Source organism: Leclercia sp. UBA5076 (assembly GCF_002416465.1).
Taxonomy (GTDB): domain Bacteria; phylum Pseudomonadota; class Gammaproteobacteria; order Enterobacterales; family Enterobacteriaceae; genus Enterobacter.
In genome coordinates this window covers 1-55,578 of record NZ_DIAO01000015.1, presented here as the reverse complement: position 1 = coordinate 55,578, position 55,578 = coordinate 1, and the positions used below count along the sequence as shown (strand labels likewise).

Below are 55,578 nucleotides of genomic sequence, written 5' to 3'. Positions count from 1 at the left end.
AAGAAAACTTTCGGTAAGCGCCTGACGCCGTACCAGTGCGAGATGCTGGGCCGTGTTGACGGTAAGCAGAACGCCCACCAGCCGCAGATCGCAAACCTAGTATACGGTGGCCGCATGGGCAACATTGCCGAGGGCGACGGCTGGAAATATCGTGGTCGTGGTCTGTTGCAGATCACCGGGCGTGAGAACTACACCAAATGTGGAGTTGCCCTGAGGCTGGATCTGGTAAGCACGCCGGAGCTGTTGGTACAGGAGCGGCACGCGGCCCGTTCGGCGGCCTGGTTCTTTGCGTTACGCGGTTGCCTGCTTTACTCCGGCGATATTGTGCGGGTCACACAGATCATCAACGGCGGACAGAATGGGCTGGCTGACCGGAAGGTGCGTTACAGTCGGGCGCTGGCGGCGCTGTCATGAAGCTGCGTTACGTTCTGCTGGCGCTGGTGGTCACTGTCTCGGTTACCGGGACGATCGCCTGGCGTTCTGGCTGGAGTGCGCACGCTGACCATATCAATGCGCTGGCGGCGAAGAAGAAGGATAAAGCCGAGAAGATTATTCAGCCTGTTGAAGCGAAAGCCGCTGCGGCCACCGCCGAAAGCAAAGTGATTTACCGGACCATTACACGCGACGTGGTGAAATATGTTCAGTCTCCGGATCGTACTGTGTGCCAGTTTGACGATGATGCTGTGCAGCTGCGCCAGCGTGCAATCGACGCTGCCAACTCCATCAGCGGATTTGATGCAGGAGCCGTGCCGGGCAAGTGATGCTGGCACCAATAGCGACGAAGACCTGCAGGCGGATATAGAAACTGCCGAATGTCTGCGCCAGCTCCGGCTCGACAAGTATCGCTGGCAATCTTGGTACAATGCAGTGAAATGACTACAGAGCTTGTGGTAACGTCGGATTTTAAACCATGGAAATCCGCAATGAGTGCTCTATCGATTTTGACCGCAGTTAGTAGATTCATTAATCAGTTTCAGGCTCGAAAAAGCGACCAAACAAGCGAAGCAATAAGGGCTGTTCTAAAAGCGCTACATGAATCTGAGAAATATTTTATTTGTCTCGAAAAAGGGGCCTCTCGAGACACTGGGAAAGAGCATGATATATCTAATTTATGGATAGAGGCCGCAGAACCGGTAAGGCGAGTGGACCGTGAGTTCTCTGACTGGTGCAGATTTAAGGCGAAGTATTGGCTGACTAGGGATAGTTATACAGCCGATGATATCAAGCAGCTGAATATCGGTCTGGATACAATGAATAGAAGATTGCATAAGCTGATGGATGAAGAAAGTTGACTCTTAATCTCTGCTTTTATAAAGAAGCCCTGCATTTGCGGGGCTTTTTACTAACTGAGGAAACCTGATGAACGAAGCAAAACCGCAGGATGGCAGTACCGTTAAAGGCTACCGAGAACTGTCATTTGGTGAAATTGGCAAGATGAACCAGTTTAAGGATCTCAGCCGCCAGTTTATTAAGTTGCTGCGTGAGCATGTAGGTGATGTACAACGCACTCCTCACGACTGGGAAGCTGTTGAGTGGATACGCCAGGCAGAGCTCGATATGAAGCGAGCCTGTATGGCCGCCTGCCGCTCAGTGGCGAGACCTGACGACGATTGCTAAGGCATTACAGCAGGCATTCACTGAGTGCCTGAGATAATGCTTTTGGTTACAATAGCTTCACTAAATATGGTGAGGTGAAAATGGATACAGATTTAATTGCCTTCGAAACCCTAATAGCGGCTCAAGAGACAGCAAAATGGACCTATTGGATGATGTTTGCCACATGGTTTGCTGGTGCTGCGACGTTTTCTGCTGTTGTGTTAACGCTTTATATTGCCAATCGGAAACCCGTTCCATCACTTAAAATCACTGCCTCCAACGTAATAATTTCACCGTTGCCAGGTATTACCCAGCAAGGATACGGCATAACAGTGGCAAATATAGGAAGCTCAACTGCAGTTATAAGCTCAATTCACTGGGAATTCGGCGGTAAACAGAAGGTTGTACAATTTTTTGAACCTGGTGTATCAAGCCCGATGCCGAAAAAACTTGAGCATGGTGAGTCGGCATTCTTCTTTATTGAGCTTGATGATTTTTCAAGTTGGGTTAAATCAATGAAAACAAATATTCAAAATGCAGAAGGGTCGGTTAGTAAACTGAAAATCGTTGCTAACCTTTCTACTGGGCGCTCAGTGAAATGCAAGGCTGAGATGTCGTTAAGGAAGGCTTTAAACGAAATCACTTGAAAGCGATCTAGCAATTTTGATTTTAATGATTAGCTACTAGCTTTTGCTGGTGGCTTTTTTATTGCCATTACAATGGGCAGACCCATCGTAATGGCTGTAGCGGATAAATATCAAATATCCCCTACAGGGGATAAATGCGAATAGCCGCAGGCATTCACACAGTGCCAGTGATAATGCAATTCAGGGGTCAATTTATGCAAAAAATAAAAGTTACTATTGCTCGTCTCGAGGGGCACTGTGATGGCATCGTTCTCGGCACTCATGTCACTTTTCAGATTATCCAGAATGGATGCGTGCTTGCGCAGGACTCGTTATCTGGTAAAGCTACCCACCCCTTTTCTAAAACGTATGATGTTAATGCCAGTGAAGAAGACATTTATGTAGTGCATGACCGCCATGATTTGAACTGGTTAACGATTACGGTAGAGCTTATTGAATAATATTTATTTTGCATTCTCAATTGCATAGCATGTCTCTGGGTACCCAAAGGAGATAACTATGTTTGTTGCAGAAGGCTTAAAGCCTGACCTCGATAATAAAGGATGGGTTAAAGGCTGGGGAGTTGTTCGGAAATCCCCATGGCATTTAGTCGGTGTTTACGCCACCAAAGACGTTGCTGAAACAAAAGCAGCTTCCTCAGGGGAGGGCTATGAAGCGCACTATGGCTCACACCGATTAGGGAGTGATGACTTCATTCACGGCATGTGAGTGAAACACGCTAATGGTCTGGCCTCGCATTCGCGGGGCTTTTTTTATGCGCATTAATAGGTGCTTAATATGGCAAAGAACTACTACCAGGACGGCAATACCATGGACTGGCATAACGGGACAGCAAAAGCTGTGGTGTCTGGCCAGCCGGTGGTTGTTGGTGCGATAACCGGTATTGCTCAGCATGATATTGCTGTAGACAGCGATGGTGTGCTGATGATGACCGGGGTGTTTGTCTTGCCGAAGGTGGCAACGGAGACCTGGCAGCGTGGCGCACGCCTCTGGCTGACGAAAGATGGCAAACTGACCAGCAGCGCGAAGGATGGTTCGGATGATAACGCCGTGGCAGGCACTGCATGGATCACCACGAATGCCAACGAAGCAGAGGGGCGTGTGCGTCTCGGCTTCTGACCAGCGCCACCGGCCTCTGGCAGGCCTCAAGGCGGCCCAGCCCTCCCGGATTTCATGCAAATGACAATCATTATCATATCGATGGGTCCTCCCGGAGGGGGAGCCTGCCACGAGGCGGCGGGCACGCGGAAAACGGCTAGTTTTCGTGATCCAGGGTCATCATCATCATGTGCATAACTGTATGATTTTTATCAGTGACGTTTTGCAATGATGTCGAATCGTTCAAAAAGTGTTCACCATCATGGACCAGGAACTCTCCACCCTGAAGCTGAACATCAATCAGCTGGCAGGGATCACCGGCGTTCATCGCCAGACTGTTGCCGCCAGGCTTAAGCAAGTCGAGCCTGCACTGGGCAGCAACAACAAACTCAAACTCTATCTCATCACCGATGTGCTGACCGAGCTGATGGCACCCGTCGTCGCGTCCAGCGCCGAAGATATGACGCCCTCGGACAGGCTCGCCCACTGGAAAGCGGAAAACGAGCGGCTCAAATTCGAGCAGGATACCGGCCAGTTAATCCCGGCTGATGAGGTGGCCCGTGAATTTTCTGTCATGGCAAAAGCTGTGGTGCAGGTGCTGGAAACGCTGCCGGATATTCTGGAGCGTGACTGCGCGCTTAACCCCGCAGCTGTCAGCCGAGTGCAGAGTGTGATTGACGATCTTCGCGACCAGATTGCGCAGCGCGTGCTGGACGCAGAACCGGAGGAGGATGAGCCAGAGGAGGACTGATGGCGAAGCGGGCATCTGCCCGGGGGATCCGAAAGGATGTCCCTGGAATACTTCGTGCCCCACGCCGCATGCTGGTGGCCGATGCAGTCAGTAAATTTATGCGCGTGCCAATGGGTGCCGGTAACTCCGTTCCCTGGGATCCGAACCTGGCTCCGTATGTACTCGAGCCAATGAACTGCCTGGCGTCGCGCGAGTATGACGCAGTGGTGTTTGTCGGCCCGGCGCGAACCGGGAAGACGATTGGCCTGATTGATGGGTGGGTAGTTTATAACGTGGTCTGCGACCCGTCTGACATGCTGATTATTCAGATGACAGAGGAAAAGGCCCGCGAGCACTCGAAGAAACGACTGGATCGCACGTTCCGTTGCAGTCCGGAAGTGGCAACCCGCCTGAGTCCCCGCAGGAACGATAATAACGTTTACGACAGGACATTCAGGGCGGGTAACTATCTCAAGATAGGCTGGCCATCGGTCAATATCATGTCCTCGTCGGATTACAAGTGCGTCGCCCTGACCGATTATGACCGCTTCCCGGAGGATATCGACGGGGAAGGTGATGCATTTTCCCTGGCCTCCAAGCGTACCACCACGTTTATGTCGTCCGGCATGACGCTGGTGGAGAGTTCACCAGGCCGGGACATCCGCGATACGAAGTGGCGCCGGAGCTCGGCGCATGAAGCTCCGCCAACAACCGGCATTCTGTCACTGTACAACCGCGGCGACCGCCGGCGCTGGTACTGGCCATGTCCACATTGTGGTGAGTTTTTCCAGCCAGAGATGACGGCGATGACCGGTTACCGGGAAATCAGCGATCCGGTAAAGGCCAGCGAAGCGGCCTGTATCCATTGCCCTTCCTGCTCCGGGGTGATCACCGCCGACCAGAAACGTTCCCTGAATATGAAAGGTGTCTGGCTGCGTGAGGATCAGCAGATCGACAGCAGCGGAACAATAACGGGTGCCGGACGGCGGTCGCGTATCGCATCGTTCTGGATGGAAGGCCCGGCAGCTGCATATCAGACCTGGGCCCAACTGGTTTACAAACTGCTGACCGCTGAACAGGAGTACGAAGCGACCGGCAGCGAAGAAACGCTGAAGACGGTCATTAACACCGACTGGGGACTCCCGTATCTCCCGCGCTCAAGTATTGAGCAACGCAAAGGTGACGAACTGCTGCAGCGCGCCGAACCGGTTGAACGGCGGCGCGTGCCTGCTGGCGTCAACTTCCTGGTGGCGACCGTCGATGTTCAGGGCGGTAAAAACCGGCGATTTGTGGTGCAGGTTGTTGGCTACGGCGCCCACGGCGAGCGGTGGGTGGTTGACCGGTACAACATCATGCAGTCGATGCGCACCACGCCCGATGGTGAAAGCTACCACATAGATCCTGCCAGCTACCCGGAGGACTGGGATCTGCTGCGCACCGATGTGCTGGAGAAAACCTGGGCGCTTGATGGCGAACCGGGCAAGCGAATGAGCCTCCTGGCCATGGCCGTCGACTCCGGTGGTGAAGATGGCGTTACCGACAATGCCTATGAGTTCTGGCGGCGCTGTCGCCGTGACGGTCTGCAGCGCAAAGTCTGGCTTTTCAAGGGTGACAGCCAGACCCGGGCGAAGCTGATTACCAAAACCTACCCGGATAACACCGGGCGTTCTGCCCGGCGCGCGAAGGCGGCCGGTGATGTCCCTCTCTACCTTCTCCAGACAAACGCACTGAAAGACCGGATCAACAACGCGCTGTGGCGCGATGTGCCGGGGCCGAACTACGTGCATTTCCCTGACTGGCTGGGAGGGTGGTTTTACGACGAACTGACCTATGAGGAGCGATCAGCTGATGGGAAATGGACGAAGCCTGGTAAGGGGGCTAACGAAGCGTTTGACCTTATGGTTTACGCGCATGCCCTGGTCATTCTTCATGGTTACGAAAAAATTAAGTGGCCTGATGCGCCTGAGTGGGCGCGCCGGGAGAGTTATCTGGTGGTTGAGCCATCGCCAGACGCGCCTCCAGTGGCACCGCCGCCGGTTGCAAAACCGCCAGTATCAGAGCCAAAGGCTACGAAGCCAGCCCGTGAATCGGCATGGTCATCATCATCAGGAGGCTGGGTGTGAATCTCAATGATATTCAGGACATGGTCCGCCGTTATACCGAAGCGGAAATGGCGGTCCTGCAGGGCAAGTCCATCACGTTTAATGGTCAGCAGATGACCATGGAGAACCTGAGCGAGATACGAAAAGGCCGTCAGGAGTGGGAGCGAAAAGAGGCTGCTGCCGTGGCTGCCGCAACGGGCAGGGGTGGCTCCTTTAAACTGGCGAGGTTCCCGCGATGAGCGCCCTGGATAATCTGATAGGTGTATTTTCCCCGGGCTGGAAAGCGGAGCGCCTTAAGTCGCGCATGATGATCCAGGCGTATGAGGCTGTCATTCCTACCCGGACGCACCGGGCAAAACGCGAAAACCGCTCCGCGAATCAGCTGACGCAATTCGGCGGGCGATCGCTGCGCGAACAAGCCCGGTGGCTGGACTGTAACCACGATCTGGTGATCGGCATCCTTGATAAACTCGAAGAGCGCATTGTGGGGGCAAAAGGCATCATCGTGGAGCCGCAGCCCCTGATGAGTAACGGCGGCATCGCTACAGACCTTGCTACACAGATCCGCGCCAAATGGGCGGAGTGGTCCGTTTCTCCGGATGTTACCGGGCAGTTTACCCGACCAGTGCTTGAGCGCCTGATGTGCCGGACCTGGTTACGTGACGGCGAGGTGTTCGCGCAACTGGTCAGTGGCACCGGGAACGGTCTGTCGCCTGTGGCAGACATTCCTTTCTGGATTGAGGCGCTGGAACCGGATTTTGTGCCGATGGAGCGGACAGAGCCGGGTCAGAAGTTGTGCCAGGGCATTTACCTGAATGACTGGGGCCGCCCGACCCGATATATGGTCTACAAAAACCTGCCGGCGGAAGGCATGCGCCAGGGAGATACCAAGGATATTCAGGCGGAGAACATGCTTCACCTGAAGTTTATGCGCCGCCTGCATCAAATTAGAGGTAACTCGCTGCTTGCCGGGGTGCTGATGCGTCTTTCGGCGCTGAAGGAGTACGAGGACGCTGAACTGACCGCTGCCCGCATTGCTGCGGCACTGGGCATGTTCATCAAGAAAGGTGATGGTCAGTCGTATCCGGAAGACAGCGCGCAGGGCTCCCGGGAACTGAACATTGAACCCGGCATGCTGTTTGACGATCTCCGCCCGGGTGAAGATATCGGGATGATCAAGTCAGACCGACCAAATCCCAACCTCGAAACTTTCCGTAATGGCCAGCTACGAGCTGTAGCCGCCGGTTCGCGCGGTAGCTTTTCAAGTATCGCCCGTAACTACGACGGAACATACAGCGCGCAGCGCCAGGAGCTGGTGGAGTCAACCGAAGGCTATTTCATTCTTCAGGACGCATTCATCGCTGCGATCACACGACCTATGTACCGGGCCTGGCTCAGGATGGCGATTGCTTCAGGCGAGATCACGGTCCCGAAAAATGTCGATAAAGCCACGCTCTTTAGCGCCGTGTTCTCCGGGCCCGTTATGCCCTGGATTGACCCGGTCAAAGAGGCGAACGCCTGGAAAATTCTGCTGCGTGGCGGTGCTGCGACAGAGAGTGAATGGGTGCGCGCCCGCGGCGCAAATCCTGATGATGTTAAGCGCCGCCGTAAGGCGGAGGTTGACGAGAACCGTAAACAGGGGCTGGTGTTTGATACCGACCCGGCAAATGACAAAGGAGACACTCGTGTCCAGGAAGCAAAACCGGGTAAAGAACCGCCCGAAAGCCCAGGCAAAAAATAGCTGGTTCCGTATGCAGGCCAGTTCGGAAAACGAAGCTGAGATCTATATCTACGACGAGATCGGCTACTGGGGGGTAACGGCGAAGCAGTTCGTCGCAAACCTTAAGGCGCTGGGCAACGTCAACCACATCAAATTACACATCAACTCCCCTGGTGGCGATGTCTTTGACGGTATCGCCATTTTTAATGCCCTGAAATTCCACGGCGCGGCGATCACCGTTTATATCGACGGTCTGGCTGCCTCAATGGCATCAGTTATCGCCATGGTAGGAAACCCGGTCATCATGCCGGAAAACACCATGATGATGATCCACAAGCCGTGGGGTTTTGCTGGTGGTGATGCTGATGACATGCGCGACTATGCCGACCTGCTCGACAAAGTGGAGTCGGTGTTGATCCCGGCATACGCGCAGAAGACGGGCAAAAGCACCGAAGAAATTGCGGCAATGCTGGAGGATGAGACCTGGCTCTCCGGCACTGAATGTCTGGAGCTGGGCTTCGCTGACCAGGTCACACCATCCTTGCAGGCAATGGCCTGCATCCATTCGAAACGTATTGAGGAATTTGAAAAGATGCCAAACAGCATTCGCAACATGGTCACCCCGCCGCGCAATACCGCTACGCGCGAAACACAGCAGCCAACTGCCACCCAGCCGGCTCCGGCGGCAGGTGCCAGCGAAACAGATATCCGTGCGCAGGTTATTGCGGAGCAAAAGGCACGCGTGAACGGTATTCAGGACCTCTTCGCCATGTTCGGCGGAAAGCATCAGGAGCTGCAGGCTAAATGTATTGCCGATCCAGAGTGCTCGGTCAGCCAGGCGAAAGATGTTCTTCTGGCAGAGCTCGGTAAAAATGCCACGCCGTCCAACACCACTACGCAGGGTCAGGCCCATGTGTATGCCGGGAACGGTAACTTTGTTGGCGACGGGATCCGCCAGGCGCTGATGGCGCGTGCCGGTTATGAAAATGTTGAGCGTGACAACGTCTATAACGGTATGACGCTGCGCGAATACGCCCGCATGTCCCTGACCGAGCGCGGCATCGGGGTCTCCAGTTACAACCCGATGCAGATGGTTGGTTTTGCGCTGACGCACAGCACCTCCGATTATGGCAATATCCTGCTCGATGTCGCCAACAAAGCGCTGTTGCAGGGCTGGGATGAAGCGGCTGAGACCTTTGAACTCTGGACCAAAAAAGGCCAGCTGTCTGACTTCAAAACGGCGCATCGCGTCGGCATGGGCGGCTTCCCGTCCCTGCGTCAGGTGCGAGAGGGCGCGGAGTATAAGTACATCACCACTCAGGATAAGGGTGAAACCATCGCGCTGGCCACTTACGGTGAGATCTTCTCCATCACCCGCCAGGCCATTATCAACGATGACCTGAACCAGCTGACTGACGTTCCGATGAAGATGGGCCGCGCTGCAAAAGCCACTATCGGTGACCTGGTCTACGCCGTGCTGACCGGTAACGGAAAACTTTCAGATGGCAAGGCGCTCTTCCATGCTGACCATGCCAACCTTTCAGCTGGCGCCATCAGCGTTGACAGCCTGGATAAGGCCCGCCAGAACATGCGCAAGCAGAAAGAGGGCGAGCGCGCCCTGAACATTCGTCCGGCCTACATGCTGGTTCCGGTGGGTCTGGAAACATTAGCCAGCCAGACCATTAAGTCAGCAAGCGTGAAAGGGGCTGATATCAATGCCGGCGTGGTGAACCCGCTGCAGAACTTTGCCGAAGTGATCGCAGAAGCGCGTCTGGATGACGCCGACCCGGCGGCCTGGTATCTGGCTGCCGCACAGGGCACCGATACCATCGAAGTGGCGTACCTCAATGGCATTGATGCCCCGTACATTGACCAGCAGGAAGGTTTCACCACTGATGGGGTTGCGACGAAAGTCCGCATCGATGCTGGTGTGGCGCCGCTGGATTATCGCGGTCTGGCGAAATCATCCGGTAAGTAATCCCCAAAAAATGAACCGGCCCGTAAGGGCTTTTTTTATATCTGCAACATGGCCCCGGCAGGGGCCATACGGAGAGCTCATGAAGAATTTCGTACAGGATGGTCACACTATTGATTTGACCAACTCGGGTTCGGCGGTGATCACCAGTGGCACGCCGGTTGCCGTGGGTGATGTTCTGGCGATCGCTATCGCTGATATTGCCGTCGGCGAAACTGGTACGTGCCTCACCAGTGGCGTCGTTCAGTTGCCGAAGCTGGCGGCGGATGATATCGCCCAGGGCAAGACCGTGTACTTCAAAAGCGGGAAAGTGCAACTGGAGGCCACCGGCGCGACACCGGCCGGGAAAGCCTGGCAGGCTGCCGGTGCGAACGTCGCCGCCGTACTGGTTAAGCTCAATGGCTAACCCCTTCGACGCGATGGTGGCCCGTATGGACGCGGCCACCGTCAATCTGATGGCTGATAAGGTCACGATCAACGGGGTCATTTTTGATGCTGTAGAAAGCCAGTTTGTCGCAGAAATGGGGCCGCTGGTGGGGGATGGCCTGTCACTGGTGGTGTTCTCCCCGGCAGTGTCGCCACGCAAAGGCGATGTCATTCACTGGAAGGGCCAGGACTACACCGTTACCCGCAAACAGTTGTTCAACGGTAAGCCACAGATCTGGATTGAGTAATGGAGGCTCTATGTCCATTAAAGGGCTCGAACAGGCGATCGCTAACCTGGAAAGCATCAGCAAAACCGCTGTGCCACGTGCATCCTCTCAGGCGGTGAACCGTGTGGCTACCCGGGCGATATCCCGCAGCACCCGTCAGGTTGCGAAGGAAACCCGGGTGCAGCGAAAACTCGTCAATCAGCGTGCACGCCTGAAGAAAGCCACGGTACGTAAACCGCAGGCCACTATTCGGGTCAATCGGGGCAACCTCCCGGCGATCAAGCTGGGTGTAGCCAGCGTCCGACTCTCCAGGCGAAAACGTGACAAAGCCGGTGTCCGAAGTGTTCTGGTCATCGGGCGGTTTCGCTTCCCGGGCGGATTCATTCAGCAGCTTAAAAACGGGCGCTGGCATGTCCTGCGGCGAACGACGAAAAGCCGCTATCCGCTCGAGGTGGTGAGCATTCCTCTGGCAGCGCCACTGACTGAGGCCTTTAAGCAGGAAAGCACCCGCCTGACTGCTACCGATCTTCCAAAAGAACTCTCTGCGGCTTTACGCAATCAACTGAGGATAATTCTGACCAAATGAAACATCCCCTGATCCGCCAGGCGGTGCTGGATGCCCTGAAAGCGGGCGTGACTGACCCTGTCACGTGGTCTGACGGCCGTCCCGCTGTACTTGAGTCCGAAGATCTCCCGGCTGTCGCCGTCTATATCACTGACGCCCAGTCTACGGAGGAATCCATCGACGAAGATATCTGGCGCGCCACGCTTCATATCGAGGTGTTCCTGAAAGCGAGCGAAACGGATACCGCGCTCGATACCTGGATGGAAAGCAAAATCTATCCCCAGCTCAGCGAACTCCCCGGCCTCATTCCCTTAATCGAAACCATGTCTGCTCAGGGCTATGACTATCAGCGAGATGATGAAATGGCGACGTGGGGATCGGCCGATCTCAGATACTCAATTTCATACGTAATGTGAGGTAATCATGCCAACACCAAGCCCGCTTGAACCCGTGAAAGGGGCAGGCACAACGTTCTGGCTCTACACAGGTACAGGCGATCCCTATGCCAACCCGGCCAGCGATACTGACTGGACCCGCACGGCCAAAATCAAAGACCTGACACCAGGTGAACTGACCGCAGAGTCCTATGACGACACCTACCTTGACGATCCGAACGCAGACTGGGCCAACACAGCGCAGGGCGAGAAGTCAGCCGGTGAGGCCAGTTTCACTCTGGCGTGGAAACCTGGTGAATCCGGGCAGCAATCGCTGGTGGACTGGTTCTACAGCGGCGATGTGCGCGCCTACAAAATTAAATACCCGAACGGGACGATCGACGTCTTTAAGGGCTGGGTCAGCAGTCTCGGAAAAACTATCCCGGCGAAGGAGGTCATCACCCGCAGCGTGAAGATCAGTAACAACGGCAAGCCATCGCTGGCAGAAGAAAGCCGTACCCCGGCCGTGGCCGTCACCGGCGTAACGCTCGACAAGTCTACCCTTGCGGTTGCTGTCGGCGCCAAAAACACAATCAATGTTACGGTCGCGCCTTCCGGTGCTACTGATAAAACCTTCCGTGTAGCCTCGTCTGATCCGGCAAAAGCGACTGTAACCGCCAGCGGTAACGTACTGACTGTGACGGGTGTTGCTGCAGGTACTGCTGAAATTATCGTGATGATGAACGATGGTCTGAAAGTCGCGATCTGCCCTGTCACCGTTTCCTGACCGGCGGGGCGCTTGCCCCGTCATTTTTACTGGAGCATCCCATGAGTTTTCTGAAATCAGAGCCATTTACTTTTAACGGCAACACCATTGAGTTGTTTGAGCTGTCCGCGCTCCAACGTATCGAGCATTTGCAGTACCTGGCGCTGGATGAGAAATCCCTGCCAAAAGACGAAGGGGAAGAGGGTTATCTACCGTTACGGGTTGCCAGCAATATCAGGCGTGGTGCCCGGCTGATCGCGATGTCACTGTGGCAGGGAGACACCTCAAAGAATGTTGATTCTCTGCACCATGAAGTTCTGTCCGGGTGGTCGCCAGCAATGATTGGTGCCGGAGAACACTTCGTTAAAAACCTCTCTGACATGCTGCCTGTACAGGAGCCAGAGCTGACCAGCGGTGAGGAAAACGCAGACCACGCTGCTGTGGATGAGGAAGTGAGCGCGGAAAAGCGTTAGCCGGTGAGCTGAGTTTTGTGATGAAACTGGCGCGGGAGTTCCGGCGCCCGGACTGGCGCGCAATGCTTGCCGGCATGTCTTCGACTGAGCTGGCTGAGTGGGGGCGTTTTTATCAGAAGCAGTATTTTGAAAACGATTTGCTGGATGCGCATATCTCCCGGCTCAGTCATCTGGTTGTGTCTCTGATGTGCCCGGATACTGAACTAACCCCGCTTAATTTCAGCCTCCTAAACCCGCCTGAGCCGGAAACCTTACCGATGGATGATGATGTAATGATGTCTGTGGCGGAAAGCCTGGGAGGAGTGCGCTATGGCACAGTCAGTGGGTGATCTGGTCGTTAACCTTGACGTTGATTCGGCTAAATTTACCGAACAGGTGAATTACGTAAATAAGCAGCTGAAGGGGACGGGTAAAGCGGCCAACGATGCCGCCCTGCAGGTTCAGCAGGCATTTTCGAAGCAGGAACTGGCCGCAAAACGAGCCGGGATTTCTGTAGGCCAGTACAGTGCCGCGATGCGAACCCTACCGGCGCAGTTTACTGACATCGCGACGCAGCTGGCTGGTGGGCAAAGCCCCTGGCTCATCATGCTTCAGCAGGGCGGGCAAATTAAAGACCAGTTTGGTGGTCTCCGGCCTATGTTCAGTGCTTTGCTGGGAACGATCTCACCTACGATGATCGGAGTCGGGGCACTCGCCGCTGGCACCGCAGCGCTGATGTATTCGTATTATCAGGGATCGAGCACGCTCTCTGAATTTAATAAAACGCTGACATTGACCGGTAATACTGCTGGTCTCACAGCTGTTCGCATGCAGACCATTGCAGCGGCCGGAGAAAAAGCGGGGCTTACATTTAACCAGACCAGTCAGGCGCTGACCGCGCTTGTTACTGCAGGCGTTCGCGCGGGTGCAAACTTCGAAGAGCTTGCAATCTCGGTTGCGAAATTCACGGATGCATCCGGTCTGCCGGTCGATAAGGTGGCTGAAGCATTTGGGCGCATGGCCAATGATCCGGCGTCAGGGCTGCTGGCGATGGCGCAGCAGTTTCACAACGTCACGGCTGAGCAGGTTGCATATGTTGCCGCTCTGCAGCGCGCAGGGAATGAAGCAGGAGCACTGCAGGCGGCAAACGAAGCAGCAACGACCGGGTTCAACAAGCAGACTGCCAGCATCCGCGACAACATGGGCACGATTGAATCCGCCGCAGATTCCCTTAAAAAAGCATTCAAATCCATGTGGGATGCGGCACTGGATATCGGCAGGCCGGATACCTCTCAGGAAATGCTGAGTAAGGCAGAGGCGGCCTTTAAGCGGGCGGATGAAATCTGGAATTTGCGTAAGGGTGATCGTTATGTCAACGATGACGCGCGCGCCCGCTTCTGGAATGACCGTGAGACTGCCCGCCAGGCGCTGGACATGGCTCAGCAACAGGCCCGCAATTCTCAACTCGCCCAGGAAAATGCCAGTCGTGAGGCAGGACTGGAAGCCGATCGCCTCAAGTACGCACGACAGGCCCAGGCGAATTACAGCAAAACGCAGACGGCACTGGAGAAGTACACCGATCGCCAGAACGAACTGAATAAAGCGTTAAAAGAGGGGCGGATTCTCCAGGCTGATTACAACATCAATCTGGCCGCGGCGAAAAAAGAATATGAGGACTCGCTTAAGAAGCCGACGAAAACGAGGACGCCGGGCGGGACGAAACTTACCGACAATACCAGCGCTCAGACCCTCGAGTTGCAAACCCAGCTGGAGGTATTACGCCAGCACTCTGTAATCAACGACAAAATCAGCCAGCAGCGCCAGCAACTATGGAAAGAGCAGGCCAGATTTACGGTTCTTGAGCAGGCCGCCAAAACCCGCAACTTAACAGATGATGAAAAATCCCTTCTCGCCAGCAAGGACAAGGTGCTCGCCCAGGCGGAAATCAATGCAAGGCTCGGGGATCAGATTGTTACCCAGGAGCGCCTCAATCGACTGCAGGATACCTCGCAGAAGTACGTAACTCAGATGAGCGAGAAAACACGGGCGCTGGCAGAAAGTGCGGGTATGAGCAGCCGCCAGACCCAGCGTCGCCTTGAGGAAGCGCAGCTGCTGCAGGGCTGGAAAAATGCAGGGGGTAATGAAGGGGATCAGCAGTACCAGAACGAACTGAATGCGCTCAGGAATTACTATGGTGAACAGGACGCCCTCCGCCAGAACTGGCAGGCTGGCGCCAAAACGGCCTGGGCTGACTATGTTGATTCTGCTGACGATGCCTACGGGCAGGTGAAATCGCTGGCCGCCGCCACGTTTGACGGAATCGGACAGAGCATGGCCGACATGCTTACGACCGGTAAAGGAAAATGGTCAGATTTCACAAAATCCATTCTGTCGATGATGGCGCAGATCCTCGTGAAGCAAGCCATGGTCGGGGTGGTTGACTCCGCCTCTACAGCTCTTGGTTTTGCCACTGGCGGATTTACGGGTTACGGCGGCAAAAACGACCCGGCCGGTATTGTCCATCGGGGGGAATTTGTCTTCACCAAAGAGGCGACCAGCCGGATCGGCGTCGGAAACCTGTATAGCCTGATGCGAGGATATGCCAGCGGTGGCCTTGTGGGAGGTGGTAAGGGCATCGCCACGCCTCTGGGGGTGAGTGTTTATGCTCCAGTCACGGTTACCCCTTCCCAACAGAGTTCGTCGTCAAGTCAGGCGAGTAGTGACGCAGCCGGCAGGGCCTATCAGCAGGTGGTTGACCGATCTATCCGGGAGGGGATCGCCCGGGAAAGCGAACCTGGCGGAATCATCTGGAATCTGAACAACGGGAGGCGCTAATGGCTATCGAGAAATTCTCCTGGCCCATTCAGTCGGCCAGTCAGCCAACCACGAAAAGCAAAGACACCATCCGGAAAGCCCAGTTTGGTGACGGGTACACGCAGGTCAGCGGATCGGGAATCAATGACGAGACGTTAACCTATGAGTATTCCTTTACCGGAAGACCGGATAAAGGGCTGCAGATTTACGCTTTTCTCAGGCGGCACAAGACGAAGTCATTTTCTTTTCAGCCTCCGTTCGGAGAGCTGGCGCTGTGGCGTGTTGAAGCTGACAGCCTGCAGAAAGTGGTGAAGGGAAAAACCGTAATGTACATTTCAGCCACATTTGAACAGGCCTTTGCTCCATGAGTCTTAATCGTGATTATCAGAAACTGGAGCCGGGTAGTGAGGTCCGTCTCTTTGAAGTTGACGGTACCGGCTTTGGGGTATCAGACGTTATGCGTTTCCACTCCCACAATATTGCGCATACGCCAGCGGAAATTGAGGCAGCGGGCGGGGATGAGACCAGGCTACCCGCCAAATCCATCTGGTGGCAGGGACAGGAATATAAAGCCTGGCCCTGCCAGATTTCCGGCATAGAAGCGTCCACCAGTAGTGGCAACGCCAAGCCTAAGCTGTCGGTCGCTAACCTGGACAGTTCTATCACAGCCCTGTGCCTGGCTTACGACGATATGCTGCAGGCGAAAGTGACGATCCATGACACGCTGGCGCATTATCTGGATGCCAGAAACTATTCAGAAGGCAACCCAACAGCCGACCCAACCCAGGAAAAGCTGAAGATATTTTATATCGATGCGAAGAGCAGTGAGACCAACGAGGTGGTTGAGTTCATTCTGACAAGCCCAATGGACCTGCAGGGGCTGATGATCCCCACCCGGCAGCTACATTCTCTTTGTTCGTGGTGCATCCGTAATAAATATCGCTCAGGGGATGGATGTGATTATGCCGGTACCCTGTACTTCGATAAAAATAACAATCCGGTAAGCGATCCTTCACGCGATGAATGCAATGGGACGCTGACTGCCTGCCAGTTACGGCATGGTGCCGATAACGAGCTGCCTTTTGGCGGTTTCCCGGGAACCTCTCTTATCAGGAGCTGACATGCGACAAAAGACGCTTGATGCCATCCTGGCTCATGCAGCTGCGGAATATCCTCGCGAATGTTGCGGGGTGATTGCACAGAAAAGCCGGGTGGAGCGCTATTATCCCTGCCGTAATCTGGCCGTAAATCCTGAGGAGCATTTTCACCTGTCACCAGAGGACTATGCCGCCGCCGAAGACTGGGGGACTGTAATAGCGGTTGTTCACAGCCATCCTGACGCCACCACCCAGCCAAGCGAACTGGATAAAGCCCAGTGCGATGCAACCCTTTTACCCTGGCATATTGTAAGCTGGCCGGAAGCAGACCTTCGTACCATCCAGCCCCGCGGTGAGCTGCCCCTGCTGGAGCGTCCGTTCGTGCTGGGGCATTTCGATTGCTGGGGGCTGGTAATGAGCTATTTCCGGCAAACCCACGGAATTGAACTGATGGATTATCGGGTGGACTATCCGTGGTGGGAGGATCAGTACCCTGAAAATTTTTATCAGGATTGCTGGTATGAATGCGGCTTCCGGGAGTTCAGCGGTGCTCCGCGCGCGGGAGACATGGTGATCATGCAGGTGCAGGCGAATAAGTGGAACCATGCGGGGATTCTGCTCGAAGGAAACATTCTACTTCATCACCTGTACGGCCATCTTAGCCAGCGTGTTCCTTATGGCGGCTACTGGCAGGAGAGAACGATGAAGGTATTACGTTATAAATCTCTGTGATAATATTTCTCCAAATCAAAAGGAGAATTGACATGAAACTGACGATTTTATTTCTGGTTGCATTTGGTTTAGTGGGGTGTAGTGCGAACTCCTTACAAAAAGGTGAGCCTGTTTATATGGCGCACTCTTCAAAAAATGCAGGCCAAATTAACAAGTGTTTGGCTCCGAAGTGGCAAAACCTTCATCCTCAAGCAAATAGTATTGAAACAGAAACCGGATATAAAATATCGGCGGCTGATGATTTGTTTGGTGTGCTATCTATGGCTCTAATAGATAACGATGACCGTGGCGGGTCCAGCGTTAAAGTATATGCAGCCAGTAAAGGAATTGGAAACCCTTGGGGTAACGCTGCTAAATCGTGTATTTGATTATTCTCACTAATTAAGTATTCGAAGCTGGATTAAATTTTAAAGGTTGTCTACTGTCTGGTAATAAATGACACCATTAATATGGCCCGAAAGGGCCTTTTTTATTGAGAGGTGATATGACAGATGTTTATTCTGAAAGAATGATTAGTATTGAGCTTTACGGGCCATTGGCGAAAATATTTGGTAAATCGCATAAGCGATTAGTTAAGTCTAAATCAGAAGCGATTCATTCAATTTGTAAGACCGTTGATGGTTTCGAGAAATATCTTAATACTAGCAAGTCTCGAGGTTTGACTTACGCCATATATGAAGGCAAAAAAAACATTGGTGTAAATGATCTCGACTTTCCAATAACTGAGGATGTAATACGCATTGTTCCAGTAGTTATTGGAAGTAAAAAAGCAGGCCTACTGCAAACTGTATTGGGCGCTGTATTGGTAGCCGTTGGGGCATTAGGTGCAACATTCGGTCAAGCATGGGGCGGAGCTGCCTGGGGGCCTGCTGCTATGAAAATTGGCGCGGCCATGATGCTTGGTGGGGTAGTGCAAATGCTTTCGCCGCAGCCTGCAGGTTTAGCCAGTAAACAAAGTGCAGATAACCGCGCATCGTATGCTTTTGGCGGCGTAACAAATACTGCCGCTCAGGGGTATCCGGTTCCCTTACTATATGGCCGCCGGCGCATCGGCGGAGCCATTATTTCCGCTGGGATCTACGTAGAAGACCAGCAATAAAAATAATCCTTCTTTCAGGCCACCGTCGGGTGGTTTTTTTATGGGCGCAATATGGCTACAGCAAACGCGATTAAAGGCCGCAAGGGCGGCAGCTCCAGCTCAAGAACACCGACCGAACAGCCTGATGATCTGCAGTCCGTAGCGAAGGCAAAGATCCTTGTTGCGCTGGGAGAGGGGGAGTTTGCAGGGCAGCTCACCGGAAAGAATATTTATCTGGACGGTACACCGCTGGAAAATGCGGACGGCTCTCAGAACTTCGGTGGCGTTACATGGGAGTTCCGCTCTGGAACGCAGGCGCAGAAATACATTCAGGGTATTCCCGGTACCGAAAACGAAATCAGTGTGGGCACCGAAGTTTCAAGTGCCAATGCCTGGACGCGCACCTTTACCAACGGCAAGCTGTCGGCCATTCGTCTGCGTTTGAAATGGCCCTCTCTCTTCAAACAGGAGAAGGACGGCGATCTGGTTGGTAACTCAGTAAATTACGCCATCGATCTGCAAACCAATGGCGGTACATGGCAGACGGTACTCAATACGAGCGTGACCGGTAAAACCACCTCAGGGTATGAGCGCAGCCATCGCATTGACCTACCGCAGTCGGGCAGCACCTGGACAATACGTATTCGAAAGCTTACCGCCGATGCGAACAGCGCGAAAAGCGGCGACACCATGGTGCTGCAGAGTTTTACTGAGGTGATCGACGCCAAGCTGCGATATCCGAACACCGCTCTGCTGTACATCGAATTCGACTCGAGCCAGTTCAACGGCTCGATCCCCCAGATATCATGTGAACCCCGCGGGCGTGTGATTCGCGTTCCTGATACTTACGACCCTGAAAACCGGACGTATACCGGGACATGGACCGGGGCGTTTAAGTGGGCCTGGACCGATAACCCCGCATGGGTTTTTTACGATCTGGTGGTCACTGAGCGTTTCGGTCTGGGAAACAGACTCACGGCGGCGAATATCGACAAATGGACGCTGTATCAGGTGGCCCAGTATTGCGATCAGATGGTACCGGATGGAAAGGGGGGAAGCGGAACCGAGCCACGCTATACCTGCAATGTCTATGTTCAGGACAGGAATGAAGCCTATACCGTGTTACGTGACTTCGCGGCCATCTTCCGCGGCATGACATACTGGGGCGGAGATCAGATTGTGGCGCTGGCGGATATGCCCCGGGATGTGGATTACAGCTATACCCGCGCTAACGTGATTGATGGGCGTTTTACTTACGCCAGCAGTACATCCAAAACGCGTTATACCAATGCACTGGTCTCATGGTCCGATCCGGACAACGCCTACGCTGATGCGATGGAGCCTGTATTTGAGCAGGCGCTGGTGGCGCGGTATGGGTTTAATCAGCTCGAAATGACAGCTATCGGATGCACCCGGCAGTCCGAGGCGAACCGGAAAGGGCGCTGGGGTATTCTGACCAATAACAAGGATCGCGTCGTTTCCTTTGATGTCGGACTGGACGGCAATATTCCTCAGCCCGGGTACGTCATTGCTGTGGCCGATGAATTGCTATCCGGCAAGGTGACTGGCGGTCGCGTCAGCGCAGTAAATGGCAGGGTCTTAAAGCTTGATCGCGTCCCTGGCGCAGTTGCTGGCGACCGCCTAATCCTGAACCTGCCTTCCGGAGCATCTCAGGCACGCACTATCCAGTCGATTAACGCTCAGCAGGTAACAGTCACGACTGCTTACAGCGAAACGCCAGAACCTGAAGCTGTCTGGATTGTTGAATCGGATGCACTTTACGCTCAACAGTACCGTGTGGTCAGTGTTGCTGATAACAATGATGGGACATTCACCATCAGCGCGGCCGCGCATGATCCGGATAAATATGCGCGTATCGATACCGGAGCTATCATCGATGAGCGTCCGATCAGTGTGATACCGCCGGGCAACCAGGCGGCACCCACAAACATTACCATCGACAGCTATTCAGTGGTTCAGCAGGGGATCAGCGTTGAAACCATGCGCGCCAGCTGGACGGCTGTGCCAAACGCCATTGCTTATGAAGCGCAATGGCGCCGCAATGACGGGAACTGGGTAAATGTGCCGCGCAGCTCTACCACCTCGTTTGAAGTTGCGGCGATTTATGCCGGGCGATATCTGGTGCGCGTCCGCGCCATTAATGCCGCTGAAATTTCTTCGAAGTGGGCCACCTCCCTTGAAGTAACGTTAAAAGGGAAGGTCGGCGCGCCGCCGGTACCCATCAACTTTCGGACGACGCCATTATTATGGGGCGTGCAGCTGGACTGGGATTTTCCTGCAGATACAGCGGATACGTTGCAGACCGAGATTCAGTATTCCACGGACGCCGCCGGCACGAATGCGATGTTGCTTACGGATGTGCCTTATCCGCAGCACATGTATCAGCAGCTGGGCCTGAAAGCCGGGGTAGGGTTCTGGTACCGCGCGCGGCTTGTCGACCGCACCGGCAACCAGTCAGCCTGGACTGACTTCATCCAGGGTAGTAGCAGCTCGGTTGCCGCGGATTACCTGGTGGATATCGATAACCAGATCAAACAGACCGACGCCTACAAAAACGTCGTAAAAGAAATAACTGACCTGGGTGATGACCTTCAGTCAGCGCGCGATGACATCACCACAGTCACTACAGAGTCGGCGGCGACCAAAGCGGGGCTGGCGCAGGAGGTCACGGACCGTAAGAAAGCCATCACCGACGAGGCAACGGCGCGCGGGCAGGCGCTACTGACCGAGAAGAACGAGCGTCTGGCAGATATCAGCAACGTCAACCAGACGATTCAGACCAGCACCGAATCGCTGGCGCAGCAGATCGCCCAAGTGTCAGCCGGCACCGGTTCGCAGTTCGACCCGGCCAAAATCTGGTACTTCGATTCGACGACAGAGGGCTGGTCCGGGAACGGGACGCCGACCATTGTTGATGGCTGGCTGCGTCCGGCAAACCATGCCTCTGACCCCTGGGTCGCGTCGCCGGGCTCGCTGGGCATAACAGCTGCGGCGTATCGCTTTCTGAAGCTTCGTATCAAGAAAGTGGGTAATCCCGCCTGGGTAGGGGAAATTCGCTGGCGCAATACGGCTGGTTTCAACGACACCAACCGGTTCACCGTGGCGGAGCCCGCTTATAACTCTGACGGCGTCGCCACTCTTGAGTGTGACGATATCCCCTGGCTGGCCGACACGACGATTAACCAGATTCGACTGGACCTGTCCATCAAGCAGGATGCGACGAACTACTACCTGATCGACTGGGTGGCGCTCGGGCGGCCAACGCCGGGGGCCGGGATGGCCGCGCTGCAGCAGGAAACGACAGCTCGTGTTGCTGGCGACCAGGCGGAGGCCACGGCGCGCGAGACGCTGGCGACGCAGATCCGGGGCGGCTATACCGGAGACGACCCGTCAAAACTGGCTTCGGGGCTGCTGTATACCGAACGCCAGGCGCGCATCACCGCGCAGGAAGCGGAGGTGACAGCGCGGACTCAGCTGGAATCGACAGTAAACGCCAACAAAGCCAGCGTGACGCAGGAGCTGGCAACGCTGACGACGGAGCAGGAGGCGCAGGCCACTACGCTCTCGGGCCTGCAGACTACTGTTGGTAAAAACTCCGGCGATATTACGCGCATCGATAAAGCCGTCGCTGATAACAACAAGGCGCAGACCACCGCGCTGGCTGCGGTGAAGGCCACGACCGACCAGAACACGGCGGACATCAGCACGGAAACCACGGCCCGCACGGATGGTGACAGCGCGCTGGGCCGCCGTATCGACAGTCTGAAAGTTGACGTGGACGGTAACACGGCCAGTCGGGATGCCGGGATTATCGGCAACGTTACCAATGCCCTCGCAAACTTCACGGCGTTCTCGGACCAGCGCGTTACGTTTGCCGTTGGCGAAACGAAAACGATGGCCGAGATCACCGAAGCCCGGAAGACTGCAGCTGACGCCACAAGCGCCGTTGCGGAGCAGGTCACCTCGCTTAAGGCCACGGTTGAGCAGAACGGCCAGACCAACGCTGCAGCCATTACGCGCATTGATAAAGCCGTTACGGATCTGGAGAGCGCCACGGCGACCAGCATTGAGCAGGTTACGGCTGCAATTGGTGAAACTAATGCCAGTGTGCAGACGACCAGCGAAGCTGTTGCTGACATTACCGGCAAGCTGGGTGCCCAATGGGGCGTAAAAGTCCAGGTGGAGGCGAACGGCATCAAACGTATCGCGGGTATCCAGTTGGGGATTGACGCCACAGGCTCCTCCAATTTCCTTGTCAGCGCCGATACGTTTGCGGTTTATAACCCGACCACTACCGGGCAGGAACTGGTGTTTGCGGCGACCGGCGGGCAGATGTTCCTGAAGTCGGTATTTATCCAGGATGGTTCTATGGATAACGCCAAGATCGGCAATTACATCCAGTCCAGCACCTGGGACGGGACCGGAAATGTCGGCTGGCATATCAATAAATCCGGTTATGCGGTGTTCAACAATGTGACCGTGCGCGGGACCGTCTATGCCACTAACGGGAGTTTTAAGGGAAGCATTGAGGCGACCAGTGGAAGCTTCAGGGGCACGGTAGAAGCGACATCATTCATTGGGGATGTGGCGAACACCGGTGTGTATGGTGACGCCAGCAACAGGTCAACCCAGAGCGTTTCTACCAACGTTAATATGACGTATACCGACTCCAGCAATAATGGACTGGCTAAAAACGTTGTTGTGGAGTCATCAATTTACGTTACGGGAATTAACGGCGCTGTTTCTGCCACTGTCGAAGTGACTATCGCCGGTAACACACGCACATTTAGCTACCCGGTTCCAGCCGGTGGGACATGGTTCACCGCGCGACATGCTGTAACCGGATTGGGTGGTCAGGTTATCACCGCCAGTATCAAGGTCACATCAAGTAATGCAAGCGTAGGGATTTATGCCCCAACCATGAACGTAACCCGCGGTACCGGCTCCTTCTCCTGACCTTCGAAACCTCAGACCATCAAACCCGGCTCCGGCCGGGTTTTTCATTTTAAGGACATCACGAATGGCAACGATTGATGACGATTTGGCGAAATCCGTCACGGAAGGATTTCGCCAGGCGCAAATTGATATCGTCAACCAGGACCTGATTTTATCGGGTACCGGTGACGTCACAGTAACGCTGGCTGACGGTTCGAAAAAGACCGGGCCCAGCTGGACGAAGCTGATCGCTGCTGCGAACGCGGCAGGAACCAGCGCCGCGGCAGCTGCAACGTCAGAGAAGAACGCAAAAACGTCAGAGACGAACGCGAACACGTCAAAATATGCAGCGGCCAGTAGCGCCTCTGCGGCTGACACGTCAAAGACCAATGCGAAGACCTCAGAAACAAACGCGAAAACCTCTGAGACGAATGCCAAAACGTCGGAGACCAATGCAGCCGCCAGCGCCAGCAGTGCCGCAGCATCGCTGGCCGCCGCACAGCAGCTGACATCAGTTCCTTATGAGGATGCGCCATACCCTGACGTATGGGCGCCACTCTCTGACGATCTGCGCCTGCTGGCTGGCGTTGCACCATACGACACGCTGACTATTTCGGGAAAAGTGCTGGAACTGCCAACAAAATCAGTAACATTTACGCGATCAACAACAGCGACTTATATCGATAAATCTGGTGTTCTCCAGACAGCAGCTGTCAATGAACCACGCTTTGAGCGAGAGGGTTTATTGATGGAAGGGAGTTGTGTTAACTACCTTTTGAACAGTAACGACCCAACTAAATGGGTTAGTTCTTCCGCTATAACGAAGACCGTAATTACAGCAGATGGCGCTGCTCAAACTATTACTGGCAAATGTGTAATCAACTTCGCTACAGCAACCGCGACGGCTGTCTCGTCGAGCAATATCACAGCCGCAGCCGGAGAATTTATAACAATTTCATGTCGTGCCAAAGGTAGTTATGGCCTGATTCGACTGGCATTTACACAAGACGGCACAACCACAGCTGTTGTCTTTTTTGATGCCATCACTGGCGCTTCTTCAGGAACAATTCCATCAAGCGTGACAGTGACAACATCTTTAGGTTTTGATGGATACGCAACAATATCTGCAACTCTAACAGCACCGGCGGCTGGGACATACATGGGTTATATCACAGTAGCTAAAGCAGCTGCGGATTCTGTTATGCCCGTAGGTTCTGAGTACTATGTTCAAATGCCACAGGTTGAAAAGAACCCGATCGCAACAAGCTATATTCCAACTGGGTCGTCTACTGTGCAGCGATATTCAGACATGATAGACATCCAGTCCTCCGGGAACGTTGGTTATAGACTTTCAGGAGATTTGATTAATAGGGTTGTGGCATTTGAACTGTCGGTTAACCGATACGTTCAACCGTCAGTGGGTTATGCAGATATTGTCACATGCCCTGGCGCAAGGAACGACATCATAACTCGTTTAACAGCTTCAATGATGTATTCATACCGTGGATCTGGCGGTGCTGGAAATCCAGTTGCCTATCCATTTAGTCAAAAGACTTTTGCGCTCTCACAAGATGTGACTGATACCATTACTGCATATTTCAACGGAAGCAGTAATGCTAAAACGCAAGGTCCAACTCAAGCCGCAGGAACGCCCACATCCATCAGAATTCAGTCTAATGCTTATGTCGTCTATCACATCCGTAACTTCCGTATATGGCATCGCCTGTTGACTCCCAATCAAATTAAAGGACTCCGCTGATGAGAGATTTATATCTGCGCTTCGCTGACGCCGATGAAATGCGCACGCAACTAATTGAAGCGGGTTTTATGGTTGATGAAGAGCAGGGCACCCTATATCACCCGGAGGTAAGCCTTGATGTGGTCGGCCTTATTACCGTTACCACTGAAATTCAAAACCCTGGCGAACAAAACGAAGTTATCAAATACGCCAGCCTGCCCGGTTATCACGTTAATTTGCGTGTCACAGACGACTCGCTGGAGCTGGCGTCATTAGACGCCTTCGCTGTATTCCCTGACAGCCCGTATCGGGTATGGGCATAAGGAGCACAACATGGCAAACAGAACAGATAGCATTAGCCTGGCCGCTGCGGACATCGCCGGGCTGAAATCAGCTGCGCAGCGGGATGTCGGAACGTCCTCAGGAAACGTGATGGAGGTTGGCGCTTTTGGACTGGGCACCAGTAATCTGGTGAGCATCAGCCAGGGGGATCGCAAAGGGTTTGGGGCTTATAACGCTAAGATGCTGCTGGGCGGCATCGACAACAATACTGCAGTGCTGGGCATGCCCTTTGATGCCTCAACCGCATTTCAGTTTTGCTTTCCGGCACGCCTGGATGTGCCGCCTGAGTTATACCTGCGCCTGCTCAGTTCCTCTCCAACGTATGACGGGAAAATCTGTAAGGTCTACACCGATTCCAATACCACCAAAGCAGCTGATGGCACGTTAAAGTCAGCATCCCCAATCGTCAAAGTTTATGCCGATGGCTCTTCGGAGACGAACTATGAATCTGAAGGCGTCACCGTAACGCGCCAGGGGGAAGGCGTTTATCTCATCACGGGCTGTCTCGGGCTTAATGCTGATGCGGCGTGGGGTGGTATCGATGGCGGGTTTGATATCCCCAAAGACCGCAATCGCCAGCCGCTGATCTGGCTGGATTACAGGGTGAACCCGGACGGTTCAGTGCTGGTGAAAACGTATCATCGGACTCACCCGGGCGCGCCGGAGTTCGCCCGTAACGAACGGGAAGGTTTTAACGAAGGTGACCCGATCGACATCCCAGCGGATCAGTATGTCTCCATCCGTGTGGAGATGCCGGTGGACAGCATCTGGAATCAGCGCCAGCAGGAGGCCGCAGCTGCTATGGCTGAAGCACAATCTGATGAGAGTCATGACGTTCAGCCGTAATTATCAATAGGCGTTGCCGTATTGATCTGCACACCCTTTAAAACTACTGTATATAAAAACAGTAATAAGGAGTGCAGATCATGCCCCGCCGTTCCGACATTCACGCCGCATTTGTGGCCGCAATACAGCTAAACCCCAAGGGCTACCGGTGCTTACGCACAGAAGACTTTATCCGCGAGCTGGTAAAGGTCCACTGGCATTTCAGCCGGACCGACGCCAACGAGTGGATAGAGCGCTACCAGCCCGACTTCACCGACAAGACAACTGACGGAACCGACAATCACTACTGGATCCTGCGCAACATGGGGAGGGTTCACTAATGGGCTTCCCCTCTCCAGCGGCTGATTACACCTCTCAGCGGATGACGCCAGAACTCATCTGCGGCGTCGGCATCGATACGCGCATACTCGAAACGTCATCCGGTTTCGCACTAATCGAACCGGTCACCCGGTTAGTGCAGGGACAGACTCTGCTGATCCTCATTGGCGGTCGAACGCAGTTTGCGAAACTCAGGGGAAGGGCATTAATCACGGATGATGGCGAAGCGATTGAGGGGGAAGCGGCGGAGGACGTTGAGGTGTTGGGGCGGGTGACGTTCTTCATCAACAGCACAGATGCTGATGACATTCCAGTGTAAGAATTGGTGCCCTTTGATAAAGAGGAAGGCCTGAGGTCTTCCCTTGGCAGGTTTGATGCCCGCTTTGAGCGAACAACGGACATTGCTAACAGCATTCTGTGTGAGTCAACGGGAAGCAGGTCACATCCTGTAAGCCTCGCCATACGCCTACACTTCGAAAGTGAATGTCAGCATATTGAGGCGTCATGTGATAGATTGCTTTTTTGATCGCGTAAATAGGGAACAATAAGTGACCTCTGAGTCAAATCGAATTTCCGCCGCAAGCATCGCCTATATAAATGCAGTTTGTCGTGCTTGGGGGTGGTCATGGCAAGAGATAGGACAGGCCGATGATGACGGTTTTGATGGGCTAGTGTACCTGCGAAGCAAAAGGATCAATGAAGACCGTCCAAATGATCGCCGATCATGGAAACATGAATTTACTGGGGGGCTAATCCAAGTCCAGGTTAAGAGTGGGGCAAGCTACGTGGTCGACACGGGTGAAGACTATCTCGAAATTAAAATTTCAAATCTTGAGGTAAAGCGAGATCTTTGGAACAAGTCACCGCTGCCTGTTGCGCTGGTTTATGTAAAGGAAGCATCTCCGGGACAACTTGTAAGCCAAGCTTGGTGGGCCGATCTAAAGCGAGCTGACTCCTATACTAAACAGGGCACTGTGATCGTCCAGCTAAAAAATAGATTCCAATCGGGCCTGGAGTGCATTCGACCATTTTCACGACTTGCTACCGGTCAGCATCGAGCGCTGGGGCTCGTGGAAATTGATATGACGCAGCAGAGTAGTTTACCTACACGTATTAATTCGTTTTCTAAACCAACCAAGTTTGCAGCCTGGGAATTTTATAAATTGTGGAAGGCCAAAGGTGCCACGCATCCCACACTTGGTAATGTCATAGTGAATAGAACGGGTTGGTCTCACATTACGCGTGTAAAACGACCACTTGCACGAATCTTTGCAAGCTTTGAGTTGTTACCTACCGCCGCACGTATTATTGAGACAGTCGATACATGGCACAGGCTTCGAAGAGGTCTAAAGACTCGAAAGTTTCCAGATGGCTCATGGGCGGAATACGACTATCTGGGGGTCTCTGCGTTAGTAAAGTGGCCTGCGCGGGAAGCATCTGAGGTAGTCGTGATACTTAAGCGTGAGACTACCCTAAGTGAAGATCATATAGCCAAAGGCTCTAGCGCAAAGAGCGGTATTAGAGTTAAAGAAATAAAAACTTGGTTCTATTCCGTGTACGAACCCGGTAGGCGTAAGGGAAAAATTTGATCGGTGCGTCACTCTCAGACTGATCCAGACGTACTAGGAAACCCAATACCGGCAGGCTAGGTTAGAGTTAGCCACTCTCTCTTGTGTGCACACCGATCAGCGAGCAAGGTACCATAATCACGAGTTAGAGGTCTATACCCAGTAGAGCAGGCAGCGCTATAAGTTCACAGCAGACATAGCATTCGCTGAACTGAAAATCTTGAATGTCTGCTCTTGGCACAAAGCAGCCAGCGGTAGCTGGCTCACAAGATTACTGCTCATAAAAAAAGCCCGCATCAGCGGGCTTTTTGTCACTCGGGAGCCGCGGCTCCTTTGCGTATCCTTTTTTGTCCCATCACCGTCTGGTCGGTGTCCTGCTGAGACTGCTAACTTCCTGTTATTGCTAGTGATGTCCTATCACTGTCCAATCATGATTGGTGGAGCTGGCGGGAGTTGAACCCGCGTCCGAAATTTCTACATCCTCGGTACTACATGCTTAGTCAGTCTTTACATTCGCTGGCCAGCTGCGGACGGACACGCCACTGACAAACTAGCCTGATTAGTTTTAACGCTTCAACCCCAGGCAGGGCCTCCACGCGATCTCTTTTGGGTTTGACCTCTCTTTGATCCCCGTCTTAAGAGCGGAAGCTAGGGAGAGAGGGCTCTTAGCAGGTTATTAAGCTGCTAAAGCGTAGTTTTCGTCGTTTGCGACTATTTTTTTGCGGCTTTTTACGAGGCAAACCGCCCCTCGGCATGCACCTTGGGTTTCGCAAATCCCGTCGAATCCAGAATCAGCCCCAATAGTGTTACAGCAAGTATACCAGAATTTGCAGACCGGTTACCACCCCGGAACGCTAACTTATTGAATCGCTCAATAAGTATCCGGAAATTAACGGCCTGCGTGCTTCATGATGCGCGCTTTATCGACCTGCCACTCGCGATCTTTCACATCGTTACGCTTGTCGTGCTGCTTCTTACCTTTCGCCACGCCGATTTTCACTTTGCACCAGGCGTTCTTCCAGTACAGCGACAGGGCGAGCACGGTGTAACCTTCGCGGTTGATACGCCCGAAGAGCGAATCCAGCTCACGTTTGTTCAGCAGCAGCTTACGGGTGCGGGTCGGATCGCAAACATAGTGAGAAGAGGCGACCGTCAGCGGCTGAAAGTTCGCCCCAAAAAGAAAGGCCTCGCCATCCTTAAAGATCACGTAGCTGTCACCGATGTTGGCTTTACCCGCGCGCAGCGATTTAACTTCCCAGCCCTGCAGCGCAAGGCCAGCTTCGAATTCTTCTTCGATGAAATACTCGTGGCGGGCACGCTTGTTGAGCGCAATGGTTGCCGAGCCAGGTTTATGTGCTTTTTTCTTCGTCATAAGTGTCGTAAAGCCGTAGGTAATCTGATGTCAAAAAGTCACCTCATTGCGTCCTGTGAGGTCTAACGCGCTATATTAGCATGAGATAAGGCTCAGCGTTTTTTTAACAGGTGATAAATGTTATTATTTGTTGGTTGTTTGATCAGGAAAAATGTTATGCCTCAGATTAGTCGTACTGCGCTTGTCCCTTACAGTGTGGAACAGATGTACCAGTTAGTGAATGACGTACAGTCATATCCGCAGTTTATCCCGGGGTGCACCGGGAGCCGCGTGCTGGAGTCAGGCCCGACGCAAATGACGGCGGCAGTGGATGTCTCCAAGGCCGGGATCAGCAAAACCTTCACTACCCGTAACACGCTGACCAATAACCAGAGTATTCTGATGCATCTGGTGGATGGTCCCTTCAAAAAACTGATGGGGGGATGGAAGTTCGTTCCGCTGAGTGCCGATGCCTGCCGGATCGAATTCCATCTTGACTTCGAGTTTACCAACGCCCTGATTGAGCTGGCGTTTGGCCGCATATTTAAAGAGCTGGCGGCCAATATGGTTCAGGCGTTCACCGTGCGCGCCAAAGAGGTCTACAGTGCAGCCTGAGATCGTGGTGGAAGTGGCTTACGCGCTGCCGGAAAAGCAGTATCTACAGCGCGTTACGCTGGAAGAGGGCGCGACCGTTGAAGAAGCGATCCATGCTTCTGGCCTGCTGACCTTGCGAAGCGATATCGATCTGGCGAAAAACAAAGTCGGTATTTACAGCCGTCCGGTGAAGCTAAGCGATACTCTGAAAGATGGCGATCGGGTCGAGATTTACCGTCCGCTGATTGCCGATCCGAAGGAGCTACGCCGTCAGCGTGCGGAGAAAGCGGCTAAATAAGCGGGGTTTCCCCGGCGGCGCTGCGCTTTCCGGGTTTACAGGCAGCGAGAGAAAACAAAAAAGGTGCTCAATGAGCACCTTTTGCATTTCTGAAACCTTATTTGTCGGTGAGCGCTGGTTTGTTGTCGATATTGGTCAGAACGCCGCTGCTGTTGAAGGTCAGCGTCAGGGTCTGCTGCGACACGTTTTCATGGCCCGGTTGCTGGCGGAAGACGTAGAACCAGGTGTTGGTGCCGAATGGATCGGACATCATCGGTGTGCCCAGGGCATAAGCGACCTGCTGTTGCGTCATGCCGACGCGAATTTTAGACACATCGTTAGGTGCGAGATAGTTCCCCTGGTTGATGTCAGGGCGGTAAACCACTTTTTCCAGCGTGGAGCAGCCTGCGGTCATCATCAGAAGAACCGCTGCGGCAGCGGTCAGCGTTTTACAGCGCATAGTGATTTGATTCCTTTTCGGGCCCGGGCAATACGCGACGGCTCATATGTAATATGCCGATGATAATAGACCTTTCACCACATTAAAACCTCTGGTGGCCGGTCTGTCGGCGTTTTTATTGTTCTGTATGACCCTGAGATACCGAAAAAGTTTACGCAGCCAGCAGTTCTTTCGCATTCGCCAGCGTATTACGGGTGACTTCGCTGCCGCCCAGCAGACGCGCCAGCTCCTGCAGACGGGCGCGCTTGTCCAGCGGCTGCATATGCGTTTCGGTCATCTCGCCATCGGTCTCTTTGCTGACAAAGAAGTGATGGTGGCCACAGCCGGCAACCTGCGGCAGGTGGGTCACACACATTACCTGGGTGGACTCGCCAAGCTGACGCAGCAGTTTGCCCACGACCGCCGCGGTCGGGCCGCTGATACCAACGTCCACTTCATCGAAGATCAGCGCCGGGGTTTCCATTTTCTTCGCGGTGATCACCTGAATCGCCAGGGCAATACGCGACAGCTCACCGCCCGACGCGACCCGGGAGATAGGCTGCAGCGGTTGCCCCGGGTTGGTGGTGACCCGGAATTCAATGCGGTCTGCGCCTTCAGCCGTCAGGTGGTTGGCTTCGAACTTGACATCAATGGTGAAGACGCCGTGGGGCATCGACAGCAGATGCATGCTCTCGGTGATGTGCTGGCTCAACTCCTGAGCATAGCGCTGACGCACGTTGTGCAGCTGCGTCGCCGTTTCCAGAGCCTGCTTATGATGGACGCTGACGGCCAGAGAGAGGGTCTCCAGCGAGTCGGCCTGATCGTCGAGCTGATTCTGCTCATCAAGCAGGGACTGGTGAAAATTGGGCAACTCTTCAGGTGAAACGTGGTGCTTGCGCGCGAGGGAGATCTGACGCGAAATACGCTGTTCCAGTTCAAACAGGCGGTTAGGGTCCAGATCCAGTCGCTCACAGTAATGGCGCAGCTCGTCACTCGCTTCGGAGATCTGAATCGCCGCCTCTTCCAGCATATCGAGCATGCCGGAGACTTTACTGTCCATACCGGCCAGTTCGGTCACGAGCTGGCGTGCGGCATACAGCTGGCTTTGCAGATTCACATCTTCGCCATCGGCCAGCAAATTCAGCGCCTGCTGGCTGGTGGAGAGCAGCTGACCGCTGTTGGCCAGGCGCTTGTACTCTTCGTCAATCTGCTCAAACTCGCCCGCCTGGGGGCTGAATTCGTTTAACTCTTTCAGCTGATAGGCCAGCAGTTCGGCGCGGGCCGCACGCTCCTGGCTCTGCTGTTGATGCAGCGCCAGTTCGCGGCAGCTTTGATGCCACTGACGATAGTGAGCAGCCATCAGCTGCATCAGCGCAGACTCACCGGCGTAGCCGTCAAGCAGCGACTTCTGCTGTTCAGGTTTGATAAGCTGCTGATGGGCATGCTGGCCGTGGATCTGAATTAACAGCTGGCCCAGCTCGCGCAGCTGGGAGAGCGGCACCGCGGTACCGTTGATAAAGCCACGGGAGCGGCCATCACTGTTGAGAACACGGCGAAGTAAGCACTCACGTCCGTCTTCAAGCTGGTTTTCTTCAAGCCAGCGCAGCGCGGCGGGAGTGTCCTTGAGGGAAAAACGGGCGCACAGATCGGCGCGGCTGGCACCGGCGCGCACCATGCTGCCATCAGCACGACCGCCAAGGCAGAGCCCCAGCGCGTCAATCGCAATAGATTTACCGGCCCCGGTCTCGCCGGTGATAGCCGTCATACCGCTGTTGAAATCAATTTCGAGCTCACGCACGATGGCGAAGTTGCTGATGGTCAGTTGTGCCAGCATAAACGTTTTCCTGTATGAAAAACCATGACTGTGTTTGTGTACAGTATAATCTGGTTTTTTATACAGTAAAGTGCTGGATGCTATTTCAGAACAATTTTTTCGACCAGCCGAGCTTGGAGCTTAATGTGTTGAAATAGCTGTAGTCTTTAGGGTGAATAAGATTCAGGTGATAATCGCAGCGGCGGATCAGCACATCTTCACCTTCCTGAATAGGTAGCGCGATTTGGCTGTCGCAGCTGATCTCCAGGTCGTTGCGGCGGTGGGAAAAGCGCAGACGAATGGTGCTGCTGCTGTTAATCACCAGCGGGCGGGCTGAAAGGGTATGCGGGAACATCGGCACCAGGGTGATGGCATCCAGCGAAGGCGTCAGGATCGGGCCGCCCGCCGAGAGCGAGTAGGCTGTCGAGCCGGTCGGCGTCGATATGATCAGCCCATCGGAGCGCTGCGAGAAGGCAAAGATTTCGTCGATATAGACTTCAAACTCAATCATATGCGCCACCTTGCCCGGGTGCAGCACCACTTCGTTGATAGCGGTACTGATTCGCTTCTGGCAATCCTGCTGGCAGACCTGCGCCTCCAGTAAAAAGCGTTTTTCAGTGATGTAGTGGCCTTCCAGCACGTCGGCGAGCTGCTGCTGGGCATTATCCGGGTCGAGGTCGGTCAAAAAGCCCAGGTTGCCACGGTTGATGCCAATGACTTTAATATCGTAACGGGCGAGGGTACGGGCGGCGCCCAGCATATTGCCGTCGCCACCGACCACCACGGCCAGGTCGGCCTGCTGTCCAATTTCCGCCAGCGTGCCGGTTTTAACGTTTTTTAACTGCAGTTCCTGAGCAATTTGCTGTTCCACAATCACGTCATAATTTTTGGCGCACAGCCAGCGATAGAGCATTTCATGTGTCGTCAACGCAGTAGGGTGACGTGGATGACCGACAATTCCAATACACTTGAAATGGTTGCTCATTTTCTGAAGGTCCTTGTGCGAATGAATGATGACAATGTGGCTTGTTCCCTTGAATCCCGGAAACTGATCCCCATAATAAGCGAAGTTAGCGAGTTGAATGCAGAAAAACGCGGAGAAATTCATGAGTAGTAAAGAACAGAAAACGCCTGAGGGGCAAGCCCCGGAAGAAATTATCACGGAGCAGCACGAAGAGGTTGAGGCTGTAGAGGCTGAGGCTGGTGCTGAGCAGGTGGATCCGCGCGATGAAAAAATTGCGAATCTGGAAGCGCAGTTAGCTGAGGCCCAGAACCGCGAGCGCGATGGCATCCTGCGTATCAAAGCAGAAATGGAAAACCTGCGTCGCCGTACCGAGCTGGACGTTGAAAAAGCGCATAAATTTGCGCTGGAAAAATTCGTCAACGAACTGCTGCCGGTTATCGACAGCCTGGATCGCGCGCTGGAAGTAGCGGATAAAGCGAACCCGGATATGGCACCGATGGTTGAAGGGATTGAGCTGACGCTGAAATCCATGCTCGACGTAGTGAGGAAGTTCGGTGTGGAAGTGGTTGCCGATACCAACGTGCCGATGGATCCGAACGTGCATCAGGCCATTGCGATGGTGGAATCTGAGGACGTGGCTGCCGGCAACGTGCTGATGGTGATGCAGAAAGGCTATACCCTGAACGGTCGTACCATTCGCGCGGCGATGGTCTCCGTGGCGAAAGCAAAGGCGTAACTTGCCTCCCGTAGTGCCGGGTGGCGGCGTCGCCTCACCCGGCCTACAACATCTTACTCCGCGACGCTCTCCCGCAACGGTTTAACCGGCACGACTTTAACCTGCTTAATCATATTGTCCTGCACGTCCAGGATATCAATATCGTACTGACCAATCCGCACCCGCGTGCCTGCAGCCGGGATCTCCTCCAGCGCTTCCAGAATCATGCCGTTGATGGTTCGGGCTTCCTCTTCCGGCATCTGCCAGTTAAAGGCTTTATTGAGTTCACGGACGTTCGCGCTGCCGTCAATCAGCACTGAGCCATCGTTTTGCGGCGTGACCTCTTCGGCAAGGGTAGGGGACATGGAGGTGGTGAAGTCGCCAACAATCTCCTCCAGAATATCTTCCACCGTCACCAGGCCCTGAATATCGCCATACTCATCGACTACCAGACCCACTTTCTTTTTATTGCGCTGGAATTTAATCAGCTGGGTGCTGAGAGGAGTACCTTCCGGGATGTAGTAAATTTCATCCGCCGCACGCAGCATCACCTCTTTGGTAAACTCTTTTTTCTCGGTCATCAGACGATACGCTTCACGCACGCGCAGCATGCTGATGGTGTCGTCCAGCGAATCACGGTACAGCACGATGCGGCCATGCGGGGAATGGGTCAGCTGGCGAACAATCGCTTTCCAGTCGTTGTTAATGTCGATACCGACGATCTCATTGCGCGGCACCATGATGTCGTCCACGCTCACCTTCTCCAGATCCAGCACCGACAGCAGCATATCCTGATTGCGGCGGGAGATTTGCGAGCGTGACTCATGCACGATGGTGCGCAGTTCATCCTTGCTCAGCGCGCTGCTGACCACCCCATCCGCTTTGATACCAATCAGGCGCATCAGGATCCGGGTCACACCATTTAACAGCCAGACCAGCGGCATCATCAGAACGAGCATAGGCGACAGCAGGAAGCTGCTGGGATAAGCGACCTTCTCGGGATAGAGGGCTGCGATGGTCTTCGGTAACACTTCGGCAAAGACCAGCACCACAAAGGTCAGCACCCCGGTGGCGATAGCGACCCCGGCGTTGCCGTAGAGACGCATGCCGACAATGGTGCCCAGCGCGGAGGCGAGAATATTGACCAGGTTATTGCCGATAAGCACCAGGCTTATCAGGCGATCTGGCTTACGCAGCAGTTTTTCAACACGGCGAGCGGCGCGGTTACCCTGTTTGGCGCGATGACGTAACCGGTAGCGGTTGAGCGTCATCATGCCGGTCTCCGAGCCGGAGAAATAGGCGGAGATAACCACCATGACGATCAGGGTAACGATCAGCGTGGTAGTGGAGATGTGTTCCAGGGGGAACTCCTTTGTTACTTAGCCGGCAAATTGCTGGATGACGCGGCTACCAAAATAGGCAAGGGTCAGGAGGCCTGCACCCGCCACGTTAAACCAGACCACGCGGCGACCGCGCCAGCCTTCATGATAATGGCCCCATAACAGGACAATATAGACAAACCACGCGATGATGGAGAGCACGGCCTTGTCGATATTCTCCATGCTGAAGAGATTATGCATATAAAACAGGCCAGTGCTCAGGGTGAGCGTCAGCAATACTACGCCAACCTGAGTGATGTGGAACATCTTACGCTCAATGGTCATCAGCGGCGGCATCTCATTGCTGAAGACCAGCTTTTTATTTTTGAGCTGGTAGTCAATCCAGGCCAGCTGAAGCGCGTACAGCGCGGCAATAATCAGCGTGGCATAGGAGAACAGCGACAGGCCAATATGCACCATCATGCCCGGGGTGGTTTCAAGGTGGGTAATAAACTCGTTCGGCATGAAGGTGGCAAAGGCCAGATTGATCAGCGCGAAGGCGTAGACAATGGGCAGCAGCAGCCAGCCGCGGTTTTTCGAGGCCACGATAGTCATCACCGTACAGATCATCAGGCTGACCAGTGAGCCGACGTTAAGCAGGCTCAGGTTCTGCCCGCTGCCATCGCCCGGTAAAATGCGCGCTTCGAGCGCAAAAGCGTGGCTTATCAACGCGATGACCGCCGACAAAATAGCCATTCGCCGCCAGCCACTGTTTTTTTGTAACAGGCCAGGAATGATCAGCGCAAGGCTGACAGAGTACGCGACGAGGGCGATCAGAGCGAAAACAGGCATATAGGTGTCGACAGTTGTCCTGATAAGAAAGAGATGCAGTATAACGTTACGTGAGGCGTGCTCCAACCGTTGCATAACAACAAAGACGGCTTCATGTTATACTCCGGCAAAATTCTGTGTACGTGTCGCGCCAGCGACCTAACGTTTCTACCCCAGGCGAGAGACAATGTTTGATAATTTAACCGATCGTTTGTCGCGCACGCTGCGCAACATCAGCGGCCGTGGACGCCTTACCGAAGACAATATTAAAGAGACGCTGCGCGAAGTGCGTATGGCGCTGCTCGAAGCAGACGTCGCGCTGCCTGTCGTCCGTGATTTCATCAACCGCGTAAAAGAGAAAGCGGTTGGCCATGAAGTGAATAAGAGCCTGACCCCGGGTCAGGAGTTCGTCAAAATCGTGCGTAACGAACTGGTTGCGGCGATGGGCGAAGAGAACCAGAGCCTGAACCTGGCGGCGCAACCACCCGCAGTGGTGCTGATGGCGGGTCTGCAGGGGGCGGGTAAAACCACCAGCGTCGGTAAGCTGGGTAAATTCCTGCGCGAGAAGCACAAGAAGAAAGTGCTGGTCGTCTCTGCCGACGTTTATCGCCCGGCGGCGATCAAACAGCTGGAAACCCTGGCTGAACAGGTTGGCGTAGAGTTCTTCCCGTCCGATGTCGGACAGAAACCGATCGATATCGTTAACGCGGCGCTGAAAGAGGCGAAGCTGAAGTTCTTTGACGTGCTGCTGGTGGATACCGCCGGTCGTCTGCACGTTGACGAAGCGATGATGGACGAGATTAAACAGGTGCATGCCGCGATCAACCCGGTAGAAACCCTGTTTGTCGTTGACGCCATGACCGGTCAGGATGCGGCCAATACCGCAAAAGCCTTCAACGAAGCGCTGCCGTTAACCGGCGTGGTTCTGACCAAAGTGGACGGCGACGCCCGCGGCGGTGCGGCGCTCTCTATTCGTCATATCACCGGTAAGCCAATCAAGTTCCTCGGTGTCGGCGAAAAGACCGAAGCGCTGGAGCCGTTCCACCCGGACCGTATTGCCTCCCGTATCCTCGGCATGGGCGACGTGCTGTCGCTGATTGAAGATATCGAGAGCAAGGTTGACCGTGCCCAGGCCGAGAAGCTGGCCTCCAAGCTGAAAAAAGGCGACGGCTTCGATCTGACCGACTTCCTGGAGCAGCTGCGCCAGATGAAAAACATGGGCGGTATGGCGAGCCTGATGGGCAAGCTGCCGGGCATGGGGCAAATTCCGGATAACGTAAAAGCGCAGATGGACGACAAGGTCCTGGTGCGTATGGAGGCGATTATCAACTCCATGACGCTGAAAGAGCGCGCGAAGCCGGAAATCATCAAAGGCTCCCGTAAACGCCGTATCGCGGCGGGTTGTGGGATGCAGGTCCAGGACGTGAACCGTCTTCTGAAGCAGTTCGACGACATGCAGCGCATGATGAAGAAGATGAAGAAGGGCGGCATGGCCAAGATGATGCGCGGCATGAAAGGCATGATGCCCCCAGGATTCCCGGGTAGATAATATCGGGCTACCTTATTTGCCATTTTGACGCCGGGGTGTGCTCGCTATCCTCACGTACGCAAAGTACGCTCCGGTAGCTGCGCGCACGCCGACGCCAAACTGGCTGCACCGGTTACGCCCTGGCCTTGTGCAGTAAAAAACAGATGCTGATTGCATTTTCCCCAGAAATCAGTAAAATTTTCGGGCTTTTAATATGACACCGGGCTCCTTCCCTCGATGGGGCCCGGTGTTTTATTCACACAAGAGGATGTTATGGTAACTATTCGTTTAGCACGTCACGGCGCGAAAAAGCGTCCGTTCTACCAGGTTGTTGTCACCGACAGCCGTAATGCACGCAACGGTCGCTTCATCGAGCGTGTTGGTTTCTTCAACCCACTGGCCGCTGGCGCAGAAGAAGAAACCCGTCTGGATCTGGATCGTATCGCTCACTGGGTTGGCCAGGGCGCTACTGTTTCCGATCGCGTTGCTACGCTGATCAAAGCAGCAAACAAAGCAGCTTAATCTGTCACGGTGGTCATGATGAGCAAAAAAGCACCTGTTGAACCGATTGTATTGGGCAAAATGGGTTCTTGCTACGGTATCCGTGGTTGGCTCAGAGTGTTTTCCTCCACCGAAGACGCCGAAAGCATTTTTGACTATCAGCCCTGGTTTATCCAGAAGGCCGGTAAGTGGGAAGAGGTCGAGCTGGAAAGCTGGCGTCACCACAATCAGGACATCATCATCAAGCTGAAAGGCGTTGACGATCGTGATGCCGCGAATGCGCTGACTAATTGTGAAATTGTCGTCGATTCGTCGCAGTTGCCACAGCTGGAAGAGGGTGACTACTACTGGAAAGACCTTATGGGTTGCCAGGTAGTCACGACTGAAGGTTACGGTCTGGGGAAAGTCATCGATATGATGGAAACCGGATCCAATGACGTTCTCGTCATTAAGGCAAACCTGAAAGATGCGTTTGGTATCAAGGAGCGGCTGGTTCCGTTCCTCGATGGGCAGGTTATCAAGAAAGTCGATCTCGCTACTCGTACTATCGAAGTAGATTGGGATCCTGGTTTTTAAATTCTCCTGAAAACGGTAAAAGACGGCGCTATGTGGATTGGCATTATTAGCCTGTTTCCTGAAATGTTCCGCGCGATTACTGATTACGGGGTAACTGGCCGGGCAGTAAAAAATGGCCTGCTGAGCATCGAAAGCTGGAGTCCACGTGACTTCACGCATGACCGGCACCGTACCGTGGACGATCGTCCTTACGGCGGCGGACCGGGGATGCTCATGATGGTTCAACCCTTGCGGGATGCCATCGCAGCAGCAAAAGCCGCGGCAGGTGAAGGCGCAAAGGTGATTTATCTGTCACCTCAGGGACGCAAGCTTGATCAAGCGGGCGTCAGCGAACTGGCAACGAATCAGAAACTGATTCTGGTGTGTGGTCGCTACGAAGGGATAGATGAGCGCGTAATTCAAACCGAGATTGACGAAGAATGGTCTATCGGCGATTACGTTCTCAGCGGTGGTGAGTTACCGGCAATGACGCTGATTGACTCGGTTTCCCGGTTTATTCCGGGGGTTCTGGGCCATGAAGCTTCAGCAACAGAAGACTCTTTTGCTGATGGATTGCTGGACTGTCCACACTATACCCGTCCTGAAGTGTTAGAAGGGATGGAGGTACCGCCAGTATTACTGTCGGGAAACCATGCCGAGATTCGTCGCTGGCGCCTGAAGCAGTCGCTGGGCCGTACCTGGCTTAGAAGACCTGAACTTCTGGAAAACCTGGCTCTGACTGAAGAGCAAGCAAAGTTGCTGGCCGAGTTCAAAACTGAACACGCGCACCAGCAGCAGAAACATGATGGGATGGCCTGAGGCCCCCAAATATCAGTTTACCCAGGATAAGAGATTAAATTATGAGCAACATTATTAAGCAACTTGAACAAGAGCAGATGAAGCAGGACGTACCTTCCTTCCGTCCGGGTGATACCGTGGAAGTGAAAGTATGGGTTGTTGAAGGTTCCAAAAAACGTCTGCAGGCATTTGAGGGCGTGGTTATCGCTATCCGTAACCGCGGTCTGCACTCTGCATTCACTGTTCGTAAAATTTCCAACGGCGAAGGCGTTGAGCGTGTCTTCCAGACTCACTCTCCGGTAGTTGACAGCATTGCTGTTAAACGTCGTGGTGCTGTACGTAAAGCTAAACTGTACTACCTGCGTGAGCGTACTGGTAAGTCTGCTCGTATTAAAGAGCGTCTGAACTAAGATTCGCTTGTGCGACATCCTGTAAAAAGGGCTGGCCGAATGGCCGGCCCTTTTTTTATCTCTCTGTGCCCTGCGCATTAACTTCTTCGTCATAAATCGTTTACAATGCCCCTGCTCTAACGGAGGGTAAGTGACGACTCAACAGCATCAGACAAAATGGCAATGTATCGCGGCAGGTCTCGCGTTATTTGCGATCCTGATGATCGTCTTTGCGCCGCTGGTCTCTGTCTCGTTGCAAAAAGATCCCATGAGCGCGATGCCCGGCATGCACCATGACATGAGCATGATGGCAGAGCACCATGCCCCGCCCGAAAGCATGCCGGTTGACCATGCCGAAGCCTGCGGTTACTGCGTACTGTTGGCCCACGTGCCGGGTGTGATTCTGGCGCTGATGATGCTGCTGTGCGCGGTATTACTCAGGCAGCGCCTGACGCCGCCGCGCCCCTCTGTTCGCCACTGGCACTTCTTCCCCTGGCTCTGCCCCGATACCCGCGCACCGCCGCACCTGTCTGCTTATTCCATTTAAATAAAACGTACACCCTGGTGTACCGATAATCTATTGCCTGAAAAAGGGAAAGCATGACTACCTGCACTTCGCGCGCAGCCTGGGGCAACCTGCTGCGTCGTCTTCACTTCTATATTGGTCTGTTTGTCGGGCCGTTTATCTTCATCGCTGCGCTCTCGGGTACGCTCTATGTCGCTACGCCGCAGCTGGAAAATGCGCTTTATCATCATGCCCTGTTCAGCGAGACCGAGGGAGAAGCGCGTCCCCTTGCTGAACAGATCGCGGTCGCAGAAAAGGTCACCGGCGGAGGGCTACCTCTGCATGCGGTACGTCCGGGCCTGGTTGCAGGTGAGACCACCCGGGTGATGTATGCCGACCCGGCGCTGAACGCCTCTGAGAACCGGGCCATCTTTATCGACCCGGTCAGCCTGGCGGTGCGCGGCGATATGACCGTCTATGGCACCAGCGGTATCCTGCCGTTACGCCAGAAGATTGATTATCTGCATCGGTCATTACTGCTGGGCGATATCGGGCGTATCTATAGCGAGCTGGCCGCGTCATGGATGTGGATTGCTGCGCTGGGAGGGATCGCGCTGTGGTTCTATACCCGGCCAAAACGGCGCATCAATAACCGCTTCCAGAACCACCGTCGGCTGCACGTCTCCCTCGGCTGGTGTCTGCTGCTGGGCATGCTGTTGTTCTCGGCTACCGGCCTGACCTGGTCCCAGTGGGCGGGCGGCAACGTGGATAAACTGCGTGCGCAGCTGAACTGGCTCACGCCGCAGGTGAATACGCAACTGCACGGTCCGGCGGAGGTCGCCGATCCGCATGCCGATCATCATGGCCACCACATGTCGATGCCCATGCCGCAGATGAAGCCCGACCTGGCATTGTATGACGGCGTAATGAACGCGGCTTATGCAGCAGGTATTGATGCCACGAAGCTGGAGATTCGCCCGGCGAAAAGCGCTACCACGGCGTGGACGGTAACGGAGATCGATCGCGGCTGGCCGACGCAGGTGGATGCGGTGGCTGTTGACCCGGCGACCCTGACGGTGATCGATCGGACCCGCTTTGCGGATTTCCCGCTGATGGCCAAACTGACCCGCTGGGGTGTGGATTTCCATATGGGGGTGCTGTTTGGCCTGCCAAACCAGCTGGTGCTGATCGCTTTTGGCCTCGCGCTGTGTGTGATGATCGTCTGGGGATACCGGATGTGGTGGATGCGAAGACCCCGCCAGACGGCAACCAATCCGGCGCAGACGCTGTGTCAGAGCTGGCTGGCGTTGCCGCTGTGGGGGCGCGTGCTCTCTTTCGCTATCGCCTTTTTACTGGGGCTGGCGATGCCAGTAATGGGATGCAGCCTGGCGCTGTTCGTCATCATTGACTGGCTGCGCTGGCGCGGGACATCAGCGGCGTTGTCTTCTACGCGGAATTTCTAGGACGCTGATGCTTCACCAGATACATATTCCGGTCGGCTTGATCGAGCAACGCTTCAACGGAATGGTGTTCCCAGCTCAGCGCGAAGCCAATGCTGAGCGACATTCTGGTGCTGAGTCCGTTTTGCAGCTCATATGAGGGGCTGAACTGCTGCGTCAGCGCAGCGCAAAGGCGCAGAACCTCGTACTCCGAGTGGACGCCATACAGAATGATGGCAAATTCATCCCCGCCCAGACGATAGGGCTGATGACGCCCGCCGCTGAATTCGACCATGCGGCGGGCCACTTCAATCAGCACATCGTCGCCCGCGGCGTGCCCCCAGGTATCGTTAATCAGCTTGAAGTCATCGCAATCCAGGAAGAGCAGGGCGGCGTTAGCCCGCGAGGAGGCGTCACTCATCAGGGCCGAGATGCGGGTACGAAAAGCGGCCCGATTCGCCAGCCCGGTGAGCGGGTCGTGCATGGCAGTGCGCAGCAGCTGGGCATTTTTCGCCTGTAGTTTGCGCTGCCACTCCTCCATTTCATCCAGCAGGCTGTTGAAGTCCTGACCGAAACGATGAAATTCATCAATACGCTCCTCTGGCACCCGGCGGGAGAAATTCCGGTTCGTACGGACATCATGCACCACCTCGGTAATGTTTTGCAGGGCGGTGACCACGCCATTGTGCAGGGTGCGGGTTATCGCTAACGCCACCAGGGAGGCAAACAGGATGCAACCGGTTAACACGGCCAGAGACGTCCAGAGAAAGTGACTAATAAGGCTGTCACGTGCGGTAAGGCGTAATTCACCAATCGGCAGGTTGTTGTGCCAGACGCGCTGTCTGATGGGCTGGGGGAATAACCACTGGCTGACCAGTTGACTCAGGGGATCCGCCTGCACGTCTGGCTCCATTGACCACGCCGCAAAAGGGTTATCGTGGCGGTCCAGCAATATTGCTGACGAAAATTGCCCCTGTTTGCCGAGTGTGGCCAGCGCTTCGTGAGCGGCGGCGGTATCATTAAAGACCAGCGTCGCCTCCAGGCTGCGACTTACCGTGGCGCTGGTTAATTCAAGGTTTCGTTGCGCGTACTGTTTCAGTGTGAATACCGAAGCAATAGACAATAATAACCAGACCAGCGTCATGGTAATGAGAACACTAATTATACTGATGCGCCTGAGGGTTCTTTTGAACGTTGGACGCGGCGCTGATGTAAATTCCTTATTCATGCTTTGTATTCCATGCAAGCATTAACACATCAGGACTAACCCGGACTCCGCTGCGCGACAGCACATTCATATTGACGGAAAATCTGACCTGTCTATCGTCTATTATCAGGCAAAAAGCGCTGCCTGTGAGACACTGCGAATTTTGCTCCGCAATGAGGAGTAACGGTCTGGCATTAAATGCTGTGCTTAATTCAAGTTGGGCGTGGGGAGGCTCACTGCCAAAATAGAGCGCATGGCATCCTGCACTCAGTGCCTCTTGATCGCTATGGATAATGACGGGGATATAGGGCAGCGTGTCCGGGCCATCGATACTGAGCGCCTCAACGTAGCGGGAAGAGGCAAAAATGCACAGGGTTGGCTGGCCAGAGAGGGTGGGCCAGCGGGTATAACTGACGATCCCGGAGACAATTGAACGTACCGATTTATCCGTTCTGGATAATGTTCCGCCAATAGCGTGTCCGCAGGATATTAACAGCATCACTACCAGCGCTACCCGACAACCGGAAATGAGAAAATAGTTACCCACCAGAATCCGCCATACCACTCTGGGAATATTAGCCCTTTAGTTTTGCCGCAATAATACCATTTTTTACCCGGATCGTCATTACGTAGCGCTGATATTAAGGAGCTTAAGTAAAATCCTGGCTCCTTAATTTAAAAAGGAGCTATCGAGGTTATTAATTCAAACGGCTGGCTTTTGTACCTTCATCCATACCCTGCTGCCAGGCGGTGCGGAGCTGAGTGGCGTTTTCAGCGGTATCACAGCTGGCGGGGAATATTCGACCGGCTAATCCCCAGGCGTAAACAAAATTTTCCTGGCATATTTTCTTTTGTCCCTCTTTATATCCTTTGAGATAGGCCGGGCGGTCCACCTTAGGGTCATTAAAATTAGCGGCAAGCGTTTCACGGGATTTTACGGCCACGCCGTCCATCGCGTCTTCTTTCCCCGCACCATACCAGTCGGTGCCGGTCCAGTGAGGCTGATGAGTGTAAGGATCAATCTGACAAGCGGTTAATAGCAGACCCAAAAGCGGGATAACGGTCAGGCGCATAAGGCATTCTCCTTTTTCCATTGAGCATAGCCTGGCGATAAGAATCTATTCTGTAATTTTTACGTTACACCTTAATCAGGTATTTTTTGCTTGAAAAGAGGTGTTGTAAACTATTATTTACGCATTTTGGATTGAAATCTTTACTTGATGTGATATCGTTGGGCTTCCTCAGTGAGGAAACCACTATCGCAAACGAGCTTCCAGGACCGCAATCATGCAAAAAGACGCGCTGAATAACGTACATATTACTGATGAACATGTTTTGATTACTCCGGATCAACTGAAAGCGGAATTTCCGCTGAGCGTTGAGCAGGAGGCGCAAATCGCGCACTCCCGCAAGACCATTTCCGACATCATCGCCGGGCGCGATCCGCGTCTGCTGGTGGTATGTGGTCCGTGCTCTATTCATGATCCTGAAGCTGCCATCGAATATGCCCATCGTTTTAAAGCTCTGGCCGAGGAGGTCAGCGATAGCCTCTACCTGGTCATGCGCGTCTATTTTGAAAAACCTCGTACCACTGTCGGCTGGAAAGGGTTGATTAACGATCCGCACATGGATGGCTCGTTTGATGTGGAAGCCGGTCTGAAGATTGCGCGTAATCTTCTGGTGGAGCTGGTGAACATGGGGCTGCCGCTGGCGACAGAAGCGCTGGATCCGAACAGCCCACAATACCTGGGCGATCTCTTTAGCTGGTCGGCAATCGGGGCGCGTACGACCGAGTCTCAGACGCACCGTGAAATGGCTTCTGGCCTCTCCATGCCGGTCGGTTTCAAAAATGGAACAGACGGCAGCCTGGCCACAGCCATCAACGCTATGCGTGCCGCTGCCATGCCGCACCGTTTTGTCGGCATCAACCAGGCGGGCCAGGTTTGCCTGCTGCAGACCCAGGGCAACCCGGACGGACACGTTATCCTGCGCGGCGGCAAAGCGCCTAACTACAGCCCGGCAGATGTGGCGCAGTGTGAAAAAGAGATGGAACAGGCAGGACTGCGCCCGGCGCTGATGGTAGATTGCAGTCATGGTAATTCCAATAAAGATTACCGTCGTCAGCCTGCGGTGGCGGAATCCGTCGTCGCGCAGATCAAAGATGGCAACCGTTCGATTATTGGCCTGATGATTGAAAGCCACATCCATGAAGGCAATCAGTCATCTGAGCAGCCGCGCAGCACCATGAAATACGGGGTATCTGTTACGGATGCCTGCATCAGCTGGGAAACCACCGATGCGCTGCTGCGTGAGATCCACAAAGATTTGAACGGCCAGCTGGCGACGCGTCTGGCTTAAGAGGTTTGTTATGGTTGCTGAATTGACCGCCCTGCGCGATCAAATTGATGAGGTAGATAAGGCGCTACTGGATTTGCTGGCGCGCCGCATGGCGCTGGTCGCCGAGGTAGGTGAAGTCAAAAGTAAATATGGCTTGCCGATTTACGTGCCGGAGCGCGAAGCCTCCATGCTGGCCTCCCGGCGCAAAGAGGCGCAGGCGCTGGGCGTCTCGCCGGACCTGATAGAAGATGTACTGCGCCGGGTGATGCGCGAGTCGTATTCCAGCGAAAACGACAAGGGATTTAAAACCCTTTGTCCGACGCTGCGCCCGGTGGTCATTGTCGGTGGCGGCGGGCAGATGGGGCGTCTCTTCGAGAAGATGCTCACGCTCTCAGGCTACCAGGTCCGCATCCTTGAAAAAGAGGACTGGACCCGGGCGCAGGCGATGGTGGCCGATGCGGGTATGGTCATTGTCAGCGTACCGATCCACATCACCGAAGAGATTATTGCCCGACTGCCACCGCTGCCGGATGACTGTATTCTGGTCGATCTCGCCTCGGTAAAAAATGGTCCATTGCAGGCGATGCTTGCCGCACACCGTGGTCCGGTGCTGGGGCTGCACCCGATGTTCGGCCCGGACAGCGGCAGTCTGGCGAAGCAGGTAGTCGTCTATTGTGATGGCCGCCAGCCAGAAGCGTACCAGTGGTTCCTGGAGCAGATTCAGGTATGGGGCGCACGACTGCACCGGATCAGTGCCGTCGAGCATGACCAGAACATGGCCTTTATCCAGGCGCTGCGTCACTTCGCAACCTTCGCGTATGGCCTGCACCTGGCGGAAGAGAACGTTCAGCTTGAGCAGCTGCTGTCGCTGTCGTCTCCTATCTATCGTCTTGAACTGGCGATGGTCGGACGACTGTTTGCCCAGGATCCGCAGCTCTATGCGGATATCATTATGTCCTCGGGCAATAACCTGGCGCTGATCAAACGTTACTACCAGCGTTTTGGTGAGGCGATTACGCTGCTGGAGCAGGGCGATAAGCAGGCCTTTATCGACAGCTTCCGCAAGGTCGAGCACTGGTTTGGCGATTACGCCCAGCGTTTCCAGAGCGAGAGCCGCATTTTGCTCCGACAGGCGAATGACAGTCGCCAGTAATCTGATGATGTATATACTGAAAGCCAGCACTGCTGGCTTTTTTTATTTTGGGGAACTGTCATGGCTGAACCACGCGTTTTGTTTGACTATACGGGGCACTTACCAGAGTGCCCCACCTGGAGCGAAGCAGAAAGCGCGCTCTACTGGGCGGATATTCTGGAAGGCGAGATCCACCGCTACCATCTGCCGACGGGTGAACACAGCGTTTTATCCTTCCATGAAGAGGTGGGGTGCTTCGCGCTGCGTCAGGATGGGGGCTTTATTGTCGCCATGCGCACGGGCATCTGGCTGGCGGATAAGCATGGGCTGCTACAACGAAAAGTTTGTGATAATCCGTCGAACCCGCAGCTGGCACGCTTTAATGACGGGGGAACCGATCATTTCGGCCGCTTTTACGCGGGCACATTCTGGGCTCCGGGGGACTATAACGGCGCCTTGCTGATGCGTATCGATAACGACCTGACGCCGGAGGTGATCCAGTGTGATATCCACGGCCATAACGGGCTGGCCTTTAGCGATGACCGGCGCTGGATGTACACCTCAGACACGCCCAATGCGGTGATCTACCGTACGCCGCTGGATGAGCAGGGCGAACCGGGTAAACGGGAAGTCTTTCGCCGGTTCCAGCCGGGGGAGGGGATCCCGGACGGCGCGGCGGTGGATGTGGAGGGCTGTTACTGGAGCGCGCTGTTTGACGGCTGGCGGATCGCCCGTTTTTCACCGCAGGGCGAACAGCTGGAAGAGTACCGGTTGCCGGTGCGCTGTCCGACAATGGTCTGTTTTGGGGGCGATGATATGCAGACGCTGTTTATTACCACCACCCGTGAGAACATGGACGCACAGGAGGTGGCGGCATATCCTCTTTCCGGCGCCATTTTCACCCTGCCCGTCAGCGTGGCAGGAGTGAAAAAAGGCCCATTTATCGCGCGTTAAGCCGGATCGACCGGGACGACGTTTTCGCTCGGATAGCATCCCAGCACCTTCATGGAGCGGGTGATCTCACCCAGTTCACGCAGGGCTTTCTGCAGGGACGCAGACTCCAGGTTGGCCTGGATATCGAGATAGAACATCTCTTCCCACGGGTTGCCATGAATAGGGCGCGATTCCAGTTTGGTCATAATCAGATTGTGATTGCGCAGTACCAGCAGAGCCTCAACCAGCGCGCCGGCCTGCTGGCCCGTCGCCATCAGCAGGGTGGTTTTGGCCGGCACCTGATCGGAGACGTTGATTGCTTTACGCGCCAGCACGATGAAACGGGTGATGTTTTGCGTCTGGTTGGCCAGGTTGCGCTCCAGCACCTGTAAGCCATACAGCGCCCCGCCCGCTTCGCTGCCGAGCGCGGCAACGGTGGGGGAGTTGGCCTGTGCGACCTTCTCCATCGCGGCTGACGTGCTTTCGGTATATTCAATTTTCCAGCCCGGATAGCGGTTCAGGAACTGGCTGCACTGCTGGAAAGGTTGTGGGTGGCTGTAGACCGTCTCGATCTTGTCGAGGTCAGTCGTTCCGGAAACCAGTACGCAGTGGTCAATCGGGATCGTCATCTCGCCGACCAGCGACAGCGTAGTGTGCTGGAGCAGATCGTAAACGTCGTTGATGGCACCGGAACTGGTGTTCTCAATCGGCACGACAGCGTAATCTGCCTGGCCGGTTTCTACCTGATTGAAAATATCGGCGAACTTCGCGCAGCCGCTCTCAATAAACTCTTCGAAGTGACGGGCAGCATACTGACGTGCAGCGAGGTGGGAATAGGACCCTTTTGGTCCCAGGAAGGCAATACGCGCCGAGTGCGGATTAGTTTTGTTCAGATGCTGCTGCAGCAACGCCTGCTGGGTGAGAACGGAATCTTCGATAATCAGCTGGAACAGACGGGTAATGTAGTGCGCATCCAGATGGTGCGTTTTACCAAGGTTAATCAGGCGTTCCAGCAGGTCGCGCTCCCGATCGATATCGCGTACCGGACGATGTGAAGCCAGCTTTGCTTTTCCGACCTCAACGGCCAGCGCACGGCGTTCGGCCAGTAGTGAAAGCAATTTTTCATCCAGAGCGCTGATCTTATCTCGCAGATCTAGTAACGGGTTTTCCGGTGTCATAGCGTTGCCTTTGTCATTTATCGTTATCAATAAAAAAGGCCCCCCGGTGTGGGAGGCCTTATTGTTCGTCTTCGCATTCTTTATCACACGACGAAACGCCTCCCAATCAGGGGAAGGTAAAAAAGAATGCGAAGAAAAACGGTTTAATGGTCATGGAAAATTCCTTCAGAAGACAGACTTAAAGTACCCGTACTGTTTTCACCCTGTCAATAAAAAACGCGCCCGAAGGCGCGTTGGCGATAGACTCAATGTAAAGGATTACTCATCTTCAACTTCTTCTGCGAAGCTGGCGTCTTTCACCGATGTTGTGGCGCGACGGGCTTCACCTTTGTGTTGCACTTTATTGAGCTGCCGTTCCAGCTTGTTAATCAAATCGTTGATGGCGGTGTACATATCCTCATGTTTCGCGCTGGCGACCAGATGGCCGTTTGGAGTATTGATAGTTGCGTCAGCGATGAAACCCTGTGGCTCCTTAGAGAGAATGATATGTGGGTTAATCAAGTGTGTTTGCCATTTATCCAGTTTGGCGAGACGGTCTGCGACGTGCTGGCGGATTGCCGGAGTAATTTCCATTTGTTTACTGGTAATGTTCATTGTCATAAATTTTACCTCTTGTCTTTCCCGTCTTGGTGAGTCCAGCATACCGTTCCTAATGTCAAAATGTGTGATGTAAATCACATTTTTATGTCACTTTTTGTCAACGGATTCTTTTTGTGAGGCAGGACAGGAACACGTAACATTTACCTTGTCGAAGCGACAAATTGCGGCCATAGTTGATAGGATTCGTGCAGGCTAAACCGGTTCAGCTTGATGCGGAAATGGATAAAAAAAACGGCAGCCCTGAGGCTGCCGTTTTGCATTCTACTGGACGATCAGGAGCTGCTGCTGTTCGCGGCGATGATCTTCGCCACTTTGTCAGCCTGGGAGGTCATCTGCAGCTGGCGATAGGCGTTTTCCATCAGCTTCAGGCCATCACGCGTTGCCTGAGTATCCGGATAATCACGCAGCATGCCTTCGACGCGGTTCACGACGGCAACGTATGCACCACGACGGGTATAGTATTCCGCCACAGAGTATTCGTATTTCGCCAGACGGTCTTTCAGGAACACCAGACGTTTGCTGGCATCCGTTACGTACTGGCTGTTCGGGTAGCCGCGAACCAGTTTAGAGAAGTCATTAAACGCATCGCGGGCGTGCTGCGGGTCGCGGTCGGAGCGATCCACACCAAAGAAGCCCTGCAGCGCGCTGTCATCCAGCGCCATATTGGTCAGGCCGCGCATATACATCACGTAGTCAATATTCGGATGGGTCGGATTCAGACGCATGAAGCGATCAATCGTCGCCTGGGCCAGTGGCAGATCGGCATTTTTATAGTAGGCGTAGATCAGATCCAACTGTACCTGCTGGGAGTACGGGCCAAATGGATAGCGATTATCCAGCGCTTCCAGTTGCGTTATCGCCTGTTTCCAGTTACCGTCCTGCAGCTTTTGCTGAGCAGTCGCATAGATTTCATTCGGCGGATTGTCAGGGACCTGTTCATTCGAACCGGAGCAGCCTACCAAAGCCAGGCTCAACGTGGCCGCTGCCACCAGATATTTCATGCGCGTCATGACGTTTTGACTTTCCTCAAATGTTTGTCCGGGAGAATCTCTTTCCTGCTCCCGATTAAGACCAGCTACAATAGCACACTATATTAAACGGCAAAGCCGTAAAACCCAACGTTAAACGAAGAAGCAGTCTATGGCACAACGAGTAGAACTCACCGCAACAGTCTCCGAAAAACAGCTCGGACAACGCTTAGATCAGGCTTTGGCCGAAATGTTCCCTGATTATTCGCGTTCACGCATAAAAGAATGGATTCTTGACCAGCGCGTGCTGGTAAATGGCAAGATCTGGGACAAGCCAAAAGAGAAAGTGTTGGGTGGGGAAGTGGTCGCCATCAATGCTGATATCGAAGAAGAAGTCCGTTTTGAGCCTCAGGATATCCCGCTGAATATCGTCTATGAAGATGACGACATCCTGGTTATTAACAAGCCGCGCGATCTGGTTGTACACCCTGGCGCAGGTAACCCTGACGGCACTGTACTGAACGCCCTGCTGCACTACTATCCTCCTATTGTGGACGTACCGCGTGCGGGGATCGTTCACCGTCTGGATAAAGACACCACCGGCCTGATGGTCGTTGCCAAGACCATTCCGGCGCAGACGCGTCTGGTGGAGTCCCTGCAGCTGCGTGAAATCACCCGTGAATACGAAGCGGTTGCTATTGGGCATATGACCTCCGGTGGCACGGTAGAGCAGCCTATCAGTCGCCATCCGACCAAGCGTACCCACATGTCCGTTCACCCGATGGGTAAACCGGCCGTCACGCACTACCGCATTATGGAGCATTTCCGCATTCATACGCGTCTGCGTCTGCGTCTGGAAACGGGCCGTACGCACCAGATCCGTGTGCATATGTCCCATATCACCCATCCGCTGGTGGGCGATCAGCTGTACGGTGGTCGTCCGCGTCCACCGAAAGGGGCGTCTGACGAATTTATCGCGATGCTGCGTAAATTCGACCGCCAGGCCCTGCACGCAACCATGCTACGTCTCTACCATCCGATCACCGGCATTGAGATGGAATGGCATGCGCCAATTCCACAGGATATGGTGGATCTTATCGACGCGATGCGTGCCGATTTTGAAGAACATAAGGATGACGTGGACTGGTTATGACCAAACTGATTGTCCCGGAGTGGCCTGCGCCAGAAGGTGTGGCGGCCTGCAGTTCAACCCGTATCGGCGGCGTGAGTGAGGGGGCCTGGGAATCATTGAACCTGGGCGCTCACTGTGGCGATAACCTCGATCACGTTGAAGAGAATCGTAAGCGGTTGTTTGCGGCAGGCAAGTTGCCGTCAAAACCGGTCTGGCTTGAACAGGTACATGGTACCGCTGTGCTTCGTCTCACCGGTGAACCGTATGCCTCGAAACGTGCCGATGCGTCTTACAGCAATACTCCGGGCACGGTTTGTGCCGTCATGACTGCTGACTGTCTGCCGGTGCTTTTCTGCAACCGTGCGGGCACAGAAGTGGCCGCCGCCCATGCCGGTTGGCGCGGATTGTGCGCCGGCGTACTGGAAGAGACCGTCGCCTGTTTTGCCGACGGCGCGGATAACATCATCGCCTGGCTTGGCCCGGCCATTGGCCCACAGGCTTTTGAAGTGGGGCCGGAGGTGCGTGACGCTTTTATGGCGCACGATCCGCAGGCGCAGAGCGCTTTTCTTCCGGCCGGGGATAAGTATATGGCGGACATTTACCAGCTTGCCCGCCAGCGCCTGACCCGCGTCGGTATCAGCCAGATCTACGGCGGCGATCGCTGCACCTTCACCGAAAACGATGATTTCTTTTCCTATCGCCGCGACAAGACTACCGGGCGTATGGCAAGTTTCATTTGGCTGATATAACCTATAGAATCAAGACGATCCGGTACGCGCCGTTTTCTTTTCGCATAATTCAGGTCATTCACCTTGAATAATTGAGGGATGACCTCATTTAATCTCCAGTAGCAATTTTGACCTGTTATGGGAGGAGTTATGCGTCTGGATCGTCTTACTAATAAATTCCAGCTTGCTCTCGCCGATGCCCAGTCTCTCGCACTGGGGCACGACAATCAGTTTATCGAACCTCTTCATTTAATGAGCGCCTTACTGAATCAGGAAGGGGGATCGGTACGTCCTTTATTGACATCTGCCGGCATTAATGCGGGCCAGTTACGCACAGCCATCGATCAGGCGCTGAGCCGTTTACCGCAGGTAGAGGGCACAGGCGGAGATGTTCAGCCGTCTCAGGATCTGGTTCGCGTATTAAACCTGTGCGACAAACTGGCGCAGAAACGCGGCGACAACTTTATTTCGTCAGAGCTCTTTGTTCTGGCGGCGCTTGAATCACGTGGCACCTTGACCGACCTGCTGAAAACAGCTGGCGCAACTACCGCCAATGTGACGCAGGCGATTGCACAAATGCGCGGAGGTGAGAGCGTGAACGATCAGGGTGCTGAAGATCAGCGTCAGGCATTGAAAAAATATACGGTCGACCTGACTGAGCGTGCGGAACAGGGCAAGCTTGACCCGGTCATTGGCCGTGACGAAGAGATCCGCCGTACCATTCAGGTTCTGCAGCGCCGTACCAAAAATAACCCGGTGCTGATTGGTGAACCGGGCGTCGGTAAAACGGCTATTGTGGAAGGGCTTGCCCAGCGTATCGTCAATGGTGAAGTGCCGGAGGGTCTGAAAGGCCGCCGTGTACTGGCACTGGATATGGGCGCGCTGGTGGCCGGGGCCAAATACCGCGGCGAATTTGAAGAACGCTTAAAAGGCGTGCTCAACGATCTGGCGAAACAGGAAGGCAACGTCATTCTGTTTATCGACGAACTGCACACGATGGTGGGAGCAGGTAAAGCCGATGGTGCCATGGATGCCGGGAACATGCTGAAACCCGCTCTTGCTCGCGGCGAGCTGCACTGCGTGGGCGCCACCACGCTTGATGAGTATCGTCAGTACATTGAAAAAGATGCTGCTCTGGAACGTCGATTCCAGAAAGTGTTTGTGGCTGAACCGTCAGTGGAAGATACCATCGCGATCCTGCGTGGCCTGAAAGAGCGCTATGAGCTGCACCACCATGTGCAGATTACTGACCCGGCCATCGTGGCGGCTGCTACCTTGTCGCATCGCTATATTGCTGACCGACAGCTGCCTGACAAAGCGATCGACCTTATCGACGAAGCGGCCTCCAGTATTCGTATGCAGATTGACTCCAAGCCAGAAGAGCTGGACCGACTCGATCGCCGGATCATTCAGCTCAAGCTTGAGCAGCAGGCGCTGAAAAAAGAGTCTGATGAAGCGAGTAAAAAGCGTCTGGATATGCTTAATGAAGAGCTGGATGATAAAGAGCGCCAGTATTCTGAGTTAGAAGAAGAGTGGAAAGCCGAGAAAGCTTCCCTGTCTGGCACTCAAACAATCAAAGCTGAGCTTGAACAGGCAAAAATTGCCATTGAGCAGGCTCGTCGTGTGGGCGATCTGGCGCGCATGTCTGAACTGCAGTACGGCAAAATTCCTGAGCTGGAAAAACAGCTTCAGATGGCGACGCAATCGGAAGGTAAAACGATGCGTCTGTTACGTAATAAAGTGACGGATGCGGAAATTGCTGAAGTGCTTGCTCGCTGGACCGGGATTCCGGTGGCGCGCATGCTTGAAGGCGAACGTGAAAAACTGCTGCGTATGGAACAGGATCTCCATAATCGTGTGATTGGGCAGAACGAGGCGGTTGAAGCGGTATCGAATGCTATCCGTCGTAGTCGCGCAGGGCTTTCCGATCCGAATCGCCCGATTGGTTCGTTCCTGTTCCTGGGGCCAACCGGCGTCGGTAAAACCGAACTGTGCAAAGCGCTGGCTAACTTTATGTTCGACAGTGACGATGCGATGGTGCGTATCGATATGTCCGAGTTTATGGAAAAACACTCCGTTTCACGTCTGGTCGGTGCGCCTCCTGGTTATGTTGGTTATGAAGAAGGCGGTTACCTGACGGAAGCAGTGCGCCGTCGTCCTTATTCCGTCATCCTGCTGGATGAGGTGGAAAAAGCGCATCCGGATGTGTTCAACATTCTGCTACAGGTACTGGATGATGGTCGTCTGACGGACGGGCAGGGGAGAACGGTCGACTTCCGTAATACGGTTGTCATCATGACTTCGAACCTGGGTTCTGATTTGATTCAGGAACGTTTCGGTGAACTGGACTACAGCCATATGAAGGACCTGGTGCTCGGGGTGGTGAGCCATAACTTCCGTCCTGAGTTCATCAACCGTATTGATGAAGTGGTGGTCTTCCATCCTCTGGGTGAGAAACACATTGCCTCGATTGCGCAGATTCAGCTGCAGCGTCTCTATAAACGTCTGGAAGAGCGTGGGTATGAAATTCACATTTCCGACGATGCGCTGAAGCTGCTGAGCGAGAATGGTTACGATCCGGTATACGGTGCGCGTCCATTAAAACGTGCTATCCAGCAGCAGATCGAAAACCCGCTGGCACAGCAGATCCTCTCTGGGGAGCTGATTCCGGGCAAAGTTATCCGTCTGGAAGCTAACGACGATCGCATTGTGGCAGTGCAGTAAATCACAAAACGCAAAAACGAGCCCCCGGAGGGCTCGTTTTTGTTTAAAAACCAGGCAAAAATAGAGATCCAAATGCGGAGTTGCCTGGAAAGTGAGCGGTCGATAAATAATTTTCACTTTATACTTGCCAGCTCCGAAGAACTGCCTATAATGCGCCTCCACTGACACGGAACAACGGCAAGCAAGCCGCCGAATCAGCAGAGAAAAGCGCGAAATAATCGCTTGACTCTGAAGCGGGAAAGCGTAGTATGCACAACCCGCGCCGCAGCGAAAAACGAAGCGGCACTGCCCTTAAACAATTTATCAGACTATCGGGGTGGGCACGCAAAGCGACATGGATTCTTAACGTCCTCGGACGTAAAATGAATACCAAGTCTCTGAGTGAACACGTAATTCATTACGAAGTTTAATTCACGATCATCAAACTTACATCGAAGAGTTTGACCATGGTTCA

At 54.2% G+C, this 55,578-nt stretch carries 61 protein-coding genes, 1 other RNA gene, 1 pseudogene and 1 other annotated feature (1 of these 64 only partly in view); of the genes and pseudogenes, 49 read left to right on the top strand and 14 right to left on the bottom strand.

The genetic code is table 11. From position 1 onward, the window contains the following. From B3X29_RS15235 to B3X29_RS15075, 33 genes and pseudogenes are all read left to right on the top strand, one after another. Positions 1–414: the 3' portion of a glycoside hydrolase family 19 protein gene (locus tag B3X29_RS15235; protein WP_290557438.1), read on the top strand. Its footprint begins 201 nt before the window's first position; the window shows 414 of its 615 coding nt (coding positions 202–615); the start codon falls outside the window, past its left edge; its stop codon occupies positions 412–414. Beyond that, the gene (locus tag B3X29_RS15230) at positions 411–761 is read left to right on the top strand and encodes a hypothetical protein (protein WP_290557436.1); all 351 of its coding nucleotides are present in this window, start codon (positions 411–413) and stop codon (positions 759–761) included. Before B3X29_RS15235 ends, B3X29_RS15230 begins: the two co-directional genes overlap by 4 nt. A 162-nt stretch (positions 762–923) precedes the next feature. Continuing rightward, positions 924–1,292 (top strand): hypothetical protein, encoded by a 369-nt coding sequence (locus tag B3X29_RS15225; protein ID WP_290557434.1) that lies wholly within the window; start codon positions 924–926, stop codon positions 1,290–1,292. A 67-nt stretch (positions 1,293–1,359) separates the two neighbouring features. After that, on the top strand, positions 1,360–1,617 hold the full coding sequence (locus B3X29_RS15220) for a DUF7681 family protein (protein ID WP_290557432.1): 258 nt from the start codon (positions 1,360–1,362) through the stop codon (positions 1,615–1,617). Positions 1,618–1,697: 80 nt separating this feature from the next. Beyond that, positions 1,698–2,243 (top strand): hypothetical protein, encoded by a 546-nt coding sequence (locus B3X29_RS15215; RefSeq protein WP_290557430.1) that lies wholly within the window; start codon positions 1,698–1,700, stop codon positions 2,241–2,243. 194 nt (positions 2,244–2,437) lie between these two features. Continuing rightward, positions 2,438–2,683 carry a hypothetical protein gene (locus tag B3X29_RS15210; RefSeq protein ID WP_290557428.1) on the top strand — a complete coding sequence of 82 codons (246 nt, stop codon included), beginning with the start codon at positions 2,438–2,440 and terminating at the stop codon, positions 2,681–2,683. A gap of 58 nt (positions 2,684–2,741) precedes the next feature. Then, positions 2,742–2,951, top strand: coding sequence for a hypothetical protein (locus tag B3X29_RS15205; RefSeq protein WP_290557426.1), 210 nt, complete (start codon positions 2,742–2,744; stop codon positions 2,949–2,951). A 69-nt stretch (positions 2,952–3,020) separates the two neighbouring features. After that, positions 3,021–3,362 (top strand): DUF2190 family protein, encoded by a 342-nt coding sequence (locus tag B3X29_RS15200; RefSeq protein ID WP_290557424.1) that lies wholly within the window; start codon positions 3,021–3,023, stop codon positions 3,360–3,362. Between the two features lie 241 nt (positions 3,363–3,603). Then, positions 3,604–4,092 carry a DUF1441 family protein gene (locus B3X29_RS15195; protein WP_103179154.1) on the top strand — a complete coding sequence of 163 codons (489 nt, stop codon included), beginning with the start codon at positions 3,604–3,606 and terminating at the stop codon, positions 4,090–4,092. Then, on the top strand, positions 4,092–6,194 hold the full coding sequence (locus tag B3X29_RS15190; RefSeq protein WP_290557421.1) for a phage terminase large subunit family protein: 2,103 nt from the start codon (positions 4,092–4,094) through the stop codon (positions 6,192–6,194). Before B3X29_RS15195 ends, B3X29_RS15190 begins: the two co-directional genes overlap by 1 nt. Then, positions 6,191–6,412, top strand: coding sequence for a hypothetical protein (locus B3X29_RS15185; protein ID WP_039028987.1), 222 nt, complete (start codon positions 6,191–6,193; stop codon positions 6,410–6,412). Before B3X29_RS15190 ends, B3X29_RS15185 begins: the two co-directional genes overlap by 4 nt. After that, the gene (locus tag B3X29_RS15180; protein ID WP_290557419.1) at positions 6,409–7,914 is read left to right on the top strand and encodes a phage portal protein; all 1,506 of its coding nucleotides are present in this window, start codon (positions 6,409–6,411) and stop codon (positions 7,912–7,914) included. The genes B3X29_RS15185 and B3X29_RS15180 overlap by 4 nt, the downstream gene beginning before the upstream one ends. Positions 7,915–7,924: 10 nt before the next feature. Next, positions 7,925–9,871: a ClpP-like prohead protease/major capsid protein fusion protein gene (locus tag B3X29_RS15175; protein WP_409454959.1), complete on the top strand. Its 1,947-nt coding sequence runs from the start codon at positions 7,925–7,927 to the stop codon at positions 9,869–9,871. 79 nt (positions 9,872–9,950) lie between these two features. Continuing rightward, positions 9,951–10,274, top strand: a complete 324-nt coding sequence (locus tag B3X29_RS15170) for a DUF2190 family protein (protein WP_290557415.1) — start codon at positions 9,951–9,953, stop codon at positions 10,272–10,274. Beyond that, complete coding sequence (locus B3X29_RS15165; RefSeq protein WP_097495892.1) at positions 10,267–10,542, top strand: ATP-binding protein; 276 nt, start codon at positions 10,267–10,269, stop codon at positions 10,540–10,542. The genes B3X29_RS15170 and B3X29_RS15165 overlap by 8 nt, the downstream gene beginning before the upstream one ends. A gap of 10 nt (positions 10,543–10,552) precedes the next feature. Beyond that, complete coding sequence (locus B3X29_RS15160; protein WP_103179161.1) at positions 10,553–11,107, top strand: phage tail protein; 555 nt, start codon at positions 10,553–10,555, stop codon at positions 11,105–11,107. Then, the gene (gene gpU / locus B3X29_RS15155) at positions 11,104–11,502 is read left to right on the top strand and encodes a phage tail terminator protein (RefSeq protein WP_290557411.1); all 399 of its coding nucleotides are present in this window, start codon (positions 11,104–11,106) and stop codon (positions 11,500–11,502) included. Before B3X29_RS15160 ends, gpU begins: the two co-directional genes overlap by 4 nt. A 7-nt stretch (positions 11,503–11,509) precedes the next feature. Then, positions 11,510–12,247 carry a phage tail protein gene (locus tag B3X29_RS15150; protein ID WP_290557409.1) on the top strand — a complete coding sequence of 246 codons (738 nt, stop codon included), beginning with the start codon at positions 11,510–11,512 and terminating at the stop codon, positions 12,245–12,247. A 41-nt stretch (positions 12,248–12,288) separates the two neighbouring features. Further along, positions 12,289–12,699 (top strand): phage tail assembly chaperone G, encoded by a 411-nt coding sequence (gpG, locus tag B3X29_RS15145; RefSeq protein WP_290557408.1) that lies wholly within the window; start codon positions 12,289–12,291, stop codon positions 12,697–12,699. A gap of 20 nt (positions 12,700–12,719) precedes the next feature. Continuing rightward, positions 12,720–13,028, top strand: a complete 309-nt coding sequence (locus tag B3X29_RS15140) for a phage tail assembly protein T (RefSeq protein ID WP_290557530.1) — start codon at positions 12,720–12,722, stop codon at positions 13,026–13,028. Continuing rightward, complete coding sequence (locus B3X29_RS15135; protein ID WP_290557406.1) at positions 13,009–15,513, top strand: phage tail tape measure protein; 2,505 nt, start codon at positions 13,009–13,011, stop codon at positions 15,511–15,513. The genes B3X29_RS15140 and B3X29_RS15135 overlap by 20 nt, the downstream gene beginning before the upstream one ends. Continuing rightward, on the top strand, positions 15,513–15,860 hold the full coding sequence (locus B3X29_RS15130; protein WP_103179167.1) for a phage tail protein: 348 nt from the start codon (positions 15,513–15,515) through the stop codon (positions 15,858–15,860). Before B3X29_RS15135 ends, B3X29_RS15130 begins: the two co-directional genes overlap by 1 nt. After that, positions 15,857–16,612 (top strand): phage minor tail protein L, encoded by a 756-nt coding sequence (locus B3X29_RS15125; protein WP_103179168.1) that lies wholly within the window; start codon positions 15,857–15,859, stop codon positions 16,610–16,612. Before B3X29_RS15130 ends, B3X29_RS15125 begins: the two co-directional genes overlap by 4 nt. A 1-nt stretch (position 16,613) precedes the next feature. Then, positions 16,614–17,321, top strand: coding sequence for a C40 family peptidase (locus B3X29_RS15120; RefSeq protein ID WP_103179169.1), 708 nt, complete (start codon positions 16,614–16,616; stop codon positions 17,319–17,321). Between the two features lie 32 nt (positions 17,322–17,353). Continuing rightward, positions 17,354–17,689: a hypothetical protein gene (locus B3X29_RS15115; protein ID WP_290557401.1), complete on the top strand. Its 336-nt coding sequence runs from the start codon at positions 17,354–17,356 to the stop codon at positions 17,687–17,689. A 116-nt stretch (positions 17,690–17,805) separates the two neighbouring features. After that, positions 17,806–18,420 carry a tail assembly protein gene (locus B3X29_RS15110; RefSeq protein WP_233210499.1) on the top strand — a complete coding sequence of 205 codons (615 nt, stop codon included), beginning with the start codon at positions 17,806–17,808 and terminating at the stop codon, positions 18,418–18,420. Between the two features lie 51 nt (positions 18,421–18,471). Further along, a pseudogene (gene gpJ / locus B3X29_RS15105) lies at positions 18,472–22,920 on the top strand (TipJ family phage tail tip protein); the annotation flags it as partial. Positions 22,921–23,440: 520 nt separating this feature from the next. Next, positions 23,441–25,114 (top strand): phage head spike fiber domain-containing protein, encoded by a 1,674-nt coding sequence (locus B3X29_RS15100; protein WP_290557396.1) that lies wholly within the window; start codon positions 23,441–23,443, stop codon positions 25,112–25,114. After that, entirely contained in the window at positions 25,114–25,416 is a 303-nt protein-coding gene (locus tag B3X29_RS15095; RefSeq protein WP_290557394.1) for a hypothetical protein, read from the top strand. The genes B3X29_RS15100 and B3X29_RS15095 overlap by 1 nt, the downstream gene beginning before the upstream one ends. A gap of 10 nt (positions 25,417–25,426) precedes the next feature. Beyond that, on the top strand, positions 25,427–26,281 hold the full coding sequence (locus B3X29_RS15090) for a hypothetical protein (RefSeq protein ID WP_290557392.1): 855 nt from the start codon (positions 25,427–25,429) through the stop codon (positions 26,279–26,281). Between the two features lie 80 nt (positions 26,282–26,361). Continuing rightward, on the top strand, positions 26,362–26,601 hold the full coding sequence (locus tag B3X29_RS15085; protein WP_290557390.1) for a hypothetical protein: 240 nt from the start codon (positions 26,362–26,364) through the stop codon (positions 26,599–26,601). After that, complete coding sequence (locus tag B3X29_RS15080; protein ID WP_290557388.1) at positions 26,601–26,918, top strand: hypothetical protein; 318 nt, start codon at positions 26,601–26,603, stop codon at positions 26,916–26,918. Before B3X29_RS15085 ends, B3X29_RS15080 begins: the two co-directional genes overlap by 1 nt. Positions 26,919–27,147: 229 nt before the next feature. Further along, positions 27,148–28,188 (top strand): DUF4365 domain-containing protein, encoded by a 1,041-nt coding sequence (locus B3X29_RS15075; protein ID WP_290557386.1) that lies wholly within the window; start codon positions 27,148–27,150, stop codon positions 28,186–28,188. Positions 28,189–28,602: 414 nt separating this feature from the next. On the opposite strand, the gene ssrA is transcribed toward B3X29_RS15075, so the two are convergent. Together ssrA and smpB are read right to left on the bottom strand one after the other, a co-directional pair. Then, positions 28,603–28,966: a transfer-messenger RNA gene (gene ssrA / locus B3X29_RS15070) on the bottom strand. A gap of 90 nt (positions 28,967–29,056) precedes the next feature. Next, a complete protein-coding gene (smpB, locus tag B3X29_RS15065; protein ID WP_103180795.1) occupies positions 29,057–29,539 on the bottom strand; it encodes an SsrA-binding protein SmpB in 483 nt (160 codons plus the stop codon). Between the two features lie 156 nt (positions 29,540–29,695). Here smpB and B3X29_RS15060 point away from each other — a divergent pair, with 156 nt between their 5' ends. After that, positions 29,696–30,133, top strand: coding sequence for a type II toxin-antitoxin system RatA family toxin (locus B3X29_RS15060; RefSeq protein WP_197080107.1), 438 nt, complete (start codon positions 29,696–29,698; stop codon positions 30,131–30,133). After that, entirely contained in the window at positions 30,123–30,410 is a 288-nt protein-coding gene (locus tag B3X29_RS15055; protein WP_103180793.1) for an RnfH family protein, read from the top strand. The genes B3X29_RS15060 and B3X29_RS15055 overlap by 11 nt, the downstream gene beginning before the upstream one ends. A gap of 97 nt (positions 30,411–30,507) precedes the next feature. Here B3X29_RS15055 and bamE read toward each other — a convergent pair whose 3' ends face one another. From bamE to nadK, 3 genes are all read right to left on the bottom strand, one after another. Beyond that, positions 30,508–30,849 carry an outer membrane protein assembly factor BamE gene (gene bamE, locus B3X29_RS15050; RefSeq protein ID WP_103180792.1) on the bottom strand — a complete coding sequence of 114 codons (342 nt, stop codon included), beginning with the start codon at positions 30,847–30,849 and terminating at the stop codon, positions 30,508–30,510. 151 nt (positions 30,850–31,000) lie between these two features. After that, entirely contained in the window at positions 31,001–32,662 is a 1,662-nt protein-coding gene (recN, locus tag B3X29_RS15045; RefSeq protein WP_159340319.1) for a DNA repair protein RecN, read from the bottom strand. A gap of 85 nt (positions 32,663–32,747) precedes the next feature. After that, on the bottom strand, positions 32,748–33,626 hold the full coding sequence (gene nadK / locus B3X29_RS15040) for an NAD(+) kinase (RefSeq protein ID WP_103180790.1): 879 nt from the start codon (positions 33,624–33,626) through the stop codon (positions 32,748–32,750). Between the two features lie 121 nt (positions 33,627–33,747). On the opposite strand from nadK, the gene grpE reads away from it, so the two are divergent. Then, positions 33,748–34,341 carry a nucleotide exchange factor GrpE gene (grpE, locus tag B3X29_RS15035; protein ID WP_139156362.1) on the top strand — a complete coding sequence of 198 codons (594 nt, stop codon included), beginning with the start codon at positions 33,748–33,750 and terminating at the stop codon, positions 34,339–34,341. 53 nt (positions 34,342–34,394) lie between these two features. Here the strand turns inward: grpE and B3X29_RS15030 are convergent, their stop codons facing one another. Continuing rightward, entirely contained in the window at positions 34,395–35,681 is a 1,287-nt protein-coding gene (locus B3X29_RS15030; protein ID WP_159340353.1) for an HlyC/CorC family transporter, read from the bottom strand. Positions 35,682–35,699: 18 nt separating this feature from the next. Then, positions 35,700–36,491 carry a cytochrome C assembly family protein gene (locus tag B3X29_RS15025; protein ID WP_103180787.1) on the bottom strand — a complete coding sequence of 264 codons (792 nt, stop codon included), beginning with the start codon at positions 36,489–36,491 and terminating at the stop codon, positions 35,700–35,702. Between the two features lie 166 nt (positions 36,492–36,657). Between B3X29_RS15025 and ffh the strand changes: the two genes are divergently transcribed. From ffh to B3X29_RS14990, 7 genes are all read left to right on the top strand, one after another. Continuing rightward, complete coding sequence (gene ffh / locus B3X29_RS15020; RefSeq protein ID WP_103180786.1) at positions 36,658–38,019, top strand: signal recognition particle protein; 1,362 nt, start codon at positions 36,658–36,660, stop codon at positions 38,017–38,019. Positions 38,020–38,271: 252 nt separating this feature from the next. Beyond that, the gene (rpsP, locus tag B3X29_RS15015; protein WP_003863133.1) at positions 38,272–38,520 is read left to right on the top strand and encodes a 30S ribosomal protein S16; all 249 of its coding nucleotides are present in this window, start codon (positions 38,272–38,274) and stop codon (positions 38,518–38,520) included. Between the two features lie 15 nt (positions 38,521–38,535). Then, positions 38,536–39,075, top strand: a complete 540-nt coding sequence (gene rimM / locus B3X29_RS15010; protein ID WP_301564410.1) for a ribosome maturation factor RimM — start codon at positions 38,536–38,538, stop codon at positions 39,073–39,075. Between the two features lie 30 nt (positions 39,076–39,105). Continuing rightward, complete coding sequence (gene trmD, locus B3X29_RS15005) at positions 39,106–39,873, top strand: tRNA (guanosine(37)-N1)-methyltransferase TrmD (RefSeq protein WP_103180784.1); 768 nt, start codon at positions 39,106–39,108, stop codon at positions 39,871–39,873. A 41-nt stretch (positions 39,874–39,914) separates the two neighbouring features. Then, positions 39,915–40,262: a 50S ribosomal protein L19 gene (gene rplS / locus B3X29_RS15000; protein WP_002914145.1), complete on the top strand. Its 348-nt coding sequence runs from the start codon at positions 39,915–39,917 to the stop codon at positions 40,260–40,262. Positions 40,263–40,392: 130 nt separating this feature from the next. Continuing rightward, on the top strand, positions 40,393–40,788 hold the full coding sequence (locus B3X29_RS14995) for a DUF2946 domain-containing protein (RefSeq protein WP_290556459.1): 396 nt from the start codon (positions 40,393–40,395) through the stop codon (positions 40,786–40,788). A 53-nt stretch (positions 40,789–40,841) separates the two neighbouring features. Further along, on the top strand, positions 40,842–42,209 hold the full coding sequence (locus B3X29_RS14990; protein ID WP_159340317.1) for a PepSY-associated TM helix domain-containing protein: 1,368 nt from the start codon (positions 40,842–40,844) through the stop codon (positions 42,207–42,209). Here B3X29_RS14990 and dgcN read toward each other — a convergent pair. From dgcN to B3X29_RS14975, 3 genes are all read right to left on the bottom strand, one after another. Next, entirely contained in the window at positions 42,193–43,413 is a 1,221-nt protein-coding gene (dgcN, locus tag B3X29_RS14985; RefSeq protein ID WP_156655046.1) for a diguanylate cyclase DgcN, read from the bottom strand. The two genes, B3X29_RS14990 and dgcN, sit on opposite strands and share 17 nt — an antisense overlap. Then, positions 43,406–43,891 carry a YfiR family protein gene (locus tag B3X29_RS14980; protein WP_103180781.1) on the bottom strand — a complete coding sequence of 162 codons (486 nt, stop codon included), beginning with the start codon at positions 43,889–43,891 and terminating at the stop codon, positions 43,406–43,408. The genes dgcN and B3X29_RS14980 overlap by 8 nt, the downstream gene beginning before the upstream one ends. 199 nt (positions 43,892–44,090) lie before the next feature. Next, entirely contained in the window at positions 44,091–44,465 is a 375-nt protein-coding gene (locus B3X29_RS14975; protein ID WP_103180780.1) for a DUF2799 domain-containing protein, read from the bottom strand. Between the two features lie 214 nt (positions 44,466–44,679). Between B3X29_RS14975 and aroF the strand changes: the two genes are divergently transcribed. From aroF to B3X29_RS14960, 3 genes are read left to right on the top strand one after another with little or no spacing between them, the layout of a single operon-like run. After that, positions 44,680–45,750 (top strand): 3-deoxy-7-phosphoheptulonate synthase AroF, encoded by a 1,071-nt coding sequence (aroF, locus tag B3X29_RS14970; protein WP_103180779.1) that lies wholly within the window; start codon positions 44,680–44,682, stop codon positions 45,748–45,750. Between the two features lie 10 nt (positions 45,751–45,760). Then, positions 45,761–46,882, top strand: coding sequence for a bifunctional chorismate mutase/prephenate dehydrogenase (gene tyrA, locus B3X29_RS14965; protein ID WP_103180778.1), 1,122 nt, complete (start codon positions 45,761–45,763; stop codon positions 46,880–46,882). A gap of 60 nt (positions 46,883–46,942) precedes the next feature. Then, positions 46,943–47,815 (top strand): SMP-30/gluconolactonase/LRE family protein, encoded by an 873-nt coding sequence (locus B3X29_RS14960; RefSeq protein ID WP_103180777.1) that lies wholly within the window; start codon positions 46,943–46,945, stop codon positions 47,813–47,815. Here the strand turns inward: B3X29_RS14960 and pheA are convergent. The 4 genes from pheA to bamD all read right to left on the bottom strand — a co-directional run bounded on the left by pheA (position 47,812) and on the right by bamD (position 50,582). Further along, positions 47,812–48,972 carry a bifunctional chorismate mutase/prephenate dehydratase gene (pheA, locus tag B3X29_RS14955; RefSeq protein WP_103180776.1) on the bottom strand — a complete coding sequence of 387 codons (1,161 nt, stop codon included), beginning with the start codon at positions 48,970–48,972 and terminating at the stop codon, positions 47,812–47,814. The genes B3X29_RS14960 and pheA overlap by 4 nt on opposite strands. A gap of 29 nt (positions 48,973–49,001) precedes the next feature. Beyond that, positions 49,002–49,127: a sequence feature (Phe leader region), on the bottom strand. Continuing rightward, on the bottom strand, positions 49,079–49,126 hold the full coding sequence (locus tag B3X29_RS14950; RefSeq protein ID WP_193312005.1) for a hypothetical protein: 48 nt from the start codon (positions 49,124–49,126) through the stop codon (positions 49,079–49,081). Its footprint overlaps the feature before it by 48 nt. 103 nt (positions 49,128–49,230) lie before the next feature. Then, positions 49,231–49,572 (bottom strand): ribosome-associated translation inhibitor RaiA, encoded by a 342-nt coding sequence (gene raiA, locus B3X29_RS14945; protein WP_032613238.1) that lies wholly within the window; start codon positions 49,570–49,572, stop codon positions 49,231–49,233. Positions 49,573–49,844: 272 nt separating this feature from the next. Then, positions 49,845–50,582, bottom strand: coding sequence for an outer membrane protein assembly factor BamD (gene bamD, locus B3X29_RS14940; protein WP_103180775.1), 738 nt, complete (start codon positions 50,580–50,582; stop codon positions 49,845–49,847). A gap of 130 nt (positions 50,583–50,712) precedes the next feature. Here bamD and rluD point away from each other — a divergent pair, with 130 nt between their 5' ends. The 3 genes from rluD (at position 50,713) to clpB (ending at position 55,124) form a co-directional block, all read left to right on the top strand. Beyond that, the gene (rluD, locus tag B3X29_RS14935) at positions 50,713–51,693 is read left to right on the top strand and encodes a 23S rRNA pseudouridine(1911/1915/1917) synthase RluD (protein ID WP_103180774.1); all 981 of its coding nucleotides are present in this window, start codon (positions 50,713–50,715) and stop codon (positions 51,691–51,693) included. After that, positions 51,690–52,421 carry a purine nucleoside phosphorylase YfiH gene (yfiH, locus tag B3X29_RS14930; RefSeq protein ID WP_156655044.1) on the top strand — a complete coding sequence of 244 codons (732 nt, stop codon included), beginning with the start codon at positions 51,690–51,692 and terminating at the stop codon, positions 52,419–52,421. Before rluD ends, yfiH begins: the two co-directional genes overlap by 4 nt. 129 nt (positions 52,422–52,550) lie before the next feature. Beyond that, complete coding sequence (gene clpB / locus B3X29_RS14925) at positions 52,551–55,124, top strand: ATP-dependent chaperone ClpB (RefSeq protein WP_103180772.1); 2,574 nt, start codon at positions 52,551–52,553, stop codon at positions 55,122–55,124. Positions 55,125–55,578 lie beyond the last annotated feature (454 nt).

Excerpts from the sequence above, each read along its gene's own strand:
- smpB (WP_103180795.1), bottom strand. The coding sequence starts at position 29,539 with ATGACGAAGAAAAAAGCACATAAACCTGGCTCGGCAACCATTGCGCTC.
- gpG (WP_290557408.1), top strand. The coding sequence starts at position 12,289 with ATGAGTTTTCTGAAATCAGAGCCATTTACTTTTAACGGCAACACCATT.
- B3X29_RS15175 (WP_409454959.1), top strand. The coding sequence starts at position 7,925 with ATGCAGGCCAGTTCGGAAAACGAAGCTGAGATCTATATCTACGACGAG.
- B3X29_RS15100 (WP_290557396.1), top strand. The coding sequence starts at position 23,441 with ATGGCAACGATTGATGACGATTTGGCGAAATCCGTCACGGAAGGATTT.
- B3X29_RS15220 (WP_290557432.1), top strand. The coding sequence starts at position 1,360 with ATGAACGAAGCAAAACCGCAGGATGGCAGTACCGTTAAAGGCTACCGA.
- rpsP (WP_003863133.1), top strand. The coding sequence starts at position 38,272 with ATGGTAACTATTCGTTTAGCACGTCACGGCGCGAAAAAGCGTCCGTTC.
- aroF (WP_103180779.1), top strand. The coding sequence starts at position 44,680 with ATGCAAAAAGACGCGCTGAATAACGTACATATTACTGATGAACATGTT.
- nadK (WP_103180790.1), bottom strand. The coding sequence starts at position 33,626 with ATGAGCAACCATTTCAAGTGTATTGGAATTGTCGGTCATCCACGTCAC.
- B3X29_RS15110 (WP_233210499.1), top strand. The coding sequence starts at position 17,806 with ATGACAGATGTTTATTCTGAAAGAATGATTAGTATTGAGCTTTACGGG.
- B3X29_RS15090 (WP_290557392.1), top strand. The coding sequence starts at position 25,427 with ATGGCAAACAGAACAGATAGCATTAGCCTGGCCGCTGCGGACATCGCC.
- B3X29_RS15200 (WP_290557424.1), top strand. The coding sequence starts at position 3,021 with ATGGCAAAGAACTACTACCAGGACGGCAATACCATGGACTGGCATAAC.
- B3X29_RS15085 (WP_290557390.1), top strand. The coding sequence starts at position 26,362 with ATGCCCCGCCGTTCCGACATTCACGCCGCATTTGTGGCCGCAATACAG.
- B3X29_RS15140 (WP_290557530.1), top strand. The coding sequence starts at position 12,720 with ATGAAACTGGCGCGGGAGTTCCGGCGCCCGGACTGGCGCGCAATGCTT.
- B3X29_RS15025 (WP_103180787.1), bottom strand. The coding sequence starts at position 36,491 with ATGCCTGTTTTCGCTCTGATCGCCCTCGTCGCGTACTCTGTCAGCCTT.
- B3X29_RS15095 (WP_290557394.1), top strand. The coding sequence starts at position 25,114 with ATGAGAGATTTATATCTGCGCTTCGCTGACGCCGATGAAATGCGCACG.
- B3X29_RS15190 (WP_290557421.1), top strand. The coding sequence starts at position 4,092 with ATGGCGAAGCGGGCATCTGCCCGGGGGATCCGAAAGGATGTCCCTGGA.
- B3X29_RS14960 (WP_103180777.1), top strand. The coding sequence starts at position 46,943 with ATGGCTGAACCACGCGTTTTGTTTGACTATACGGGGCACTTACCAGAG.
- B3X29_RS15060 (WP_197080107.1), top strand. The coding sequence starts at position 29,696 with ATGCCTCAGATTAGTCGTACTGCGCTTGTCCCTTACAGTGTGGAACAG.
- rluD (WP_103180774.1), top strand. The coding sequence starts at position 50,713 with ATGGCACAACGAGTAGAACTCACCGCAACAGTCTCCGAAAAACAGCTC.
- B3X29_RS15180 (WP_290557419.1), top strand. The coding sequence starts at position 6,409 with ATGAGCGCCCTGGATAATCTGATAGGTGTATTTTCCCCGGGCTGGAAA.
- B3X29_RS14990 (WP_159340317.1), top strand. The coding sequence starts at position 40,842 with ATGACTACCTGCACTTCGCGCGCAGCCTGGGGCAACCTGCTGCGTCGT.
- B3X29_RS15165 (WP_097495892.1), top strand. The coding sequence starts at position 10,267 with ATGGCTAACCCCTTCGACGCGATGGTGGCCCGTATGGACGCGGCCACC.
- B3X29_RS14975 (WP_103180780.1), bottom strand. The coding sequence starts at position 44,465 with ATGCGCCTGACCGTTATCCCGCTTTTGGGTCTGCTATTAACCGCTTGT.
- tyrA (WP_103180778.1), top strand. The coding sequence starts at position 45,761 with ATGGTTGCTGAATTGACCGCCCTGCGCGATCAAATTGATGAGGTAGAT.
- B3X29_RS14980 (WP_103180781.1), bottom strand. The coding sequence starts at position 43,891 with ATGCTGTTAATATCCTGCGGACACGCTATTGGCGGAACATTATCCAGA.
- B3X29_RS15150 (WP_290557409.1), top strand. The coding sequence starts at position 11,510 with ATGCCAACACCAAGCCCGCTTGAACCCGTGAAAGGGGCAGGCACAACG.
- grpE (WP_139156362.1), top strand. The coding sequence starts at position 33,748 with ATGAGTAGTAAAGAACAGAAAACGCCTGAGGGGCAAGCCCCGGAAGAA.
- rimM (WP_301564410.1), top strand. The coding sequence starts at position 38,536 with ATGATGAGCAAAAAAGCACCTGTTGAACCGATTGTATTGGGCAAAATG.
- B3X29_RS15115 (WP_290557401.1), top strand. The coding sequence starts at position 17,354 with ATGAAACTGACGATTTTATTTCTGGTTGCATTTGGTTTAGTGGGGTGT.
- rplS (WP_002914145.1), top strand. The coding sequence starts at position 39,915 with ATGAGCAACATTATTAAGCAACTTGAACAAGAGCAGATGAAGCAGGAC.
- pheA (WP_103180776.1), bottom strand. The coding sequence starts at position 48,972 with ATGACACCGGAAAACCCGTTACTAGATCTGCGAGATAAGATCAGCGCT.
- B3X29_RS15225 (WP_290557434.1), top strand. The coding sequence starts at position 924 with ATGAGTGCTCTATCGATTTTGACCGCAGTTAGTAGATTCATTAATCAG.
- B3X29_RS15080 (WP_290557388.1), top strand. The coding sequence starts at position 26,601 with ATGGGCTTCCCCTCTCCAGCGGCTGATTACACCTCTCAGCGGATGACG.
- dgcN (WP_156655046.1), bottom strand. The coding sequence starts at position 43,413 with ATGAATAAGGAATTTACATCAGCGCCGCGTCCAACGTTCAAAAGAACC.
- B3X29_RS15125 (WP_103179168.1), top strand. The coding sequence starts at position 15,857 with ATGAGTCTTAATCGTGATTATCAGAAACTGGAGCCGGGTAGTGAGGTC.
- trmD (WP_103180784.1), top strand. The coding sequence starts at position 39,106 with ATGTGGATTGGCATTATTAGCCTGTTTCCTGAAATGTTCCGCGCGATT.
- B3X29_RS15230 (WP_290557436.1), top strand. The coding sequence starts at position 411 with ATGAAGCTGCGTTACGTTCTGCTGGCGCTGGTGGTCACTGTCTCGGTT.
- B3X29_RS15135 (WP_290557406.1), top strand. The coding sequence starts at position 13,009 with ATGGCACAGTCAGTGGGTGATCTGGTCGTTAACCTTGACGTTGATTCG.
- bamD (WP_103180775.1), bottom strand. The coding sequence starts at position 50,582 with ATGACGCGCATGAAATATCTGGTGGCAGCGGCCACGTTGAGCCTGGCT.
- raiA (WP_032613238.1), bottom strand. The coding sequence starts at position 49,572 with ATGACAATGAACATTACCAGTAAACAAATGGAAATTACTCCGGCAATC.
- clpB (WP_103180772.1), top strand. The coding sequence starts at position 52,551 with ATGCGTCTGGATCGTCTTACTAATAAATTCCAGCTTGCTCTCGCCGAT.
- yfiH (WP_156655044.1), top strand. The coding sequence starts at position 51,690 with ATGACCAAACTGATTGTCCCGGAGTGGCCTGCGCCAGAAGGTGTGGCG.
- B3X29_RS15205 (WP_290557426.1), top strand. The coding sequence starts at position 2,742 with ATGTTTGTTGCAGAAGGCTTAAAGCCTGACCTCGATAATAAAGGATGG.
- recN (WP_159340319.1), bottom strand. The coding sequence starts at position 32,662 with ATGCTGGCACAACTGACCATCAGCAACTTCGCCATCGTGCGTGAGCTC.
- B3X29_RS15160 (WP_103179161.1), top strand. The coding sequence starts at position 10,553 with ATGTCCATTAAAGGGCTCGAACAGGCGATCGCTAACCTGGAAAGCATC.
- gpU (WP_290557411.1), top strand. The coding sequence starts at position 11,104 with ATGAAACATCCCCTGATCCGCCAGGCGGTGCTGGATGCCCTGAAAGCG.
- B3X29_RS15130 (WP_103179167.1), top strand. The coding sequence starts at position 15,513 with ATGGCTATCGAGAAATTCTCCTGGCCCATTCAGTCGGCCAGTCAGCCA.
- B3X29_RS15120 (WP_103179169.1), top strand. The coding sequence starts at position 16,614 with ATGCGACAAAAGACGCTTGATGCCATCCTGGCTCATGCAGCTGCGGAA.
- B3X29_RS15210 (WP_290557428.1), top strand. The coding sequence starts at position 2,438 with ATGCAAAAAATAAAAGTTACTATTGCTCGTCTCGAGGGGCACTGTGAT.
- B3X29_RS15195 (WP_103179154.1), top strand. The coding sequence starts at position 3,604 with ATGGACCAGGAACTCTCCACCCTGAAGCTGAACATCAATCAGCTGGCA.
- B3X29_RS15170 (WP_290557415.1), top strand. The coding sequence starts at position 9,951 with ATGAAGAATTTCGTACAGGATGGTCACACTATTGATTTGACCAACTCG.
- B3X29_RS15215 (WP_290557430.1), top strand. The coding sequence starts at position 1,698 with ATGGATACAGATTTAATTGCCTTCGAAACCCTAATAGCGGCTCAAGAG.
- ffh (WP_103180786.1), top strand. The coding sequence starts at position 36,658 with ATGTTTGATAATTTAACCGATCGTTTGTCGCGCACGCTGCGCAACATC.
- bamE (WP_103180792.1), bottom strand. The coding sequence starts at position 30,849 with ATGCGCTGTAAAACGCTGACCGCTGCCGCAGCGGTTCTTCTGATGATG.